The sequence below is a fragment of the Candidatus Thiothrix putei genome (assembly GCA_029972225.1).
In the GTDB taxonomy this organism is placed as follows: Bacteria; Pseudomonadota; Gammaproteobacteria; order Thiotrichales; family Thiotrichaceae; genus Thiothrix; species Thiothrix putei.
Window position 1 is genome coordinate 3,659,594 of sequence record CP124756.1, and the last position, 57,671, is coordinate 3,717,264.

Annotated in this window: 54 protein-coding genes, 1 tRNA gene and 1 pseudogene (2 of these 56 running past the window's edge); 30 read left to right on the forward strand and 26 right to left on the reverse strand. The window is 50.6% G+C overall.

The window, feature by feature from the left end; translation table 11 throughout:
• Nucleotides 1–693, reverse strand: partial view of an iron chelate uptake ABC transporter family permease subunit gene (locus QJT81_18835; protein WGZ93818.1) — the 5' portion only. It extends 96 nt beyond the left edge of the window; the window shows 693 of its 789 coding nt (coding positions 1–693); the start codon lies at nucleotides 691–693; its stop codon lies beyond the left edge, outside the window.
• A complete protein-coding gene (gene znuC, locus QJT81_18840) occupies nucleotides 686–1,468 on the reverse strand; it encodes a zinc ABC transporter ATP-binding protein ZnuC (GenBank protein WGZ93819.1) in 783 nt (260 codons plus the stop codon). Before znuC ends, QJT81_18835 begins: the two co-directional genes overlap by 8 nt.
• A gap of 27 nt (nucleotides 1,469–1,495) precedes the next feature.
• Here znuC and QJT81_18845 point away from each other — a divergent pair, with 27 nt between their 5' ends.
• The gene (locus tag QJT81_18845; protein ID WGZ93820.1) at nucleotides 1,496–2,428 is read left to right on the forward strand and encodes a zinc ABC transporter substrate-binding protein; all 933 of its coding nucleotides are present in this window, start codon (nucleotides 1,496–1,498) and stop codon (nucleotides 2,426–2,428) included.
• Here the strand turns inward: QJT81_18845 and QJT81_18850 are convergent.
• The 5 genes from QJT81_18850 to QJT81_18870 all read right to left on the reverse strand — a co-directional run bounded on the left by QJT81_18850 (nucleotide 2,422) and on the right by QJT81_18870 (nucleotide 6,493).
• A complete protein-coding gene (locus tag QJT81_18850) occupies nucleotides 2,422–2,766 on the reverse strand; it encodes a hypothetical protein (GenBank protein ID WGZ93821.1) in 345 nt (114 codons plus the stop codon). The two genes, QJT81_18845 and QJT81_18850, sit on opposite strands and share 7 nt — an antisense overlap.
• A gap of 188 nt (nucleotides 2,767–2,954) precedes the next feature.
• Nucleotides 2,955–4,205: a diaminopimelate decarboxylase gene (lysA, locus tag QJT81_18855; protein ID WGZ93822.1), complete on the reverse strand. Its 1,251-nt coding sequence runs from the start codon at nucleotides 4,203–4,205 to the stop codon at nucleotides 2,955–2,957.
• Between the two features lie 3 nt (nucleotides 4,206–4,208).
• Nucleotides 4,209–4,322, reverse strand: a complete 114-nt coding sequence (locus QJT81_18860; GenBank protein ID WGZ93823.1) for a lipoprotein — start codon at nucleotides 4,320–4,322, stop codon at nucleotides 4,209–4,211.
• Entirely contained in the window at nucleotides 4,319–5,149 is an 831-nt protein-coding gene (gene nadC, locus QJT81_18865) for a carboxylating nicotinate-nucleotide diphosphorylase (GenBank protein ID WGZ93824.1), read from the reverse strand. Before nadC ends, QJT81_18860 begins: the two co-directional genes overlap by 4 nt.
• Before the next feature lie 72 nt (nucleotides 5,150–5,221).
• Nucleotides 5,222–6,493: an FAD/NAD(P)-binding oxidoreductase gene (locus QJT81_18870; GenBank protein ID WGZ93825.1), complete on the reverse strand. Its 1,272-nt coding sequence runs from the start codon at nucleotides 6,491–6,493 to the stop codon at nucleotides 5,222–5,224.
• A gap of 201 nt (nucleotides 6,494–6,694) precedes the next feature.
• On the opposite strand from QJT81_18870, the gene QJT81_18875 reads away from it, so the two are divergent.
• Genes QJT81_18875 through QJT81_18885 form a run of 3 tightly spaced genes read left to right on the forward strand, consistent with a single transcriptional unit; the run spans nucleotide 6,695 to nucleotide 9,011 of the window.
• Entirely contained in the window at nucleotides 6,695–7,966 is a 1,272-nt protein-coding gene (locus tag QJT81_18875) for a multifunctional CCA addition/repair protein (protein WGZ93826.1), read from the forward strand.
• Nucleotides 7,963–8,316, forward strand: coding sequence for a heat shock protein HspQ (hspQ, locus tag QJT81_18880; GenBank protein ID WGZ93827.1), 354 nt, complete (start codon nucleotides 7,963–7,965; stop codon nucleotides 8,314–8,316). The genes QJT81_18875 and hspQ overlap by 4 nt, the downstream gene beginning before the upstream one ends.
• A complete protein-coding gene (locus tag QJT81_18885; GenBank protein ID WGZ93828.1) occupies nucleotides 8,316–9,011 on the forward strand; it encodes a sulfite exporter TauE/SafE family protein in 696 nt (231 codons plus the stop codon). The genes hspQ and QJT81_18885 overlap by 1 nt, the downstream gene beginning before the upstream one ends.
• A gap of 4 nt (nucleotides 9,012–9,015) precedes the next feature.
• On the opposite strand, the gene QJT81_18890 is transcribed toward QJT81_18885, so the two are convergent.
• Nucleotides 9,016–9,555: a protein disulfide oxidoreductase gene (locus tag QJT81_18890; protein ID WGZ93829.1), complete on the reverse strand. Its 540-nt coding sequence runs from the start codon at nucleotides 9,553–9,555 to the stop codon at nucleotides 9,016–9,018.
• Nucleotides 9,556–9,668: 113 nt separating this feature from the next.
• Here QJT81_18890 and QJT81_18895 point away from each other — a divergent pair, with 113 nt between their 5' ends.
• From QJT81_18895 to QJT81_18915, 5 genes are all read left to right on the forward strand, one after another.
• Nucleotides 9,669–16,427, forward strand: coding sequence for an Ig-like domain-containing protein (locus QJT81_18895; protein ID WGZ93830.1), 6,759 nt, complete (start codon nucleotides 9,669–9,671; stop codon nucleotides 16,425–16,427).
• A 162-nt stretch (nucleotides 16,428–16,589) separates the two neighbouring features.
• Nucleotides 16,590–17,222, forward strand: coding sequence for a cadherin (locus QJT81_18900; GenBank protein ID WGZ93831.1), 633 nt, complete (start codon nucleotides 16,590–16,592; stop codon nucleotides 17,220–17,222).
• Between the two features lie 63 nt (nucleotides 17,223–17,285).
• Nucleotides 17,286–21,023, forward strand: coding sequence for a hypothetical protein (locus QJT81_18905; protein ID WGZ93832.1), 3,738 nt, complete (start codon nucleotides 17,286–17,288; stop codon nucleotides 21,021–21,023).
• 389 nt (nucleotides 21,024–21,412) lie between these two features.
• Nucleotides 21,413–24,631 carry an IPTL-CTERM sorting domain-containing protein gene (locus tag QJT81_18910; GenBank protein WGZ93833.1) on the forward strand — a complete coding sequence of 1,073 codons (3,219 nt, stop codon included), beginning with the start codon at nucleotides 21,413–21,415 and terminating at the stop codon, nucleotides 24,629–24,631.
• Nucleotides 24,632–24,947: 316 nt separating this feature from the next.
• Nucleotides 24,948–25,481 carry a TlpA disulfide reductase family protein gene (locus tag QJT81_18915; protein ID WGZ93834.1) on the forward strand — a complete coding sequence of 178 codons (534 nt, stop codon included), beginning with the start codon at nucleotides 24,948–24,950 and terminating at the stop codon, nucleotides 25,479–25,481.
• A 68-nt stretch (nucleotides 25,482–25,549) separates the two neighbouring features.
• Here the strand turns inward: QJT81_18915 and QJT81_18920 are convergent, their stop codons facing one another.
• From QJT81_18920 to surE, 3 genes are all read right to left on the reverse strand, one after another.
• Nucleotides 25,550–26,203 (reverse strand): LysM peptidoglycan-binding domain-containing protein, encoded by a 654-nt coding sequence (locus tag QJT81_18920; GenBank protein WGZ93835.1) that lies wholly within the window; start codon nucleotides 26,201–26,203, stop codon nucleotides 25,550–25,552.
• A 109-nt stretch (nucleotides 26,204–26,312) separates the two neighbouring features.
• Nucleotides 26,313–27,011 (reverse strand): protein-L-isoaspartate(D-aspartate) O-methyltransferase, encoded by a 699-nt coding sequence (locus QJT81_18925; protein WGZ93836.1) that lies wholly within the window; start codon nucleotides 27,009–27,011, stop codon nucleotides 26,313–26,315.
• Nucleotides 26,998–27,762 (reverse strand): 5'/3'-nucleotidase SurE, encoded by a 765-nt coding sequence (gene surE / locus QJT81_18930; protein ID WGZ93837.1) that lies wholly within the window; start codon nucleotides 27,760–27,762, stop codon nucleotides 26,998–27,000. Before surE ends, QJT81_18925 begins: the two co-directional genes overlap by 14 nt.
• Between surE and QJT81_18935 the strand changes: the two genes are divergently transcribed.
• The 3 genes from QJT81_18935 to QJT81_18945 all read left to right on the forward strand — a co-directional run bounded on the left by QJT81_18935 (nucleotide 27,761) and on the right by QJT81_18945 (nucleotide 30,867).
• The gene (locus tag QJT81_18935; protein ID WGZ93838.1) at nucleotides 27,761–28,285 is read left to right on the forward strand and encodes a Smr/MutS family protein; all 525 of its coding nucleotides are present in this window, start codon (nucleotides 27,761–27,763) and stop codon (nucleotides 28,283–28,285) included. The genes surE and QJT81_18935 overlap by 2 nt on opposite strands.
• A gap of 66 nt (nucleotides 28,286–28,351) precedes the next feature.
• Nucleotides 28,352–30,448 carry a M12 family metallo-peptidase gene (locus QJT81_18940; protein ID WGZ93839.1) on the forward strand — a complete coding sequence of 699 codons (2,097 nt, stop codon included), beginning with the start codon at nucleotides 28,352–28,354 and terminating at the stop codon, nucleotides 30,446–30,448.
• Nucleotides 30,448–30,867: a hypothetical protein gene (locus QJT81_18945; GenBank protein WGZ93840.1), complete on the forward strand. Its 420-nt coding sequence runs from the start codon at nucleotides 30,448–30,450 to the stop codon at nucleotides 30,865–30,867. The genes QJT81_18940 and QJT81_18945 overlap by 1 nt, the downstream gene beginning before the upstream one ends.
• Here QJT81_18945 and rpiA read toward each other — a convergent pair.
• Complete coding sequence (gene rpiA / locus QJT81_18950) at nucleotides 30,864–31,520, reverse strand: ribose-5-phosphate isomerase RpiA (protein ID WGZ93841.1); 657 nt, start codon at nucleotides 31,518–31,520, stop codon at nucleotides 30,864–30,866. The two genes, QJT81_18945 and rpiA, sit on opposite strands and share 4 nt — an antisense overlap.
• Nucleotides 31,521–31,613: 93 nt before the next feature.
• Here rpiA and ilvA point away from each other — a divergent pair, with 93 nt between their 5' ends.
• Nucleotides 31,614–33,125, forward strand: a complete 1,512-nt coding sequence (gene ilvA, locus QJT81_18955) for a threonine ammonia-lyase, biosynthetic (protein WGZ93842.1) — start codon at nucleotides 31,614–31,616, stop codon at nucleotides 33,123–33,125.
• A 14-nt stretch (nucleotides 33,126–33,139) separates the two neighbouring features.
• On the opposite strand, the pseudogene QJT81_18960 reads toward ilvA, so the two are convergent.
• A pseudogene (locus tag QJT81_18960) lies at nucleotides 33,140–33,463 on the reverse strand (IS30 family transposase).
• Nucleotides 33,464–33,544: 81 nt separating this feature from the next.
• Nucleotides 33,545–34,048 carry a hypothetical protein gene (locus tag QJT81_18965; protein ID WGZ93843.1) on the reverse strand — a complete coding sequence of 168 codons (504 nt, stop codon included), beginning with the start codon at nucleotides 34,046–34,048 and terminating at the stop codon, nucleotides 33,545–33,547.
• A 24-nt stretch (nucleotides 34,049–34,072) separates the two neighbouring features.
• Here QJT81_18965 and QJT81_18970 point away from each other — a divergent pair, with 24 nt between their 5' ends.
• Nucleotides 34,073–35,008, forward strand: coding sequence for an IS1595 family transposase (locus QJT81_18970; protein ID WGZ93844.1), 936 nt, complete (start codon nucleotides 34,073–34,075; stop codon nucleotides 35,006–35,008).
• Here QJT81_18970 and QJT81_18975 read toward each other — a convergent pair.
• The 3 genes from QJT81_18975 to QJT81_18985 form a co-directional block, all read right to left on the reverse strand.
• Nucleotides 34,945–35,490 carry a hypothetical protein gene (locus QJT81_18975; protein WGZ93845.1) on the reverse strand — a complete coding sequence of 182 codons (546 nt, stop codon included), beginning with the start codon at nucleotides 35,488–35,490 and terminating at the stop codon, nucleotides 34,945–34,947. The genes QJT81_18970 and QJT81_18975 overlap by 64 nt on opposite strands.
• Before the next feature lie 134 nt (nucleotides 35,491–35,624).
• Nucleotides 35,625–35,933 carry a hypothetical protein gene (locus QJT81_18980; protein WGZ93846.1) on the reverse strand — a complete coding sequence of 103 codons (309 nt, stop codon included), beginning with the start codon at nucleotides 35,931–35,933 and terminating at the stop codon, nucleotides 35,625–35,627.
• 43 nt (nucleotides 35,934–35,976) lie between these two features.
• Nucleotides 35,977–37,062, reverse strand: coding sequence for an ammonium transporter (locus tag QJT81_18985; GenBank protein WGZ93847.1), 1,086 nt, complete (start codon nucleotides 37,060–37,062; stop codon nucleotides 35,977–35,979).
• Between the two features lie 389 nt (nucleotides 37,063–37,451).
• Between QJT81_18985 and QJT81_18990 the strand changes: the two genes are divergently transcribed.
• Nucleotides 37,452–37,811: a hypothetical protein gene (locus QJT81_18990; protein WGZ93848.1), complete on the forward strand. Its 360-nt coding sequence runs from the start codon at nucleotides 37,452–37,454 to the stop codon at nucleotides 37,809–37,811.
• 10 nt (nucleotides 37,812–37,821) lie between these two features.
• On the opposite strand, the gene QJT81_18995 is transcribed toward QJT81_18990, so the two are convergent.
• Together QJT81_18995 and QJT81_19000 are read right to left on the reverse strand one after the other, a co-directional pair.
• Complete coding sequence (locus tag QJT81_18995; protein ID WGZ93849.1) at nucleotides 37,822–38,445, reverse strand: DUF302 domain-containing protein; 624 nt, start codon at nucleotides 38,443–38,445, stop codon at nucleotides 37,822–37,824.
• Nucleotides 38,446–38,532: 87 nt separating this feature from the next.
• Nucleotides 38,533–38,937, reverse strand: a complete 405-nt coding sequence (locus QJT81_19000) for an SCP2 sterol-binding domain-containing protein (protein ID WGZ93850.1) — start codon at nucleotides 38,935–38,937, stop codon at nucleotides 38,533–38,535.
• Between the two features lie 202 nt (nucleotides 38,938–39,139).
• Between QJT81_19000 and QJT81_19005 the strand changes: the two genes are divergently transcribed.
• The 11 genes from QJT81_19005 to QJT81_19055 all read left to right on the forward strand — a co-directional run bounded on the left by QJT81_19005 (nucleotide 39,140) and on the right by QJT81_19055 (nucleotide 50,433).
• Entirely contained in the window at nucleotides 39,140–40,108 is a 969-nt protein-coding gene (locus QJT81_19005) for an efflux RND transporter periplasmic adaptor subunit (GenBank protein WGZ93851.1), read from the forward strand.
• Entirely contained in the window at nucleotides 40,108–43,248 is a 3,141-nt protein-coding gene (locus tag QJT81_19010; GenBank protein ID WGZ93852.1) for an efflux RND transporter permease subunit, read from the forward strand. The genes QJT81_19005 and QJT81_19010 overlap by 1 nt, the downstream gene beginning before the upstream one ends.
• Before the next feature lie 259 nt (nucleotides 43,249–43,507).
• A complete protein-coding gene (locus QJT81_19015) occupies nucleotides 43,508–47,395 on the forward strand; it encodes an Ig-like domain-containing protein (protein WGZ93853.1) in 3,888 nt (1,295 codons plus the stop codon).
• Between the two features lie 145 nt (nucleotides 47,396–47,540).
• Entirely contained in the window at nucleotides 47,541–47,906 is a 366-nt protein-coding gene (locus QJT81_19020) for a type II toxin-antitoxin system RelE/ParE family toxin (GenBank protein WGZ93854.1), read from the forward strand.
• Entirely contained in the window at nucleotides 47,899–48,222 is a 324-nt protein-coding gene (locus tag QJT81_19025; protein WGZ93855.1) for an XRE family transcriptional regulator, read from the forward strand. Before QJT81_19020 ends, QJT81_19025 begins: the two co-directional genes overlap by 8 nt.
• A gap of 14 nt (nucleotides 48,223–48,236) precedes the next feature.
• A complete protein-coding gene (locus tag QJT81_19030; protein ID WGZ93856.1) occupies nucleotides 48,237–48,533 on the forward strand; it encodes a BrnA antitoxin family protein in 297 nt (98 codons plus the stop codon).
• A 206-nt stretch (nucleotides 48,534–48,739) separates the two neighbouring features.
• Nucleotides 48,740–48,916: a BrnT family toxin gene (locus tag QJT81_19035; protein ID WGZ93857.1), complete on the forward strand. Its 177-nt coding sequence runs from the start codon at nucleotides 48,740–48,742 to the stop codon at nucleotides 48,914–48,916.
• Nucleotides 48,909–49,184: a BrnA antitoxin family protein gene (locus tag QJT81_19040; GenBank protein WGZ93858.1), complete on the forward strand. Its 276-nt coding sequence runs from the start codon at nucleotides 48,909–48,911 to the stop codon at nucleotides 49,182–49,184. Before QJT81_19035 ends, QJT81_19040 begins: the two co-directional genes overlap by 8 nt.
• 98 nt (nucleotides 49,185–49,282) lie before the next feature.
• Complete coding sequence (locus QJT81_19045; GenBank protein WGZ93859.1) at nucleotides 49,283–49,636, forward strand: hypothetical protein; 354 nt, start codon at nucleotides 49,283–49,285, stop codon at nucleotides 49,634–49,636.
• The gene (locus tag QJT81_19050; protein WGZ93860.1) at nucleotides 49,633–49,836 is read left to right on the forward strand and encodes a hypothetical protein; all 204 of its coding nucleotides are present in this window, start codon (nucleotides 49,633–49,635) and stop codon (nucleotides 49,834–49,836) included. The genes QJT81_19045 and QJT81_19050 overlap by 4 nt, the downstream gene beginning before the upstream one ends.
• A gap of 330 nt (nucleotides 49,837–50,166) precedes the next feature.
• Nucleotides 50,167–50,433: a hypothetical protein gene (locus QJT81_19055; GenBank protein WGZ93861.1), complete on the forward strand. Its 267-nt coding sequence runs from the start codon at nucleotides 50,167–50,169 to the stop codon at nucleotides 50,431–50,433.
• A gap of 165 nt (nucleotides 50,434–50,598) precedes the next feature.
• Here QJT81_19055 and QJT81_19060 read toward each other — a convergent pair whose 3' ends face one another.
• From QJT81_19060 to QJT81_19070, 3 genes are all read right to left on the reverse strand, one after another.
• A complete protein-coding gene (locus QJT81_19060; protein ID WGZ93862.1) occupies nucleotides 50,599–51,048 on the reverse strand; it encodes a hypothetical protein in 450 nt (149 codons plus the stop codon).
• A 73-nt stretch (nucleotides 51,049–51,121) separates the two neighbouring features.
• Nucleotides 51,122–51,616 (reverse strand): thiol peroxidase, encoded by a 495-nt coding sequence (gene tpx, locus QJT81_19065; protein WGZ93863.1) that lies wholly within the window; start codon nucleotides 51,614–51,616, stop codon nucleotides 51,122–51,124.
• Between the two features lie 37 nt (nucleotides 51,617–51,653).
• The gene (locus QJT81_19070; GenBank protein WGZ93864.1) at nucleotides 51,654–52,925 is read right to left on the reverse strand and encodes an O-acetylhomoserine aminocarboxypropyltransferase/cysteine synthase; all 1,272 of its coding nucleotides are present in this window, start codon (nucleotides 52,923–52,925) and stop codon (nucleotides 51,654–51,656) included.
• 70 nt (nucleotides 52,926–52,995) lie between these two features.
• Here QJT81_19070 and mutM point away from each other — a divergent pair, with 70 nt between their 5' ends.
• A complete protein-coding gene (mutM, locus tag QJT81_19075; protein ID WGZ93865.1) occupies nucleotides 52,996–53,808 on the forward strand; it encodes a bifunctional DNA-formamidopyrimidine glycosylase/DNA-(apurinic or apyrimidinic site) lyase in 813 nt (270 codons plus the stop codon).
• A 90-nt stretch (nucleotides 53,809–53,898) separates the two neighbouring features.
• On the opposite strand, the gene QJT81_19080 is transcribed toward mutM, so the two are convergent.
• Nucleotides 53,899–54,093 carry a hypothetical protein gene (locus QJT81_19080; GenBank protein ID WGZ93866.1) on the reverse strand — a complete coding sequence of 65 codons (195 nt, stop codon included), beginning with the start codon at nucleotides 54,091–54,093 and terminating at the stop codon, nucleotides 53,899–53,901.
• Between the two features lie 90 nt (nucleotides 54,094–54,183).
• Here QJT81_19080 and dusA point away from each other — a divergent pair, with 90 nt between their 5' ends.
• The 3 genes from dusA to QJT81_19095 all read left to right on the forward strand — a co-directional run bounded on the left by dusA (nucleotide 54,184) and on the right by QJT81_19095 (nucleotide 56,396).
• Entirely contained in the window at nucleotides 54,184–55,152 is a 969-nt protein-coding gene (dusA, locus tag QJT81_19085; protein WGZ93867.1) for a tRNA dihydrouridine(20/20a) synthase DusA, read from the forward strand.
• Nucleotides 55,153–55,198: 46 nt separating this feature from the next.
• Nucleotides 55,199–55,274 (forward strand) — tRNA-Asn (locus tag QJT81_19090).
• Nucleotides 55,275–55,352: 78 nt separating this feature from the next.
• The gene (locus QJT81_19095) at nucleotides 55,353–56,396 is read left to right on the forward strand and encodes a hypothetical protein (GenBank protein WGZ93868.1); all 1,044 of its coding nucleotides are present in this window, start codon (nucleotides 55,353–55,355) and stop codon (nucleotides 56,394–56,396) included.
• On the opposite strand, the gene QJT81_19100 is transcribed toward QJT81_19095, so the two are convergent.
• The 3 genes in view from QJT81_19100 to QJT81_19110 are tightly spaced (at most 11 nt apart) and all read right to left on the reverse strand, a layout consistent with a single transcriptional unit that may run on beyond the window.
• Nucleotides 56,360–56,716, reverse strand: coding sequence for a hypothetical protein (locus tag QJT81_19100; GenBank protein ID WGZ93869.1), 357 nt, complete (start codon nucleotides 56,714–56,716; stop codon nucleotides 56,360–56,362). The two genes, QJT81_19095 and QJT81_19100, sit on opposite strands and share 37 nt — an antisense overlap.
• 11 nt (nucleotides 56,717–56,727) lie before the next feature.
• On the reverse strand, nucleotides 56,728–57,105 hold the full coding sequence (locus tag QJT81_19105; protein ID WGZ93870.1) for a P-II family nitrogen regulator: 378 nt from the start codon (nucleotides 57,103–57,105) through the stop codon (nucleotides 56,728–56,730).
• Nucleotides 57,102–57,671, reverse strand: the end of a protein-coding gene (locus tag QJT81_19110) for a DUF1538 domain-containing protein (GenBank protein WGZ93871.1). It continues 1,206 nt past the right edge of the window; only the last 570 of its 1,776 coding nucleotides appear in the window; the start codon falls outside the window, past its right edge — the gene reads right to left on this strand; it ends in the stop codon at nucleotides 57,102–57,104. The genes QJT81_19105 and QJT81_19110 overlap by 4 nt, the downstream gene beginning before the upstream one ends.

A 57,671-nucleotide genomic window follows, 5' to 3' on the forward strand; every position in this document is an offset into this window, starting at 1 on the left:
AATCCCCATCCCGGCTAATAACGCCAATACCCCAATCACCATGGCAAATAATGCCATTTGCTCCGGTGTTCGTGCAAAACGCCGTGCTGCCGCAGCCGGGATAATCAATAAGGCCGTCAGTAACAAGACACCAACCACTTTCATCGCCACCGCCACCATCAAGGCAATCAACACCATGTAAACCGCACTGACCCACCAAACCTTGACACCCTCAACCTGCGCCAATTCAGCGTGGACACTCAGGGACAATAACGGACGCCAAATCCAAGCCATTACCCCAATAACCATCACAGCTAAACTCCATGTTAAGGCAATATCCGAGTGTGTTACTGCGAGAATATCACCAAACAGATAGGCCATCAGATCAACCCTGACATTTGGCAGGAATGTCAATGCCACCGTCCCCAATGCCAGCGCACTATGCCCAATAATACTCAGCAAGGTATCGCTTCCCAAAGCCGGATTATGTTGCACATACAGCATCAATAAAGCCACCAGCACACAGACAGCCATGACCCATAGGTTCAAATTCATGCCTGTCATCAATCCCAGTGCGACACCCAGCAACGCCGAATGTGACAAGGTATCACCAAAATAAGCCATACGCCGCCACAACAAAAAGACCCCCAGCACCCCACTCATCAGCACCACCGCCAACCCCGCCAACAATGCTCGCCAGATAAAATCATCCATGCGAATGCTCCTTGTCAGTATCCTGCAATGGCACCACACACCCATGCATATCATGCTGATGATCATGATGATGGGTATAAACCGCCAACCCGCTAGGTCGCAAGTCCCCAAACAAGCGTAAATATTCAGGGTGGCGCGATACCGCTTCTGGCTGCCCTGAGCAACAGATGTGCCGGTTCAAACACAGTACCTGATCGGTCGCCGCCATCACCAAATGCAAATCGTGCGACACCATCAGCACCCCATAACCATGCACCTGTTTCAAACGGTTGATAAGCTGATACAGCTCATTCAAGCCCGTGACATCCACGCCCTGCCCCGGCTCATCCAGTACCAACAATTGCGGCTTATTCAGCAAGGCTCGCGCCAACAACACCCGCTGCAATTCACCGCCGGAAAGCGATTGCACCGCTTGAGACAGTAAATCCTGAATCCCTACTTCTGCCGCACTCGCACGCACGGCTGCGGGATTATGCCGTCGCAAATTCAAGCCAATAAAGCGCTCCACCGTTAAAGGCAACAAGCGATCAAGGTGAAACTTCTGTGGCACATAGCCAATGCGTAAACCGGGCATCCGCCAAACCGAGCCTTGGCCAGGCACTTGCAAACCCAGTAAAATTTTCAGCACGGTGGATTTCCCCGCGCCATTAGGGCCAATCAAGGTCAGAACGCTTTCCGGGTACACTTCGAGGCTAACATCGTGCAAAATCACACGCTGCCCGAAGTTCAGGCCAATGTGTTCCAGCTTTGCTAATACAGTGTGTGTGGTGGACATCCCTGCCAACGTATCAAGAGTGAAAAAATGTTCCGTATTCTAACGATTTTCCTGCTGCTGTGCTTACCCGTTTTACACGCCTGCCAGCAAGAGTCATCCAGCAAGCCCGTGATTGTCAGCACTATCAAGCCCATCCATGCCTTGGTCTACGCCATCGCGGGCGGCGATAACAGTCCACTGGACATCCGCCAACTCTTACCCGATGGCGCATCACCCCACCATTACGCCCTCAAACCGTCTGAGATGCGCTCCTTGGAAACCGCCAGTGTGGTATTTCGCATTGCTAGTGGGCTGGAAACCTTTCTCGACAAACCTTTAGCAACGTCATTACCTAACCGGCGCATCATTACCCTAGCCGAGGCACAAGGTATTCAGCCTCTCGGCTCACGTGCCCAACACAGCCAACATGTCATGCCAGGGCACGAGACACACAGCGCCGATTTACACCTGTGGTTAAACCCTGAAAATGCCATTGCCATGAGCCAAGCTATTGCTAAAACGCTGGGGGAAATTGATAGCCGCCATCAAGCCGATTACCTCGCTAACGCTGCTCAGCTTATCCAACAAATTCAAGCTACCGATGCACGAATCCGTCAGCAACTCGCTCCATTAAACGACAAACCTTACCTCAGTTTCCACGATGCATGGCAACATTTTGATACGCATTATGGTTTGAACTTTGCTGGCGCAGTCACGTTAGATGTATCCCGTTTGCCGGGCGCACGCCACGTACAAGATATTCGCAAGATTATTGAAGAAAAACAGGCGGTTTGCCTGTTTCAGGAACCACAGTTTTCACCCGCCATGGTTAAAACACTGGTCGAAGGCACAACCATACACATTGGCAAACTCGACCCCTTAGGGATGCAACTGCCACTGGACAAAGAGACTTACATCAACTTATTGCAAGCGGCCGCCGATAGTTTTCAGCAGTGCCTCACCGCAACAACACCTCAATAAATTCCCAAATCTAATAACTGGGTAGGTTCACGGCGACTTTCGCGCAATGTACCACCAATGTACTCGTAACGCTGCCCAGTGCCTTTGCCATACGCTTGTTCACGATACAAATTGACGCGGAACATACAACCGCCGCGTAGCATCACAATATTACGGTCGTGCATTTTGAGCTGTACATTTGCGCCGCGCACCGTGTGCACCATATCGTCTTGGTAAATAGGGTCACCGCGCTTGAGAATACGAGGGTCACTACCGCTGCTGGTTGCCGTCACCTTGCCGCGCTTAGACAACACGACACCTACCTCGCGATGTTCTAGGGTGGTATTAGGTGCTGGCATACACTACTCCGTCTGATTTAGTTAGGCTGATTCACAACTTACGCTCAATAAAGCGTAGACCAGCCTAAACGCCAAACGTTTTTTCCCCGCCCAAAAAAAGTTAAAGTGCAAAAAAAATCCGCCAGACGGTAGTGACGGATTTTTATCGCGAATTTAATCCACCTAGTTAAACCCATCCAATAGGTTATTTACGGCAGCACCTTCTCACCACGCAACAAATCATCGAAGGTTTCGCGCTCTCGCACCACATACACCTCATCCCCAGCTACCATCACTTCTGCCGCACGCGGACGAGTGTTGTAGTTAGAAGCCATCGTGAAGCCATACGCGCCGGACGAACGTACTGCCAGAAAATCACCGGGCTGAATAATAAGATCGCGTTCTTTACCCAAAAAATCGGCTGTTTCACAGACCGGCCCCACGATGTCGTAAGTCACCGTTTCGCCCTCAGTACGCGGCACAACCGGAATAATTTCCTGCCAGGCACTGTATAACGCCGGGCGGATCAGGTCGTTCATTGCGGCATCCACCACTGCAAAGTTTTTATATTCCGACAGCTTGAGGAATTCGACTTCTGTCACCAAAATTCCGGCATTAGCCGCAATCGCCCGACCCGGTTCCACGAAAATTTCGTACTGACGCAAACGTTCGTCGGTGAATAATTGTGCCATGTAGTCGGCAGGTGAAGGGGCAGCCTGCCCTTCCTGATAGCGCACGCCCAAACCGCCGCCAATATCCAGATGGTGAATCGTGATACCCTGCCCCTGTAAACGTTCTGCCAAGGCCAGCAAGCGTTGCAGCGCATCCATGAACGGTGTGAGCGTCAGCAATTGCGAACCGATGTGGCAGTCGATCCCGACCACTTTCAGGTTCGGCATAGCCGCTGCTCTCAAATACACCGCTTCGGCACGACCAATTTCAATGCCGAACTTGTTTTCTTTCAAGCCGGTGGAAATGTAGGGGTGGGTTTGTGCATCCACATCCGGGTTAACACGCAACGAGATGGACGCCACTTTACCCATATCCCCTGCCACAGTATTGATGCGGTCGAGTTCGGCTTCAGACTCAATATTGAAGCAACGGATGCCGACCTCTAGCGCCCGGCGGATTTCAGCGGCTTTTTTACCAAGACCGGAAAACACCACTTTGCTTGGGTCGCCGCCTGCGCGTAACACCCGCTCCAATTCGCCGCCGGATACGATGTCGAAACCCGACCCCAGCCGGGCAAACAAGTTGAGGATGGCGAGGTTGGAATTGGCTTTGACCGCGTAGCACACCAAGTGCGGCTGATCCCCGAAGGCATCGTTGAAAGCGTGCCAGTGGCGTTCCAGCGTGGCGCGGGAATAGATGTAACACGGTGTGCCGTGGGCGCGGGCAATGTCAGCGACGGCGACGTTTTCGGCGTGAAGTTGCCCGTTGCGGTATTCAAAATGATCCATGATTTATTTCGCCTGTTCCTGTTTGGAGGGTGACTGATCGGGCAAGGTTAACGGGCCTTTGTTGCCACAGCCTGCCAGCAAAGCCAGTACGATAGCGAATCCTAGGTATTTTTTCATGCTTTAAACCTCATCGACAAATCCACCGCCCGCACATGCTTGGTAATTCCGCCAATCGACACGAAATCCACCCCCGTTTCGGCAATCGCTACCAGGGTTTCCGGGCTAACCCCACCAGATGCTTCCAACGGAATCTTCCCCGCCGTCACCCGTACCGCTTCGCGCATATCCGCAAGGCTATATTCATCCAACATAATAATGTCGGCGTGTGCAGCAGTCGCTTCCGCCAACTCCTGCAAATTTTCAGTTTCCACTTCCACCAGAATACCGGGGTGTAACGCCCGCGCCTGCTGGATAGCCGCCGTGATCGACCCCGCCGCCATAATGTGGTTTTCCTTAATCAACACGCGGTCATACAAACCGATGCGGTGATTTGTACCGCCACCGCACAATACCGCGTATTTCTGGGCGGTACGCAAACCGGGCAAGGTTTTGCGCGTATCCAAAATCCGGCAAGACGTATGAGCCACCAAATCCACATACCGCCGCGTCGCAGTAGCGGTTGCCGATAAGGTTTGCAGGAAATTCAACGCCGCCCGTTCGCCACTCAAAATGGAACGCGCACTGCCCTGTAAGGTACACAGCAGCGCATTGGTAGCCACCCGCTCACCATCCTGATACTGCCATGCAATCTGCACAGTGGGATCAAGCTGGTGAAACACTTCATCGAACCACGCCACGCCACACAACGTAGCGTCTTCACGGGAAATCACCGTCGCACTGGCTTGTTTCTCCGCCGGAATCAGCCCAGCAGTCACATCACCCGTGCCAATGTCTTCCGCCAAAGCCCGCGCAACCGTTGCTGAAATATCGTTAGGTAATTGCATCAGAACCTCAAATAAAAATGGGAGGCTATCGTGCCTCCCATCAAGTGCCCCTGACTCCTCGTCAGAATCCCGTTAGATGCGGGTAATACCCATCATCTTCAAAATGGACTTTTCGTAGAACGGTTCGGAACTGCCTTTTTTCATCTTGCGGATGAAGTATTTCTCGAACGCGATCTTCGCCATGTGTACCCACTTGCCTTTCTTAAACCAAGCCACGTTACGTGGTGGAATCTGCGGCAGTGCGACGAAAGCTGCTCCCGTGTCACCCATGTCCGCCAAACAGATAGCGTTCCAAGTGGCCGTGGTGTGCGGCTCTTTGCCAGCCAGCTCATCTGCAATATTATGTACCAGAGAAGTGACCATGGATTCAATCATATAACCGGTCTTCGGTGCACCTGTGGGGACAGGCGTTGCTTCTACCGGCGGAATGGCGATACAAACACCAGCGGAATAGATGTTTTTGTATTTCGGGCTGCGATGCAATTCATCCACAATCACGAAACCACGCGGGTTGCACAGACCTTCAACGGCTGCTACTGCATCCACTCCCTTGAACGCTGGCAGCATCATCGCCATATCAAAGTCGATGACGTGTTCTTTTTCCACTTCGCCTTTCGCGGTCATCTCGGTTACATGCATTTTACCTGCTTCCACTTTGGTGGTCTTCGCATTGGTAATCCAGCCCATGTGATGGTTACGCAGTTCGGATTCAAGCATTCCTTTAGAATCGCCTACACCACCCAAACCTAAGTGACCGATGTACGGCTCAGAAGAAACGTAGGTCATTTTGAATTTGTGACGCAGCCCGCGTTTACGCAAATCAGCATCCACAATGAAAGCGAATTCATACGCAGGACCAAAGCAACTAGCAAACGGCATTGCACCTACGATGATATGACCGGAGCCTTTTGCCAGCAGTTTTTGGTAATCGGCATACGCGCCTTCCGCATGGGTGACATCACAAACGGAATGCGTATGACCACCGTGGGGGCCTGCGCCTTCGACTTCCTGGAAGAACAGTTTTGGCCCTGTGGCAATAACCAAATAATCGTATTTAACGATTTGACCATCCGCCAAATGCAGCGCATTGCCTTCCGCATCAATCTTTTCGCAGCGGCTGCAAATAAATTTGATGTCTTTTTTAGACAAGTATTTTTCAATGGGGAAAGTGATGTCAGAGCGTGTCCGCCAGCCAACAGCGACCCAAGGATTAGAGGGAACGAACTGGAAGTAATCACGCTCGTTGACAACCGTGACTTCATGCCCCTTACCGAGCATTTCTTTCATTTCATACGCGGCGGGCATTCCACCTGTACCAGCGCCGAGAATTACGATGTGAGCCATTAATGCGAACTCCTAACTAGTGAATGAGGGGGGATTACTTTAATTGTAAGATTAGTACTTGCCAGCATTTCCCAAAGCAACCAGAATAACACCACAAATCGTGCTCTAGGTCAATGTTGGCCTTACTTATCAATAAATTAGAGTTTTCTAATATTCTGTAAAAAATATACGTTCAGCCACTCAGATCAGCATAATTCACGCATGAAAAACATCAAAACCTATCTTGTCGGTGGTGCAATACGCGACCAGTTATTGGGATTACCCATCAAGGATCGCGATTGGGTTGTCACAGGCGCAACCCCTGCTGATTTATTGCAACAAGGATTCAAACCCGTTGGCAGTGATTTCCCAGTCTTTTTGCACCCACAAACGGGTGAGGAATACGCCTTAGCACGTACTGAACGCAAGACCGCTCAAGGCTACCACGGCTTTCAATTTCACACAGCGGCTGATGTCACATTGGAACAAGATCTTGCCCGACGTGACCTCACCATCAATGCAATGGCACAAGACACGGATGGTACACTCATTGACCCTTACGGTGGACAAGCGGCTGTACAACAACGCCTATTGCGGCATGTCTCCGCAGCGTTTGCGGAAGACCCTGTGCGGATTTTGCGGGTAGCCCGCTTTGCTGCCCGCTTTGCTCCACTAGGCTTTCAAATCGCAGCAGAAACCCAACAATTAATGAGCGACATGGTTGCCGCAGGCGAAGTCAATGCCCTCGTACCTGAACGGGTATGGCAAGAAACGGTGCGGGCGTTAGCAGAACCCGCCCCGGAACGCTTTTTTGAGGTGCTGCGCGACTGTGGTGCCTTGCAAGTGCTTTTCCCCGAACTGGATCGCCTCTTCGGTGTGCCTCAGCCTGCTAAGTATCACCCGGAAATTGATTGCGGCATCCACACTCTCATGGTATTACAACAAGCCGTGAAACTGAGTAGCGCCCCCGAAGTACGGTTTGCCGCGCTCACCCACGACCTTGGCAAAGGCTTAACGCCTGAAGCTATATTACCCAGCCACCACGGGCATGAACTTATCAGCCGCCAATTAACGACACAGTTATGCGAACGCCTAAAAATTCCCAACCGTTTTCGTGAATTAGCGGAACACGTTGCCGAGCAACACGGTCGAATTCATAAAGCACTGGAATTGCAACCTAAAACCGTATTGAAAGTACTAGAAAGCACCGACGCTTTCCGCAAACCTGAACGTTTTGAGCAACTGTTAATAGCGTGTGAAGCGGATGCAAGAGGACGTACTGGCTTTGAAAGTCGACCTTACCCACAGGCGGAGCACTTTCGCCAAGCCTTGACCGCTTGCCAGCAAGTAGCCGTACAAGCGGTGATTCAAGACGGCTTTCAAGGGGCGAACATCAAGGAGGAATTGCACCGCCGTCGTATTGAGGCGATAAAGCAAATTCAAAGGAATCTTGATATTCACTCGCAGGAGTCGCATATTGAGAATAGAGCATGATTATGAAAAGCATTGAGGATATTGTCATGATGGAAGAAAAAATTGCTTCGTTCGGCATTGGTCAGGTGATCCATCATCGCCTGTTTAACTATCGTGGCGTTATTTTCGACGTTGACCCTGATTTCAAGGGTACTGAAGAATGGTTTCAGAAAAATGTGGAAGCCGGTAGCCCCACCAAAGAAGAACCTTGGTATCACGTACTGATTGACCAGGATGGGCGGGTTGCCTACGTTGCCGAGCGCAACCTGGAAGCAGCCGATCCTTCCGACCCGGTAGAACACCCACTGTTGGAAAACTTCTTTACCGGCTTTGTCGGTGATCATTATCAGGCAAGGCAGACACTGAACTGATGGAGTGGAGTTGGTTAGCCCATTCCAGTTACTTGGCGGCTTTTCTGGTCGGATTGTTGGGCGGTGTCCATTGCCTCGGCATGTGTGGCGGCATTGTCAGCGCGTTGACGTTTAGTTTACCCGCCGCCCAACGCAATCACCCAGCTACCTTATTCCCCATCTTGTTGGCGTATAACGCGGGACGTATCGGCGGGTATACGCTCGCTGGGGCATTGGCAGGCGGAATAGGCGCGGCATTCCTGTCATTGGGCGGGTTGGACAGTTTGCGGCATGGTTTGCAAGTGTTCGCCGCATTATTTACCATCGCGCTGGGGCTGTATTTGGCAGGTATCTGGGCAGGTGTGGCGCAAGTGGAAAACGCGGGGCGCACCTTGTGGCAGCACATTGAACCGTTGGGGCGGCGTTTCATGCCGGTGAATTCCCCTGCGAAAGCGTTACCGCTGGGGTTTGTGTGGGGCTGGTTGCCGTGTGGTTTGGTATACAGCGTGCTGATTTGGACGTTATCGGCGGGCAGCGTGACTAACGGGGCATTACTCATGTTGGCGTTTGGGCTAGGCACATTGCCCAATCTCTTATTGATGGGCGCAGCGGCGGCAAAACTGGCAACGTTTACTCGCAACCAAACCGTCAAACGGGCAGCGGGTTTGCTGGTGATGGGGCTAGGGATATACCTGCTGTGGCAAGCCATCTCGTAGAGATTTAAACCAACCAGTCCGCCATCCACAAACGCAAGCGCAAACCCCAGCCGGAGGTTAGCCCAACTTCGCGGAAACGGATCACGCCCTCTTCATCCAGCACGTAACTGGTAGGCACGCCTTTGATGCCGTATTGCCCCGACAATGAGCCATCTTCATCCACAATCGTGACCCATTCGGCAATGTTTTTACGCTCCATGTAGCGCTGCACTTCCTCTTCACCGCCCGACTGGAACGCCACCGTGATTACTTTCCAATCTTTAGCAACGCTACTGATGCTACCCTGTTCCAATTCGCACATCGGACACCAACTCGCCCAGAAATGTAGCAGCACCGGCTGACCACGGTAATCGTCAAGGTGAATAACTGCACCACTTAGTGCAGTGCGTTCAAAATCAGGTGCTTCGCCCTCCAGCATCCCATGTTGTTGCCAAGCGCGTACCCCGAAAATGATGGCGAGGATAATCAGGGCTTCTAGCGACCAGCGTAGCCAACGGCGTTTTTTGGGTGGCTGGTCATCATGATTCGATGTGTGTGTGCTCATCGTTGTCCGTTCGTGTTTATTGAATGCGGCGATTGTAGCATACCGTCATAAAACCGCCGCCCACCACATTCCTTCCCGCTAATCTGCTTTTCATTGCCGCCAAGATTAATTTTATGGATTATGCACCAGTAACATTGCGCAGTTACCAAACCCGTAATGCGCAAACACTCATTTCGACTCTATATAAATTAATAACAAATACGCTACCGGGGGACTTCCTGATGCTAGGTTCTACTACTCAATCGCACACAACATTCGTCGCACAGCCGCTGTCGGCTTTAACCCGCTGCATACGCTTAGCGTTAGGGCTTACTGTGAGTGGTGCGGTTTTGCTTTCACCTGCTTTTGCTGAGGGCACGAAGCAATGGGCACCATCTTCCAGCCACTTTGCTGCATTGGGAGCAATGGAAACGGGTTCAGCAAATGCTAATACTTACCCTTTTGCAGGTTACAACCAACCGGCAGAACGGCGCTTACACATTCACATTGCTGACCCTGCGAATGAAATCGTCTACATCGGCTTGGGGAATATGACAGGAAATGCAGGCGATACGAAATCAGCGAGTTATTATTGGCGCATCAAAGCCCCCGATGGCTCTGTGGTTCATGGCGCACATGTCGCTGGAGGCGCTGCATCTAACCTTGATACTCATGCCAAAGCGGTAGCTGGACCTGACACCTTAAATCCAGCAGGTTATGTCACTTCTGGTAACTGGACATTTGACCCCGCATTGGCAGGAAAGGGCGCTGGAGATTATTACATTGAATTCGATATTGATAATAATGCCGCCACGGTGGGGACATTTCCCGACCAATATGCTGGTTTGAATTACGGCAATGTTAGCAGTCTTAATATTAATTGGTTTGATATTACCGTCGCCACTAAAGGGGCATCGCCTCAAGCAATTGATGGGCGTGTATGGTCACAATCGTGGGGGGTGCGCACCAACGACCCCGCCGTTTTCCCTAGTGCGCCGTTTGGCACACCCTTTAACGGGAGCATGTATGCTTATGATTCCAATAGTTTTGTAACAAAAGTGGATTTCTTGAATTCAGGATTGCGACCATTACAGGGTCAGTTTTCATTCAACGAGACGGGTACTGGCAGTACAGGTAACAAAGCTCAAGATCGTAAGTCCGTGGTTGATGCGAATAGGGGCAATCCCCAACACAAAGTCTTCCTGAATCCACCTGATTCCACTATTTACCCACTAGGGGCGGAAGGAAGTTTGCAAAATCTGCCGCTTGTTATTGATAACATTAACAGTACTGACATTAAAGTGGAGGTGAACCAGTCAGGGCGGGTGGAAATTCTCCTGGATATTAATAAAGATGGGGTATTCACCAACGGTGTAGACCGTCGGCTGTTTGCTGATGTTATTGCCGGTGTGAACACTGTGGCGTGGGATGGTAAAAATGGCGCGGGAGTAAAAGTAGCTAAATCCGCCTTTCCGATTGATGTCATGATTGCCTATACCCAAGGGGAAACGCATTTTACGGCTTATGATGTGGAAGGACTGGACAATGGTTTCCAAGTTTTTACGCAAACCGACGGTGGTACTACGGGACCCAATTTGCTGTTCTGGGATGATTCAGCTATTCCTGATAACAGTAATGTGTCTCCAGAGGTTAAGGTGAATACGGATGCGGGCAATCCCATTCGTCAGCGCTGGACGAATATTGACTATGGTGACTTGAATACCATTAATACCTGGTGGTTTGCGTACCGTGATTACCGCAGCAGCGTTTTGGTAGTGAATAATATTCCGCCTGTTGCCGACAATGATAGCGCTACCACAGCAGAAGACACGGCACTCAACGGCACAACAATATTAGCCAATGATACTGATGCCGACGGCGACACCCTGACGGTGAATACCACGCCAGTAACACCGCCTACGAATGGCACATTGGTATTGCGGGCAGACGGTACTTACACCTATACCCCGAATGCAAATTACCACGGCACTGATAGCTTTGTGTATGAGATCAGTGATGGTAATGGTGGCACAACAACTGCTACCGTGACCATCACCATTACACCTGTCAATGACCCACCTGTTGCAGTACCGGATACTGCCGCCACCGATGAAGATACCCCGTTGAGTGGCAGCACAGTGTTAAGCAATGACACGGATGTGGATGGCGATACGCTGACAGCTCTTACTACACCCACCACGCAGCCTGCCCACGGCATGGTAGTGATCAATAGTGATGGCACGTATCTTTATACCCCCAACCCTAATTTCCACGGCACAGACAGTTTTGCTTACACGGTTTCAGACGGGAACGGTGGTACCGATACCACGACTGTGACGATCACCGTCAACCCGGTTAATGACCCGCCTGTCGCACAGGATGACACCGCTAGTACATTGGAAGATACTGCTCTCAACGGCATCACCGTGTTAGCCAATGACACTGACGTGGATGGTGATACGCTGAGTGTCAACACCACGCCGATAACACCACCTAGTCACGGCACGCTGACGTTGGCTAGTGATGGCACTTACACCTACACGCCTGCTCAGAATTATCACGGTACGGATAGCTTCGTTTATGAAATTTTAGACGGTAAGGGCGGCAAAGATACTGCCACCGTGACGATTACCATTACACCTGTCAATGACGCACCGGTGGCAGTGGATGATAGTGCCACCTTGGATGAAGACACTGTTCTCAACGGCACTACGGTATTGGTGAACGACACGGATATAGATGGCGACACGCTGACAGTTAACACCACGCCGGTGACACTACCCGCGCATGGCGTTTTAGAATTGCGGGCAGATGGCACCTACACTTACACACCTAACCCAGACTATTTCGGCACGGATAGCTTTGTGTATGAAGTCGTCGATGGCAAGGGTGGCAAAAATACCGCCACTGTCACCCTGGCCATTCTGCCAGTGAACGACCCCCCAACGATTACCTCGACCAATAACGTCACTTTTGCAGAAAATGGCAACGGTACGGTGCTGAATATTCAATCCACCGATGACCACAATGCAGAAAACAATGGGCTGACCTATAGCTTATCACCACTGTACGATGGCAGTTTATTTACGCTTGATCCCGTCACAGGGGCGCTTACTTTCAACGCGCCACCTGACTATGAAACCCCACTTGACGCTAACAAAGACAATGCCTACATCCTGATGGCTAAGGTCTGTGACAGTGAGGGCTTATGTACCGAACAAGTCATTGTGGTAGTGGTCACTAACGTACTGGAAACCAGCCCACCGAAAATTATTAGCATGGTTGCTAAAATACCAGAGAATCAGACATTTGTAACAACCGTAGGTGCAACTGACCCTGACAAAGATGATAATTTGACATTTTCCATTGTAGGTGGTGCGGATGAATATTTGTTCACGATTGATCCGGTGACAGGTGAGTTACGTTTCAAGAGCGCCCCTGACTTTGAAAATCCGCTCGATGCGGGTCGCAACAATGAATACGATGTCATTGTACAGGTACACGATAATACCGAGCCTGATCATGTCGATACTCAAGCCTTGCGGGTAATTGTAACAAACGTTAACGAAGCGCCGGTATTCACGTTAGGTGGTGGTACACCACAGACGTTGAACCAACCTGAAAATACGCAAGCCGTTACAACAGTAACAGCCACCGATGTTGATGCAGATGATGTATTAACCTACAGCATCAGTGGTGGTAGTGACGCTGCCCTGTTCAGTATTGACCCTGAGACAGGCGCACTCGCCTTTCTTATACCCCCGGATTTTGAGAATCCTGCTGACAGTGATCAAGGCAATACCTATCAAGTAGAGGTCAAGGTCACTGACTCCAACAACCTCATGGATACTCAATTGTTCACCATTGTGATCACCGATGCGAATGATGCGCCAATCATTACCTCTGACGGAGGTGAGGATATTGCCAGACTGAGTGTCGCTGAGAATGCAACCGCAGTCACAACCGTTACCAGTGCCGATCAGGATGGTGACACCCTGAATTATACGATTAGTGGCGGTGACGATGCAGGGCTATTCACACTTGATCCAGTGACGGGTGAACTAACGTTCACACTTGCCCCTGACTTTGAAAACCCACTGGATACCAATGGTGATAATGTTTATGACATTATTGTCACCGTGAGTGATGGGCGGGGCGGCATTGATACCCAACAACTCGCCATTAGCGTGACAGATACCAATGAATCACCAAGGATCACCTCTAATGGGGGCAGCCCCAGTGGGGCGTTAATCATCGAGGAAAATAATACCGAGGTAACAACGGTTATCGCGACAGATCCTGACACAGGCGACGTACTGACTTACAGTATTAGTGGGGGTGCAGATGCAGAGTTATTCACTTTAGACCCAGTGAGTGGTGCATTGGTATTTAAAATTGCGCCAGACTTTGAGAATCCAGAGGATACTGATACAGATAATCGCTATGAGGTGGAACTTACCGCGACAGATAGTCACGGTAACACCGACACACAAACCTTGATCATTAATATCACCGACAGCAATGATGCACCATTGATTACTTCTGATGGTGGTGAGGCAGTTGCTAATTTGTCAGTGGATGAAAACACCACGGCTGTCACCACTGTGACCAGTACCGATCAAGATGGTAATACCCTCTCTTACAACATTAGTGGTGGAGCGGATGCTACTTTGTTCAGTATTGATCCGAATACCGGTGTACTCACGTTTATTGCATCCCCCGACTTTGAAAACCCCAGCGATGCTGATCAGAACAATGTGTACGAGGTTGTTGTAACCATTGCAGATGAACATGGCAGTACAGATGTGCAAACCCTGCTGATTACCGTGACAGATGCCAATGATGCCCCCGTCATCACCTCTAATGGCGGTAACGACAACGCCGTATTGGACGTGGACGAAAACACTACCGCAGTTACCACTGTGACCAGCACCGATCAGGACGGTGATATCCCCTCTTACAGCATTAGTGGCGGCGTGGATGCTGGTTTATTCAAGATAGACCCCGTAACCGGAGAACTCAGTTTCAAAACAGCACCTGATTTTGAAAATCCGCAAGACAGCGATAATGACAATCACTATGAAGTTATGGTCAACGTAGATGACGGTAACGGTGGTAGTGATGTGCAAACACTACTGATCACCGTTCACAACGTCAATGATCCACCAACCATTATTTCCAATGGCGGTAGCGATGTCGCTAGTGTAATAGCTGATGAAAATCAAGTCAGTGTGACCAAGGTGCAAGCACTGGATGATGATGGTGACACGCTCACCTACAGCATTAGCGGTGGTGCGGATGCTGCTCTATTCGCGGTGAATAACACAACAGGTAGCTTAGTATTTGTAACTACACCAAACTTTGAGAACTCCGCCGACAGTGACGGCGATGGCGTTTATCAAGTAGAGATCAAAGTGGTTGATGGCAAAGGTGGCGAAGACCGTCAACTCATTAATGTCACCGTGGCTGATGTCAATGAAGCTCCCATCTTTACCAGTCATAGCGGCGATGTTTCAGCCAGCCTGAGTGTTGCTGAAAAGCAAATCCAAGTGACGACCATGACGGCAGAAGATCCTGATCAAGGGGATGCGCTCAGCTACACCATTACGGGAGGCCCAGATTTTGCGCTATTTGCGCTTGACGCTGACACTGGCGTGCTGACCTTCAAAACAGCACCGGATTATGAAAACCCAACCGATGCTGACAAAAACAATCAGTACGTAGTAGAAATCACGGTCAGGGATAATAAAGGGCGTTTTGATGTACAAACCCTGATTATCACCGTACAGGATGTTAATGATGCCCCACAAATCACCTCCCAAGGTGGCTCACTTGATGCTGAGCTGAGTGTGGAAGAAAATACTCTAGTGATTACCACCGTCATGGCAATTGATCCAGATGGTGATACCCTAACTTACACCATTATCGGAGGTGATGATGCTGCTCTATTCAGCATTGAACCAACAACCGGTGTGCTCACCTTCAATACGGCACCAGACTTTGAAAGCCCCGCAGACAGTGATAAGGACAATCGCTATAACGTGATCGTGGCAGCTAGCGACCCTAGTGGCAAACAAGCCAGTCAAACGTTGCTAATTACGGTAACGAATGACAAGCAGATTACATTGAATGTACGTGCTTTCTTACAAGGTGCTTACGTAACAAGCACTGGCATGATGACTGACAATCTGCGTCTTCAAGGCATAGTGCCAATGACACAACCTTATGCTCCTGACCCAATGCGCCACAGCGGCATCGAAACCTTAAATCCAGCCATTGCAGCCATCGAAGGCAATGACGCGGTAGTGGACTGGATGCTGGTTGATTTACGCAATGCAGCTCAACCAACCAGCATTATCAAAACCCAAGCCGTAATGTTACAACGTGATGGTGATTTGATTGACCCGCAAAGTGGCAGTAACAATCTGATATTCAAAGATATATTGGCAGGCGATTACTTCGTCAGTGTGCGTCATCGTAACCACCTAGGTGTCATGACTTCCAGTGCAATACGTTTGAGTGATGCTGCCACCTTAGTTGATTTCACCACCACTGCAACGGCAACTTACGGCAATCATGCACGCTTGGAAACTGCACAAGTTTCATTGTTATGGGCAGGTGATGCCAATCAAAGCCAGCAACTTATTGCAAACGGTCCTTTTAATGACACCAATTTAGTACTAGGAACAGTGCTCAGTGATACCAACAATGACCAAGCCAATAGCAACTACCGACTTTATGGGTATTTGTCAACCGACTTGAATCTGGATGGCATTACACTGTTCTCAGGTCCCGGCAATGACATTAACACGTTGTTGGGAAATGTATTATTACATCCCGATAATGGTGCATTTGCCGCTAACTACATTGTAAACGGCTCACTTCCCAAATAGTCCTGAGCGCTGACAACGCTTAACGTTGAGAATTAATGGCTTGAATCTCGCGACTCAAGCCATTTTTTAACTTGCCACTTATCAGTAAAAAATTAACTTGCATCTAAAAACATTTATCATTGTTATACCATAACAATGGGCTAACCCAACAGGAGACAATGAATGAAAACGAACAAATCCTTACGTCATGCATTTGCACTGAGCGGCGCACTGGCTATCGCTTTGACAACTGGCAGCCTGATGGCAGCCGACACCGCAAAAGTAGCGAAAACCCCGAAAGCAGAAGCCGCAGCGACTGACATCCTCACTTACAAACTGGCACTGGCGGAAGATGGGAAAACCTACCAAGTGATTATGAAACCCTCTGTTACTCCAAAACCTGACATCAGTTTGACTGGGCAAGTCACCATCAAAGCCCCGCATGACAGTGGCTTTGCAGTAACCGGTCTGACCAGTGCTGTAGAAGGCGCTAACTGGGTTGAAGCATCCCGCGTGGACGCGCCTAAAGAAGACGCAAAAAGCGATTACATTTCCTTCTCTTTCGTAGGCTTACAAGGCGCAAGCGCCCGTAATTACAACTGGGAAGCAGGCAAAGAACAAGTCATCTTTAGCTTCCAGAATGAAGGCGGCTGTATCGACGGCGTTTCCCTGATGGCGAAAGACGATGCCTTTAATGCAGCGCCAAACTCTGCCAACACCAACCCCGGCAACCAGTTCACCAATTTAGGTTGGGGGGCTGTCAGCGACAACCATTACGCTGGCAATGAAGGCGAGGCGATTAGCTGTAAAAAATAATACGGCGGTTGTTTTACGCAATACTCGGTTAAGCATTATAAAAATTAGCGAGAGAGTCCACTTATGCATTCCACAACACTTCGCAAATACCTTGGGTTGAGCGCCTCCGTCCTGTTACTCGCAGGTAACAGTGCATGGGCGGCGCAAACCTTGGAATACAGTATCCGTTGGGATACCAAAGATGACCGTTACCATGTCTTCATGAAACCCAACGCGACACCGTCGCCTAAAGACATGAGCATGACGGGGCAATTCACCATTCGTGTTCCTCACGCTACCGGTGCCAGTGCCTTTACGATTGATGACCCGGCAATCACCGTCACCAATACCAGTTGGGCAAATGATTCACGGGTTGATGCACCTGTGGAAGACCCTTCCGTCGACTACTTATCCTTCAGCTTGAACATGATCAAATCGGATGCTTTCCAGTGGAAAGCGGGCGAAGAAAAAGAAGTCTTCAGCTTCAGGAACACCGGCGCGTGTTTGGGGCCGGTTGCCTTAATCGACAACCAAAATGACCCTTTCAATAAACCGTTGTTGAGCGGCGGCAATAACTCCGAAGGCACCAACCCCGGCAACCAATTTACCAACTTGGGTTGGGGCGAATCAGACGAAAACAACTACCTAGGTAATTACGGTTCGGCTGCGGATTGTAGCGACAGTTTAGACAGTGACGGCGATGGTTTAAAAGATGGATTAGAAAAAACCATCGGTACTGATCCTAACAATCCAGACTCCGATGGTGATGGCATTCCTGACGGTATAGAAGCACCAGGCGGTGTTGCTACTGACACCGATGGCGATGGCATTATCAATGCCAACGATCCAGACGATGACAACGATGGTGTACTGACCAAGTTTGAAAACTACAACGGCGGTTCACCAGCGGATGACGATACCGACGGTGATAAAATCCCTGATTATTTGGATGTCGATGACGACAATGACGGGATTCTGTCTAAAGATGAAAACAATGATCCCAATGGTGATGGCAATCCAGCAGATGCTAAAGACTCTGATGGCGACAAAATCCCTGACTATTTGGACAAGACTGATAATCGCCCCGACACCGATGGCGACGGCGTGAAAGATGTTGACGATGTTGACGACCTCGACGACGACAATGACGGCATTTTGGATACTGCCGAAGGCAATGGCGTAACCGACACTGACAAAGACGGCACGCCCGATAGCCGTGATGATGATAGCGACAACGATGGCGTATTAGACCGCATCGAAGGCCATGACGCTAACCACGATGGCAAAGCCGATGTTGTACCAACCAATAAAGATACCGACAAAGATGGCTTGGACGATGCGTTTGACCCCGACAATGGCGGCAAAGCAGCCACCCTGCCGGATTTAGATGGCGATAAAATCCCAGACTTCCAAGACCGTGATGATGACGGTGATGGTTTGCCTACCGGCGCTGAAGATGCCAACACCGATGGTGATACCAACCCATCCACCAACATGACCGACACCGATGGCGATGGCACGCCAAACTATTTGGATGCCGATGACGACGGTGACGGCAAACCTTCCGCCACTGAAGGTAATGACCCTAACAAAGACGAATCACCCGCTGATGCCATCGACACTGATGGTGACAAAATTCCAGACTACTTGGATGCCAACGACAACGACGGCCCCAAAGGTGACTTGGATGGTGACGGTCTGAGCAATGAAGACGAAGCTAAAGCCGGTACAGACCCGACCAACCCGGATACTGACGGCGATGGCATCAACGACAAAATTGAAGTTGGTCCAAACCCAGCCACCCCTGTCGATACCGATAAAGATGGCACGCCAGATGCCAAAGACACCGACGATGATAACGACGGCGTATTGACCAAAAACGAAAACTACAACGGTGGCACACCAGCCGATGACGACACCGACGGTGACAAGATTCCAGACTATCTGGATACCGACGATGACGGCGATGGCAAACTGTCCAAAGACGAAAACAACGATCCGAACAAAGACGGTTCTCCAGACGATGCTAAAGACAGCGATGGTGACGGCAAGCCCGATTACTTGGACAAAGATGACACCGACGGCCCTAAAGGCGACCCGGATGGTGACGGCGTAAGCAACGAAGACGAAGCCAAACTTGGTACCGATCCGAAAAAACCGGACACTGACGGCGATGGCCTCAACGACGGTGATGAAGTTAAAGCAGGCACTAACCCGCTGAACAAAGACACTGACGGCGATGGCGTTGATGACAAAACCGAAGTCGGTGCTGACCCATCAAAACCCATCGACACCGATGGTGATGGCAAACCCGACGCCTTGGATACCGACGATGACAACGACGGCGTACTCACCAAGTATGAAAATTACAATGGCGGCACACCATTGGATGATGACACCGACAAAGACGGTAAACCCGACTATCTGGATAATGATGACGACGGTGACGGCAAAGTTTCTCGAAATGAGAAAAATGACCCGAACGGTGACGGCAACCCAGCGGATGCAGTGGATACCGACGGTGACGGTAAGCCAGACTACCTCGACACCAATGAAACCGATGGTCCTAAAGGCGACCCGGATGGTGACGGCGTAAGCAACGAAGACGAAGCCAAACTTGGTACCGATCCGAAAAAACCGGACACTGACGGCGATGGCCTCAACGACGGTGATGAAGTTAAAGCAGGCACTAACCCGCTGAACAAAGACAGCGACGGTGACGGCATTGACGACAAAACCGAAGTCGGTGCTGATCCATCCAAACCGATTGATACCGATGGCGACGGCAAGCCTAATGCGCTGGATACCGACGATGATAACGACGGAGTACTGACCAAGTTTGAAAACTACAACGGCGGTACGCCATTGGATGATGACACCGACAAAGACGGCAAGCCCGACTATCTGGATACCGACGATGACGGCGATGGCATCCTGTCTAAAGACGAAGGCAACGACCCGAACAAAGACGGTGATCCGAAGGATGCATTAGATGGTGACATGGATGGTATTCCAGACTACCTCGACACCAGTGTCGATGCGGTCAAAATCCAAGTCAAAGCCATGTTGCAAGGCGCTTACAACAGCACCAGCAAATTGATGCAGGACGACTTACGCAGCAAAGGTCTGCTCCCACTGAGCCAACCTTACAATATCGGCAGCATCAAATACATCGGCAAAGAAGTAATGGCGGCGACTCAGCTTGCCATTACGAGTAACGATGCGCCGGTTGACTGGGTACTGGTGGAAGTGCGCGACCCCACTACCCCGGCAACCATCAAAGCACGCATTGCGGGCTTGGTACAACGGGATGGCGACATTGTGGATGCAGCAACCGGCAGCACTTCGCTGATGTTGACTGGCTTACTGCCGGGTAACTACCACGTTTCAGTGCGCCACCGTAACCACTTAGGGGTCATGACTGCCACGCCTGTCACCATTACCGGTAGCGCCGTGCCAAGCATTGACTTCACCAAGCCAACTACTACGGTATTCGGGAAAGACGCGAGGATCACAGCAAATGGCGGCACGGTAGCATTGTTATGGGCGGGTAATGCGAATACGGATATTCGTGCCATTGCTAACGGTCCATCCAACGACACGGGTGTGATTTTGGGTGATGTCCTGCTGGCAAAAGAAAACCTGTCGGTCAGTACCAACTTCCGTCTGACCGGTTATCAAGCCACGGACATCAATATGGACGGTATCACCATCTTTGCCGGGCCATCCAACGATGTGAACATGCTGCTAGGCAACGTTCTGTTGCATCCGGGTAACAGCACTTTCAGTGCTAACTACATCATCAATCAGCAATTGCCTTGATGATTCACAGTCTGGGGGCGGGTTTCCCGCCCTTGGGCTATCTTGGGTATTTACGACAGGTCTCATTCAGCGTGATGATGATATTGTAGATACGCAAACGGGGGAAACACGTTCAAGCTAAAGGGCTTGCAGACTGGCAATTACTATTTATTCGCCTATCACCGTAACCATTTGGAAATTATGAGCGCCACGGCACTTAACTACGTGATGCCAAAATGGATAACTTAACCATTTCTACAAGGCGCTCCAATGACTTGAGTTTGCTGCTAGGCAATGTCCTGCTGCATCTGGTCAACAGCACGACTAGTGCAAATTACATTATCAGGCAACAACTGCCCTGATACCAACAGGCTTTAAAATCCAAAAACAAAATAAGAGAGTCGGTAATCATGAAAAAATCGATCAAACAAGCAGTTTCAAGGGGGTTAGCACTGCTGGTATTGCTACCGGCTGCGCATACAGCATTCGCAGGCGTAGATGGCGGGGTCGAATACCGCGTTGCCTGGGATTCCGTAGACAGTCGCTACCGTGTGTACGTGCGCCCTACTTCGACACCGGATAAAGACTTAAGCATGACGGCGCAAGTGACATTGCGGGTTCCGCACGCGACAGGCGACCAAAAATTCACAGTATCGGACATTAAAACCAAGGCAGGCACTAACTGGTCACTCAGTTCGGAAGTCTATGGCCCCGCAGAAGACAAAGCCATTGATTACCTCTCATTCAATTTCACCCCCATTGATGTGCGAGCTTTCGCCTTCAAATCTGGGGTAGAGCAAGAAGCGTTTAGCTTCAAAAATACTGGGCCTTGCTTGGGCAGTGTGGCGTTGATGAACAACAGCACCGACCCTTTCAACCAACCACCGGATGCACCGAACAATTCTGCTGGCACTAACCCCGGTAATCAATTTGCCAATGCCGGTTGGGGTGTTACCGATGACAACGACTATTTAGGCAACTATGGCACTGCCGCTAACTGCGCCGATGTCGTCATACCCACCAATAACGCCCCCAGCGCCGTTGTCGATACCGTCACCACCACCGCAAACACTCCCGTTACAGTTGCTGTACTCGCCAATGACAGCGATGCAGATGGCGACAAACTAACCGTATCCGCCGTAACGTCTGGCGAAAACGGCACAGTCGTACTGCAAGACGGCAAACCGATGTACACCCCCAATGCAGGCTTTAGCGGTACGGATAGCTTCACCTATACCGTTTCGGATGGCAAAGACACCGACACCGCAACTGTCACCGTGACAGTCACTGCATCAACACCCATATTGGAAGCGAAAACAGACACGTTTACTGTTGATGCCTCAAACGGCACCAGTGTACTGGATGTGTTAGCAAACGATACTATTCCAAGCGACCAAGCCATCACGCTAGAAGTGATGACTGATCCGAGTCACGGTATTGCCACCGTCAAAAACAATCAGATTCTTTACACGCCAACAGCGGGTTACACCGGCTCTGATACACTGAAATACCGCATCACGGATGCTGACGGCAACATAGCCGAAGCCAGCATTTCCCTGAGCATCACCGTAACCGCTGCTGCCAATAAAGCCCCCATTGCGGAGGCAGATCAAGTCACTACTACCGCTGGCAGCCCCATCACTGTTGATGTACTCGCCAATGACAGCGATGCAGATGGCGACAAACTAACCGTATCCGCCGTAACGTCTGGCGAAAACGGCACAGTCGTACTGCAAGACGGCAAACCGATGTACACCCCCAATGCAGGCTTTAGCGGTACGGATAGCTTCACCTATACCGTTTCGGATGGCAAAGACACCGACACCGCAACTGTCACCGTGACAGTCACTGCATCAACACCCATATTGGAAGCGAAAACAGACACGTTTACTGTTGATGCCTCAAACGGCACCAGTGTACTGGATGTGTTAGCAAACGATACTATTCCAAGCGACCAAGCCATCACGCTAGAAGTGATGACTGATCCGAGTCACGGTATTGCCACCGTCAAAAACAATCAGATTCTTTACACGCCAACAGCGGGTTACACCGGCTCTGATACACTGAAATACCGCATCACGGATGCTGACGGCAACATAGCCGAAGCCAGCATTTCCCTGAGCATCACCGTAACCGCTGCTGCCAATAAAGCCCCCATTGCGGAGGCAGATCAAGTCACTACTACCGCTGGCAGCCCCATCACTGTTGATGTACTCGCCAATGACAGCGATGCAGATGGCGACAAACTAACCGTATCCGCCGTAACGTCTGGCGAAAACGGCACAGTCGTACTGCAAGACGGCAAACCGATGTACACCCCCAATGCAGGCTTTAGCGGTACGGATAGCTTCACCTATACCGTTTCGGATGGCAAAGACACAGCCTCGGCTACCGTGACTGTCACTGTCACCGCTGTTACTCCAGCGTTAGAAGCCACCACCGATAATTTTACGGTCGATGCTTCCAACCCTAGTAGCTCATTGGATGTACTGGCAAACGATAAAATCCCCGCAGGTCAAAGCGTGATCCTTACGATTATTAACAATCCCACGCACGGCACGGCGATTATCCAAAACAATAAAATCATTTACACGCCAACGGCTGGCTACAGTGGTACGGATACCTTCAAATATCGGATTACGGATGGCACTGGTAATACCACCGAAGCCAGTATTACCCTAACCGTCAAAGCAGCAACTGGCGGCGAATGCGCAACAGCACCCACAAACCCAGAAACGAACCGTGCTTACTACCGGGTAGCATGGAGTAGTACGGATCAACGCTACCATGTGTATATGTACCCCGGCAGCATTCCATCACCCAATAATTTAACCAGTGCACAAGTCACCCTGAAAGTACCGCATGTGAGTGGCGAAGAACGCTTTAAAGCAATCGGCATTCAATCAGCCTTCAGTGGTTTAAGCTGGAGCAACACCTCCAATGTCTTCGCACCTGAAGAAGATACCGACGCAGACTACCTCTCTTTCACACCAGCGATTAGCAATACTAAGGCCATGCAGTGGCAGGAAGGCCAGGAAATTGAGGTATTCAGCTTTGCCAATGCTGGTGCTTGTTCAGGCGCGGTCACTTTGCTGGAAAATGCAACTGATCCATTTAACCAACCCCCTGAAGCGCCGGAGAACTCAGTCGGCACGAATCCGGGAAATAGCATCCTCAATTTAGGTTGGGGGTCAACGGATACCGATCATTACGCCGCTAACTATGGTTGTCCTGCTGTTTGTAGCACCGACACTACACCCAAAGATAGCGATGGTGACGGTCTAACGGATGCAGAAGAAACCCTATTAGGCACTGACCCTAACAACCCAGACTCCGATGCTGATGGTGTGATGGATAAAACCGAAATCGGTAGCGACACCAGCAAACCGCGTGATACCGACGGTGATGGTACAATTGATGCTTTGGATAAGGATGATGACGCTGATGGCATTCCGACTAAAGATGAGCTAGGCGATGCTAACGCGAATGGCACTCCCGATTATTTGGAAAAAGCCAGCACTGTTCCACCTCAACAATCTGTTGCCGTACCCACCTTAACGCAATGGGCGCAGATCTTACTCAGCTTATTGTTAGGCGCGGTTGCCATACGTAAATACCGCAAGGGTTAAACAGCACTTCCGGGTATTCACTGGATTCAACATCAAACGGATACCCGGAATGTTGTCGTATAAATACAACTTGCACTGAAAAACACATTAGCATAGCCTTATGTTCTTTTGATAAATGAGAAACAGACTGACAAAACACTCAGAAGATACCGCAATTAAATCGGGTTGTGCCAACCAATAGAGAAATTCAACCAGACTCTTTTGCATAAACAGTCTATTCTCAGGGATGCCCCTAAGAACACAAAATAACAGTGATTGTTTAGAAAGTAGTTCTTAAAAGAGTGTGTTGTTTACGTATAAAAGTTGAGGGTTCAATATGAAATTGATCAAACGGGCCATTGCCCTGACAGCGTTTTTTTTACTATCTGCTACAGCAAACGCTGCTGATACCGCCAAAGTCGCGGACTTTAGCTTCAAGGATATTGAAGGCAAGGCTCACCAATTCTCCGACTACCGTGGCAAGTGGGTGATTGTTAATTATTGGGCGACGTTTTGTGCGCCTTGTGTTGCAGAAATCCCGGCACTGAACAGTGTAGCCAAACGCTTCAAAGATAAAGCGGTCATCCTCGGTATGGAAGCAGGCGAAACCTCGACCGATGAACTGAAGCAATTCGTTGCTCAGAAAAAGGTTGCTTACCCCATCATCCCAACGCAAGACAGTACCATGTTTGCCTTAGGGCTGGTGTATGGCGTACCGACTACCTTCATCGTGAATCCAGAAGGCGAAATTGTCGATACTCACACGGGGGCTGTCACCTCAGCCATGTTACAGAATTACTTACGTGCTGATAACAACGCAACTAAGTTAGCCAAAGAAAAAGAGGATGATTGTGTAACTGGCTTCTGCTAAACCTAGCACGCCATGTCATGCACAGTAAAAAGCCCGCTCACTAAAGAGGCGGGCTTTTATCATTTACATTACTTAAGTTTCAAGCGCTGTCCTGGCGCTATCGTATAATTAGGTGCTACCAAGTTATTCAGACGGATAATATCCTTCCAATAAACACCAGTATTACGCATTACCTGAAATACAGTATCGCCTTTTTGCACAACGTATGAACCACTGTTTACAACACTTGCAGCAGGTGCTGCCGGGGTCGGGGTTGGCGTAGCACGGTAAGTATTGCTATTGGCAGGCGTGGTTGCTTTAGGCGCTGAGTAATCATAGTAACTACTACTGCTTGCTGTGCTTGCACTGTAATCATAATAAGGCGTGGTCGCTGGCGCAGTGTAGCCATAATTAATCGCGGGTTGTTGCGGGGTTGGCGTTGTGACAGGCGCAGTGTAACCATAATTATAGTTCGACGTATTAGCCGTAGTAGTCGTTGCTGCGCCGCCACTACCAGCCAAACAACCATCACCATGATGGTGTGCTAAACCTTCTGCGGGTAAGACGTGTGTGTGTGTGCGCCCACAATGCGTATGGCTAACAGCAGCACGGTTTACCGTATTTGTTTGCGTGTTACTTCCATTGTTGTATCCAGTACCTGCGTAATAGGGATTGGGGGTACAAGCGGCTGCCATCAATGCCAACAAAGACGTGGCTGCGACCACTTTGATTTTTCTATCCATGATAGTTACACCTTAATGTTATTGGGGGGTTCAGGGATGTGAAAACACTCACATAATTCTTGAATAACTCTGGAATATATACCAAATTTAAGAAAATATTTCTCAATATTCAAATAACGTTCGTATTCCTTGACTGGTTTTCCTTAATCATCGGCACGAATTGTACGGCCTCATATTCTGTTGTTGTATAGGTTTCTACCGCATCACGGGTAATGACTTGTAACATTTGCGCTCCGCCTTGCTTGCCCACGGGAATAATTAACTTCCCGCCAATAGCCAGTTGTTCTAGCAAAGCAGGCGGCACTGCTTCTGGGGCAGCCGTCGCAATAATCGCATCAAACGGTGCTTCGCGAGCTAATCCCCAACTGCCATCACTCAGATATGTATGGATATTACGGTATCCCAACGCCTGAAGCAGCTCACGGGTAGCGCGGTAAAGTGGCTCAATGCGCTCCACAGTGAACACCTGCTCCACCAGTGGGGACAATATCGCTGCTTGATAACCAGAACCGGTTCCCACTTCCAATACTTTCCGTGGTGGTTGCTCTCCCTCAAGCAATAACTCCGTCATGCGAGCCACAATATAGGGCTGAGAAATCGTCTGACCATGCCCAATGGGCAAGGCGGTATCCTCATAGGCACGGCTGGCGAGCGCTTCATCCACCAACAGATGGCGCGGGGTTTTGCTCATCACCTCTAACACCGCTTCATTGCGGATACCTTTGTCGCGTAAGCGTTCAACCAAACGGTTACGGGTACGCTGCGAGGTCATGCCAATACCTTGCACATCGAGCTTACGGGGCAACATGACACGCCTCCAACCAACGGGCTGTTTCCGCTAACGCCCGATGCCGCGTCAAATCAGCGTGGATCGGCGTAATCGACACATAACCCGCCTGCACCGCGTAAAAGTCTGTACCCTCACCGGCATCCGCCGCATCTCCCGCAGGCCCTATCCAAAATATTTCGCGACCACGCGGATCCTCAGCACGAATCACCGGTTCGGATCGATGCCGTTTACCCAAGCGGGTCACGCAAACACCCCGTACCTGTTCCCAAGGTACGTCAGGCACATTGATATTGAGGATCATATTGCTCCTATCCGGGTAAGCTTTGACATGTGGCAACAAGTGCAACACCACTTGTGCAGCAGTGGCGTAATGCGTTACCGCACCAGGTTCAAGGGCAGCCAGTGACACCGCCAAGGCGGGATACCCCAAAAACCGCCCTTCCATTGCAGCGGCCACCGTACCAGAATACAGCACATCATCGCCCAGATTAGCCCCGGCATTGATACCAGAAATCACCATATCCGGGTCATGCGCGTACAATCCCAAACCAAGGTGAACACAATCGGTCGGTGTACCATTCACACTGTAAACCTGTTCAGCGTGCCGGGTCATGCGCAAAGGGTTACGCAAGGTGAGAGAATTACTCGCACCACTGCAATCCTGATCAGGGGCAACTGTGATAACATTGCCAACCGTTATTAGCGCCTCGCGCAGACGGTTGATACCGGGAGCCATAAAGCCATCATCGTTACTGAGCAGTATATCCATGAGTACTGAAGAGTTTTCCTTGTTCCGTGAATCCATGCAGGATGTGAAGCCACTAAGGCCAAAACATCATGTCATACATCATAGCGTAAAACCGCCAGCCATACCCATCAAGACCCTGGAAGATGAACGCCAAGTGCTGCGCGACATGCTTTCTGATGCCTACGACCCGGTGGAATTACAACCCGGCGATATGCTCAGTTACTACCTGCCCGGCCTGCAAAACCGGATTGTACGCAAATTACGCTCCGGGCATTACCGCATTGCCAGCGAATTGGATCTGCATGGCCTGAATGCACGGGATGCCAAGCAACAACTGCTGCAATTCCTGCACGATGCCCACCCCGGTCATGGCGAGTGTGTCCGCATTATTCACGGCAAAGGCAACCGCTCTAACCACAAAGGCCCTGTCATTAAAACCAAGATTAATAATTGGTTGCGCCAACATGAGCGCATCTTGGCTTTCCATTCGGCTCGTCCAGTGGATGGCGGAACAGGCGCACTTTACGTGTTGTTACGTCGCTAAACACTTACTAATGGTCTATAATTCTGCGCAAACTACGGGCATATTAACGATTAGGACACCAACAGCATGAAAATATTATGGATGCTTGCGCCGTTATACTTCGCCAACAGCGTTAGTGCTAACACCCTCCCTGCACTCTGGCAAGACATATCAGCACGTAACACCCGCGTTACCGCAACGAGCGCTCACTTACAAGACTATCGTCTTCTACATCTCGATGAAGCCCAATGGCTGGCACAAGCTGATACCCTTCTCACCCCCAACACTCTGGAAAAAGCCCGCACTAACCTGCCTAGGCTAGATTTACCTCTGCCCGATGGTGGCTTTGCAACCGTGAGTATTGAACCCACTGACATACTTGCACCCGACATTGCCACCGCTCATCCTGAAATTAAAACATGGAAAGTCTTCGGCACAGACGGCAAAGTCATCAGTGGCGTAGCAGACTTCACTTCGCGTGGTCTGCACGCCATGCTTGATATGGCTAACGGTGATACTTTATTCATTGAACCACAAACCGATACCTCCGCAACCACTAGGCAATACCTCAGTTTCCGTAAAAGTGCTAATGCGGAAGCCTTTCGGTCAGGTAAGTGGTCATGCACCAGCCAAGACCCTGTGAACAAACCCAGTTTTGCCAATACGTTAGCAGCCAATAGATCCGCCAGAACCGCAGCAGCCAGAGCCGGTGAAACCTTACACACCTACCGTCTAGCAGTAGCCGCTACCGGGGAATACACCACTTATTACGGCAGCCAGAGTGCCGCATTCAGTGCGATTGTCACTGCCGTCAACCGCATCAACCAAATTTATGAACGGGATTTATCCACTCGCCTCACCTTAGTCAGTGACACGAATGTGGTATTCACCAACGCCAATACAGACCCTTATACCAATTCCTCTGCTCCACAAATACTGAAACAAAATACCAGCACACTCGACAGTATCCTAGGTAACAATAACTATGATATTGGACATGTTTTCACCATGGTTAACAGCGGCATGGGACTCGCTCTATTAGGGGTGGTATGCGACACACAATTTAAAGCGCAAGGTGTATCCGGTCTGCCTGAGCCGAAAGGGGATGCGTTTATCATTGATTTTGTTGCACATGAAATCGGGCATCAACTAGGCGCAAGTCACACATTTAATGGCTTACTGGGGACTTGCTCCAACAACCGAGAACCCCGAACCGCCTTTGAACCCGGCAGCGGCACAAGCATCATGGCGTATGCTGGTTTATGCTCTCAGGATAACACCCAAACCTTCAGCGATAGTGCGATGCACGCTGCCTCGATCCTACAAATTCAGCAGTATTTGCATGAAGGTAACGGAGCAAGCTGTGCCAACAAAACCAGCCTCACCAACCGTAACCCCAGTGCTAACGCAGGAGCGGATTACACCATTCCTGCTGCTACCCCCTTTATTCTCAGTGGCAGTGGCAGCGATCCCGACGGAGATACCTTAAGCTACTCATGGGAGCAAAGCGACGCTGGCACTGCCTCAAATGTCAATGTGGATACCGGTGATAATGCCCTGATTCGCACACGCCTACCCAGTGACTCCCCGCAACGCATTATTCCCACACTGTCTGACTTAGCGAATCAGGTACAAACAGCAGGCGAAGTATTACCAGTAACAAATCGCGAACTCAATTTCCTCCTGCAAGTGCGTGACGGTCGGGGTGGCACGGCCTACGATGAAATGCAAATCAATGTGCGCAATACTGGGCAGGCATTCGCTGTCACCTCTCCTCGCACAACCTCACTCCTAGGCGGTAGCCAACAAACCGTCAACTGGAATATTGCCAATACGCATTTGCCCCCTATCAACTGTGCTACGGTTGATATTGCTGCCAATAACACCACAGGCAGCTTTATCACTTTAATCAGCAACACCCCCAATGATGGCACGGAGGTCGTTACCTTACCCAGTAATTTGGGCAGCCGTACCCACATACTAGTCAAATGCCATAACAACATTTTCTTCGCTTTATCCGCCACTAATCCGGCTAAAGCGAGCGCCAGCAGTGACAGTAATACCAACATCACAACACCTGACAGTAACACCGGCAGTGGTGGCGGCGGCGGCTCAATACCCACTTCATGGCTCTGGTTAGCCGGATTATACGCATTGCTGCGCTTACGCAAAGGAGAGAAATAATGAAAGTGACTTTACTGAGTATACTCTGTGTTGGTGGTCTTACTGCCTGCCAGCCTCCCCCACAGCCCATCCCGCAGAAAACACAAGGGTTTCATGTACCTTCTGTTGAGGAGATCAGCGCCAGTAAGGAACGCTATTTTGCCGAGCAATTGCCCCTGCTCAAAGCACGTAACCCAGAAGCGGAAGCCAAAGCTGCTATCAGCCAAGGCAATCGCTATTTTTTGTGCAATGCAGGGCGCAGCAGCACCGTACCCGGTATTGCACCGGAGGTCTTCGCCCAAGTACGTGATAAATGCCCGACAGAGTGTCTGGATGGGGTAACAGATGCGTTATACGGGGAAAACCACCGCCGTTACTTGGCGGTGGCATTAGACTATTCCGCGAAATGGAATCGGGTGATGTTAGCGGCTTGCCGTTAGACCAAGGTACGCACGCCGTTTGCCCCGCCCAAAATCAGCACATCGGCTGGGCGGATCGCAAATAAGCCATTGGTCACCACGCCCGGAATCTGGTTGAGACGGTTTTCCATCTCGACCGGGTTGGTGATTTCCAATCCGTGTACATCCAGAATGATATTGCCATTGTCAGTGGTAAAACCGGCACGCAACACGGGATTACCCCCCAGCTTCACCATTTCCCTTGCCACCAAGGCTTGCGCCATCGGGATCACTTCAATCGGTAAGGGGAATTTGCCCAAGGTTTTCACCAGCTTGGTGTCATCGGCGATGCATACAAATTTATCGCTTGCGCCTGCCACAATCTTTTCACGGGTCAAAGCACCGCCGCCGCCTTTGACTAGGTGCAAGTGTTCGTTAGACTCGTCCGCACCGTCCACATACAAGGACAATTGCCCTGCCTCGTTCAAGTCCAGCACCCGAATCCCGTGGCTTTCCAGGCGCTGCGCACTGGCGATGGAACTGGCAACGGTCGCTTCGACTTTGTGCTTAATCCCTGCCAGCAAGTCGATGAAATGGTTGGCGGTAGAACCCGTGCCGATCCCCACAATCATACCGGGTTGTACATAGGCGAGTGCGGCTTCTGCTGCCGCTTTTTTCATAGCGTCTTGGTTCATAAACGTTCCTGTGATGTTGTAAAAATCTTTCTCAAACCTGAGTTTGCAATATACTAACCGCCACGTAAAGGCAGAGCCGCAAAAGTTGAAATTATGAGCAAATCCCTGATCAAACGCATTCTCACCGCCCGCGTCTATGACGTGGCTATCGAAACCCCGTTGGAACGGGCGCGTAGCTTGAGTACCCGCTTGAGTAATGAAATTTACCTCAAGCGCGAAGACTTGCAGCCAGTGTTTTCCTTCAAGCTGCGCGGCGCATTCAATAAAATGTTTTTGCTTTCGCCAGAAGAACGCGCCCACGGCGTGGTTGCGGCTTCTGCGGGCAACCATGCGCAAGGCGTGGCACTTTCCGGCTCAAAACTCGGCATTAAAACCACCATCGTCATGCCCGTCACCACGCCCGACATCAAGGTGAATGCGGTGAAAGCCTTTGGCGGTAATGCGGTGTTGCATGGCAATTCTTATGACGAAGCCTATGCTTACGCTCGTGAGCTAGAGCGCGAACATCACATGACTTTCGTGCATCCCTTCGACGATCTCGACGTGATTGCGGGGCAAGGCACGATTGGCATGGAAATCCTGCGCCAACATTCCGACCCGATTGAAGCGGTATTCTTGTGCGTCGGCGGCGGCGGCTTGATTGCAGGGGTGGGCAGTTACCTCAAATACCTCTACCCCAATATCAAAATCATCGGAGTAGAACACGAAGAAGCGCCCACCTTGCACACCTCTTTGGCAGCAGGTGAACGGGTGCAACTGGCGCAAGTCGGCACATTTGCGGATGGTGCTGCGGTCAAACTGATCGGTGAAAACACCTTCGAGATTGCCAAACACATTGTCGATGAAGTGATTTTGGTCAGCACCGACGAAACCTGCGCCGCCATCAAGGATGTGTTTGAAGACACCCGCACCCTGCTCGAGCCGGCGGGCGCATTAGCCGTGGCAGGCATTAAGAAATACGTGGCACGCGAAAACATTCAGGGCAAACACCTGATTGCAACCGCAAGTGGTGCAAACATCAATTTCGACCGCTTGCGCCACGTCGCCGAACGTGCTGAGTTGGGCGAGGGGCGCGAAATGTTGCTGGCGGTAACGATTCCTGAAAGACCGGGCAGTTTCCGCGAATTCTGCCACGATATTAGCAACCGCCCGATCACCGAATTCAACTACCGTTATGCCGATGCACGGGATGCGCAAGTGTTCGCCGGGGTGAAGATTGCGGGCAAGCAGGAACGCGCGACCTTGCTGAGGGATTTGCAGGCGAAAGGCTATTCCGTCACCGATTTGACCGATAACGAGGTGGCGAAAATTCACCTGCGTTACATGGTGGGCGGGCATTCTAATGGGGCGGAGCATGAAGTGCTGTACCGTTTTACCTTCCCCGAACGCCCCGGCGCATTGCTGCATTTCCTCACCAGCATGAGCGCGGGGTGGAATATCAGCTTGTTCCATTACCGCAATCACGGCTCGGATTTCGGGCGCGTGTTGGTGGGGATACAAGTGCCGGAACAGGAACGTGGCGAGTTCTGCGAGTTTCTGGAGAAGCTGGGGTATGAGTATTGGGATGAGACGGAGAACCCTGCTTATCAGCGGTTTTTGGGCTAAAACTTTTAGTGAATTCAAGTAATAAGTGCATAACCCACCAACTTTTCGGCCTCTATGCCGGATAGTTCTCGGAACACCTCGTAAGGTGTCTTGAATCCCAGACACTTCCTTGGTCTGTTGTTGAGTTTATGTACAGCCTCCAGTACCTGTCGGGTGGTCACGTCCAATAGCCCCATTGCCTTGGGGAAGTATTGGCGTAACAGCCCATTGGCGTTCTCATTTTGCCCACGCTCCCACGAATGGTAGGGCTTGGCGAAATACGTTTCGCACCCAAGGGCTTGGGCAACTTGCTCATGTTTGGCAAACTCTTTGCCGTTGTCGAAGGTGAGCGTGTGCACCCAATCCTTGAAGCTGTCCAGCAAGGTGATAATGCTGCTGGTTACGGCTTCTGCGGGGTGTGAACAAAAGTGCGGTAAACCTCATGCCGCCTCAGCGGTGTTTCGCCAATAATGCTTCCATTGCTGGTTTCCCCGCATGACCCTCAACGCCAACATATCCGCCGCATTATCACTTTTCCACCATGCCCCCGATTTTTTTAAGCGTTGCTGGATGATGTAACGGTGTGCACTTTCTATTTCGCCCGACCCCACGGGCAATCCGAGGGATTTTGCTGTCGGGTAATCCAGTTGCTCAATGCGGTTGCTCAGGTAACGGTGACAAGCTCGTACTGGGGCGTTACTGTCTTCTACCGTTTCTGCTTCGAGGAAAGGTTTCAGTGTGTCGATGACCGCTTGAGCTTGACCATCCTGTAGGGCTTTTTTCTGTTTGGCAAACCATTTATCCTTGTCCTTGAGGCATGAACAGCTTGCGGATGCTGCTGATAGGTATTCACAAACATGATAAAAATCAAGGCTCAATATGCGTTTCAGGGTCTTGTTTTCCCCGGCATTGCAAACGTGATGGATAGCGGTAAAGTTAGTCATTTCCGATAGCCAAGGAGAGGCTTTATGACCTCGCTCATCAGTATTTCCAGCCTGACCAGTGATGCCGCCTGTTTCGAGCAAGTCCGTTCCGTGCGTTGGCCTAATGGGGTGATTTGTCCGCACTGCGGTTCACAGGACACTATCCGTCGAGGCAAGGATGACACCCAGCAGGAACGCCAGCGTTACCAGTGTAAGGATTGCCAAAAGCGTTTTGATGACCTGACGGGCACGGTGTTTGAAGGCCACCACCAGCCGCTGAAGGTGTGGGTGTTGTGCCTGTACCTGATGTCGTTGAACCTGTCCAACCAACAAATCGCCCGCGAATTGGGGTTGAACAAGGATGATGTTCAGGCGATGACGGAACAGTTACGGCGTGGTGTCGAGAAAAAAACGCCAGTAAACCTGTTTGGGAATGTTGAATTTGATGAGGTTTATGTCAAGGCTGGACACAAGGGAAACCCCGAAGCCGTCGCGGATGCTGGGCGTGAAGGTCGCCGCCGCGCCCTGAAAGGTGCGCCGGGGCGTGGGACACTGGAAAAGGACAAACCACCCATTTTCGGCATGATCCAGCGTTCCGGGGAGGTCGTGATCCGTATGCTGGCGAATGTGAAACAGACGACGATCAAGCCGTTGATTGTGGAAACGGTGGCAGCAGGCACGCTGGTCTACACCGATGAGTACAACATTTACAGCCGATTGGAAGAATGGGGCTATGCCCACAAAACCGTCAACCATGGCGCAGGCGAATATGCCCGTGACGAAGATGGTGACGGTTTCCATGAAGTCCACGTCAATACGATGGAAGGTTTTTGGTCACTGTTACGCTCATGGTTACGACCTCATCGGGGGATCTCACAAGAAAAGCTACCGTGTTACCTTGCATTCTTCGAGTCTCTTCACAACATCAGGAAACGGGGGCAAGCTGCCTTACAGTCCTTGCTTTCGCTGCTGTTGGGATAAGACCCTGAAACGCATATTGAGCCAAAATCAATCAGGTAATGTCCTTGTGTGCCAAATTGTTCATCCACTTGACGGTTGATCCAGCTTGCCCCATCACCCACCGCATGGAGGAACGTGCTTTTTCCAAATCCAGCACGGCAGGCGGTGTCGAATAAGATTTTTCCAGCATCTTCTACCGTGCCACCGAATATTGCGCCAAACGTTGGCGTAGCACTGCCTTTGGCGTGGGCAAGACACAGGCGGGCTTCTTTCCAGCTTTCCTTTTTGCCTTTGCGCTTGTCGGGGGCTGTTTCGTCAATCTCGACGATGGGGATCATGCTGCCGTCCATTTCGGCAATGACATAGGCTTTTCCCAACGTGCTTGGATAGTCTTTTATCAACACTTGGGATTCATGGATGCGTTTGGCGTGACCTTCGGTGATGTGTCGGATGCTGCTGGATGCCAGCCGTATCCCGTAATGTTCTTCTAATTTATCAGGCACTTGAGCAAATGAACAGTCCGCCCCAAAGTCCGTCACCGCCCGTTGCAGCGGGAGCGAACAGCCTCGGCAAACAACCTCGGCACTCTGGCTAAAGGGGCGGACACGCTTGCCGGGAATCCGGTAGACCGGTTCGCTTATGTGGATTTTTCCGTAGGTCGTGTGCCAATGACAGTTTTTTTTCCACTCTTTACATACTTCCCAATGCCTTCTTCACAGGCTGGGGCTGTGCATTTTTCTACACGTTTGTTTGCCCATGCAGTGATCGCATCATTTCCCATTTGGCGCAGTTCTTCTATCACCCGCTGTTCGGCGTCTGCTGCTTTGATAATGTCATCACCGGCATTTTCAACCACCTCGATTAGCCCTTCCATCCGAGCTTTTAATGCGGGGTTGCGGTTCAAGGCTTCTAAAAGTTTTTGGTCGCGGGAGCTAACTGTCAACATGGGAAAGTCCTTTTTCTCTGGTTTTAGGGGATGCCATCTTAGTCTACAGGACACCGCACTTTTGTTCACACCCACCGATCAACGTACCGACAACTTGCGCCCCAAAGCTGACACCGCCGACTCCGCCGAGTGCTTCTAACCCAAAAATGCCTGCCGCAATGCCGCCCCATGCGCCACACAACCCGTGCAATGGCCATACACCCAATACGTCGTCGATTTTCAGTTTGTTTTGCGCCAAGGTGAATGTCCACACGAACAATGCCCCTGCCACCGCTCCGACCACTAATGCGCCTAAAGGATGCATTAAGTCCGAGCCTGCACACACCGCAACCAAACCGGCTAAGGGACCGTTGTGGACAAAACCAGGGTCATTTTTGCCTGCAATTAACGCCGCAATAATGCCGCCGACCATCGCCATTAAGGAGTTAATCGCCACCAAACCGCTGAGACCTTCCACTTTTTGAGCAGACATAACGTTAAAGCCAAACCAGCCGACGGTCAGAATCCATGCGCCAATCGCCAAAAATGGAATGCTGGAAGGCGGGTGCGCTGACATGGGCTTGCCGTCTTTGGTGTAACGCCCGTGCCGATGCCCTAATAAGATCACGGCGCCCAATGCAATCCAGCCGCCCATCGCATGAACGACGACGGAACCCGCAAAGTCATGAAAAGCAACGCCGAATAAGCCGGTGATCCACGCTTGCACCCCGTACAAATTGTTCCAGATCATGCCTTCAAAGAAGGGATAAATCAGCGCCACGATAATGAAGGTGGCAATGAGTTGCGGGTAAAAGCGGGCGCGTTCTGCAATGCCGCCGGAAATAATCGCGGGAATGGCTGCCGCAAAGGTGAGGAGGAAGAAGAACTTCACCAAGTCATACCCGTTCTTTTCCGCCAAAATACTGGCGCTGTCAAAGAAGCCGACTTGATAGGCGACGTAATAGCCAATAAAAAAGTACGCTATTGTCGAAACCGCAAAATCCACAATGATTTTCACCAGTGCATTGACTTGGTTTTTGTGACGTACTGTGCCGACTTCTAAAAAGGCAAAGCCTGCGTGCATTGCCAGTACCATGACAGCACCCATTAACACGAACAGGGTATTTAATGCAGAAACCAGTTGCTCCATACCTAACCTCTCACACCTGAAGAGCCAAAAGAGTTGCCATCATAACCGTTGGATAATCAATGACTAGGGTGTGATGCACAAAATGCGTGAAGGTGGTGCAGTTTTTTCAGAGTAGTGGTATTTTTGCAGGCATATAATCACAGTTATTGTGCCCTATTATTTTTTAGCACTATATTGGTGCGTTATTTGCACCAATATAGCAAAATGATATTGTTGAACCTTGCGTATAGCCTTTGCTCAGTAGACTTGCCTGTCACCGGTTTGTGTATATGATAATCGAATACGGATTAAGTGGAACGTTCAGGATGAATACAGTGTTGCATAGACTCAAGTTCGATGAGCTGTCGGTATCAAGAATAATGCTCTTTTTTGGGGGATTATTGTGGGTAATGTCCTTCACGCAAGTCGTGTTTTATACCGATCAAGGCGCAGTGATGGGCTATTGGGTGGCTGCAACCGGTTGGTTAGGGTTTGGGTTGTTCCAGTTCGCTTGGTATGCCAACTTACTGGAGCTATTAGGGGTGCTGATTATGCCACGCTACCCTAATCGTGCCATGTTGGTGGTTGTAGTGGGCGCACTTTTGGCAGGGCAAGCTTTTTGGTTTACTGAGATTCCGGGGGGGGATGTGGATATGCGGGTTAGCAGTCTGGGGACAGGATTCTGGATGTGGTATGCCAGTATGGTATTGATAACCTTAGGCGTGATTTTTGGAGCGGCTGAGGAAGAAGAAACGTCTTCCTCAGCTTAACGCGCTGATATTAGAAGTCGCCTTCTGCACCGCCACGCATAATGTCAGTCATGATCTCTTGTACCTTGACTGCTTCAGCATGAAGCTCAGGTGGCAGCGTTTTACCACCGTAAATCATCATATCCATATTGAGTGAGTACAGGTGATATTTGCCTTCCTTGTCTTGGATCATTGCAATCCGGCATGGCAGGTACGCAGAAAAGGCATCACTGAAATCGACCATTTTCATCGCCGTTTGTGGGTTGCAGAACTGGTATATTTTCAGGAAGCGTTGGTCTTGCCCGGTTTCCAATTTCACTTGTTCTGACAGTGGCAATTCGCCAACCGCTTTGATGTTGTGCTTGTTAGCAATGGATTTCATGGACTCTTCAGCATCTGCTGGGGAAACGCCTTCCGCCAACGAATATTTGACGACGGTTGCATCAGCCGAGTTGCCGCTTTCCTTCAGCTTAGTCCACATATTCATGTAAACATCTTTCGCTTTGGGGTCAAAGCTATCTAAAGCCGCTTTTTCAGCAGCAATGTCTATATCACCCATTTGGCTCATCATGGGGGCAAATTTGGTGTAAGCGTATGCGCCACCGACAATGGCAACGAGGCCAATAATGGCAAGAATGTTACGGATGAAATTCATGAAGTCTCCTAGCGTAATATAGAGTGGGAAACCATTCATTGATGGCCTCCCTATACGTTTTATTCCCTAAAATGACGACTATTTTAGTTATTGTGTGTCAATTTTTGCCATCAGGGCGAATGATTTCACGAAAGGCCCCGCCATGGCTGGGTTTTTCAGCATTGCGCCGTAGTCACCTGACAAGAATTTCAGTTTACCAAAGGTGTAAGCAGTTCCTAGGCCGACCATACCCATCGGTTCTTTTGTCCATTTCATCCAGTCTTTGCGGTCGGCACGCATGTCCCAATCCGGGCTTTCACCGTTGTAATCGCCTGCACGGACACATTCGCCATTTTCGACAACGAAAACACCCATCGGTTTAGCTTCGCCTTTCAGGCCACAAGTGATGATGGAATTGAACCCGATCGCAGCAAGCTTGTCTTTTACTTCAGGGTCGTTGTTCCAGAGATCCTTGAGTTCGTTCATCCAGTCGGCAGAAAAAAGTTGTGGCATGATTCCTCTCCTAGTTTGTGTTGATAATAACGGTAACGTTGGTTTGTAATGCGACGTTATAAAACTGAAATTTACAAAGCTTTATATATCTTGCATCCTTACGTTTCGCAACCTGTTAAAAGTGATAATACCGATGCTGCGTCAATCTTTACGCCTCCCACTCCTCACGACGATAATCACCCTCTCTCTGGCTGGTTTCAGCATGGCTGATACCCCAGTGGACTCTCTCACGGTGACAGTGCGACCTCTGGGGGAGGTTTTGCAAGCATCTGAACGTAGTGTAACAGCAACGCTGATCAGTTTGAACGATAGCACGCTCAGTGCTGAAATTTCTGCGAAAGTTACCCAGTTACGGGCTGATACGGGTGATACGGTGCAAGCGGGTCAGGTGTTGGCGGAATTGGACTGCCGCGACCATCTGTTCGCCTTGAGCCAAGCCAAAGCAGGCGTGGATGCGGCGAATGCGCGTTATCAACTGGCGACGACGCAATTCCAGCGTAATCAACGTTTGCGTAACACGGGTGTTGTTCCGGCTGAAGTGTTGGATAAAGCCGCTGCCGACGCTGAAGCAGCCAAAGCTGAGGTGGCAGTCGCCAAATCGCAAACCGACACCGCCCAGCTTGCGGTATCACGTTGCACCATTAAAGCGCCGTTTGCCGGGCAAATAACCCGCCGTAATGTGCAAGTCGGGCAGCAAGCCACGCCCGGCACACCCGCGTTCCAATTGCTGCAAGACAAAGCCTTGGAAGTGAGCGCCAGTTTATCGGTGGATGAAGTGCAGGATCAAACGCAAGGGGCGGAATTACGCTTTGTTGCCGATGGTGTGAGCATTCCGCTGGAACGCCGTGCGGTGGTTGGGCAAATCGCCGGAAATACCCGCACGCAAGAAGTGCGCTTTACCCTCAAGGGTAAACATTCTTTGCCGGTTGGGCGCAGTGGGCGCGTGGTGTGGCAAGGTAAATTACAGGCATTACCGGCGAGTTGGGTGGTGCGCCGTGAAGGTGGTTTGGGGGTCATGCTGGAAGTGGATGGCATGGCAAAGTTCCACCCGCTCCCCGATGCGAAAGAAGGGCAGCCGGTGTTAATCGACTTGCCCACTTCGGTGCGTTTGATTGATCAAAACCGCTTGCGGGCAAGGGATGGGCAAGCCGTGACGGTGGAGAAACCTTGATGTATCGCCGCCTCATACAAAACCACGTCCTCGCGAACCTCACGTTTGTGTTGGTGCTGATTATTGGCTTTACCGCTTATAACACAATGCCGCGCCAGCAAGACCCCACGATTAATTTCAACTGGATTTCGATTATCACTGCGTTGCCGGGGGCGAGTGCGGAAGACGTGGAAAAGCGCGTGACCGACCCGCTGGAAGACGCGATTCGTGGCATACCGGACATGAAATTTGTGTCGAGCAATAGCCGTGCAAACATTTCCAGCCTATTGGTGCGTTTTGAAGACATTGATGAACGCACGTTCGATAAGCGCCTTGCCGATTTACGCCGCGAAATTCAGAACGCTGAAAACTTGCTGCCTGCGGAGGCGATGGATTCGATTGTGCTGGAAATCACCACGGCGAATGCGTTCCCGTCGGCGATGATTGCGGTGCAAAGCGTTGCTGACGATGAAAATTTGCGGGTGCAAGCCAAAAATATCGAAAAAGCGCTGGAGCAGATTAAGGGCGTGGATCGGGTTGATCCGGTGGCGTTGGATGATCCCGAACTGCAAGTCCGCTTTGATACTGTCGCACTCGAATCCTTGGGGTTAACGCCGGGGCAATTGAGCGATACGGTACGTGCTTGGTTTCGGGATTTATCCGCTGGCAGTTTGGATGTGGATAAGCAAAGTTGGTTGGTGCGTTTAAGCGGTAAAACCAGTGACCCGCAAGCTTTGGCTGAATTGCCTGTTCCCGGTGTGCAGGGCGAAGTGCCATTGTCACGGGTCGCCAATGTGGAACGCGCTCGCGCTGAAGCCACCCAAAAGGTGCGTTTGGATGGCGAACCAGCGGTATTGCTCGCGGTGATGAAGGAAGACAAAGCCAATGTGTTGGATTTGGTGGAGCGCCTGAAAACGTACATTGACGCGCGTAATCAGCAGGTCGGAGCCAGCGGGGTGAAACTGGTGTTGGTTGATGATCAAACCATTCCCACCCGTGAGGCGATCGGCATTATGGAAAGCAATGCCTTGCTGGGGTTTGTGTTGGTGTTATTCGTGACTTGGTTATTTCTGGGGTTCAGGATTGCTGCGCTGACCACGATTGGTATTCCTTTCACCCTTGCATTGACGTTTTGGGTGTTGTCCGGCACGGGTGAAACTTTGAATGTGACGGTGTTGCTGGGCATTGTGATTGTGTTGGGGATGTTGGTGGACGATGCGGTGGTGGTGGTCGAATCCATTTATTACCGCTTGCAACACGGCGTGGATGCAGTGACGGCGGCGGTGGAATCCATGCGCGAGGTGGCTTTGCCAGTGACGACTGCCGTATTGACGACGATTGCAGCGTTTTTGCCGCTGATGTTGTTGCCGGGAATACTCGGTAAATTCATGCAAGTGATTCCGATGGTGGTGACGCTGGCGCTGGCGATTAGCTTGATTGAGGCGTTTTGGATGCTGCCCGCGCACGTTGCCAGCACGAAAATGCGCTTTGATAAGCCGTCGCGGGTTCAAAAAATGCGGACTCGCGCTACCCATTGGATTCAAGTGAAATACGCCCGTTTGCTGGTGAAAGTATTGCGCTTCCCGCGTGCGGCATTGAGTGCGGTGGTGTTGATGTTTGTGCTGGCGGTGGGGATTGTCGGGGCAGGCTTGATTCCGATGAATTTCTTTGCGGCGGACAGTTTACGGCTGTTTTATGTGAACGTGGAAATGCCGAGTTCTACCGCGTTGGATGCAACCATGCAAAAGGTGCAAGAAGTCGAGCAGCAGGTGAAAAAGCATTTGCAGCCGGAGGATGCGCGGTCGGTGGTGGCTTATGCGGGGATGATGTTTACCGAAACTGAGCCGTTGTATGGGGCGCGTTACGGGCAGATGGTGGTGAGCCTTAAGCCGATGTCGGAAGGTTCGCGGGAGGTGAAAACCATTATCGAGGGGATGCGTGCCGATGTGGTGAACGTGCCGGGGGCGGTGAATATTGCGTTTCTGGAATTGGCGGGCGGCCCCCCGGCGGCTAAGCCGATCAGCGTGAAAGTGCGTGGCGATAATTACGCCGAAATTCAGGGGGCAACCGCTGCGCTCAAACAAATTCTGAGTGCGAATCCGGGTTTCAAAGACATTAGCGACGATGCCAGCCCCGGTCAGATGGAAATGACGTTGCGCTTGCGCCACGACAATATCCGCCGTGCGGGGGTGTCGCCGGATGAGGTCAGCCGTAGCTTGCGCTTGCTGGTGGATGGCGAAGTGGTCGCGGATATGCAGGATCAAGGTGAGAAACTGGAAGTGCGCGTCAAACGCCAAGAGGGGGATTTGCGCACGGTGGATCAGTTGCTGGATTTCCGCTTGCCGACTGCGGATGGCGGCAGTGTGCCGTTGCGCGAATTGGTGGAGGAACAGAAAGGCGTGTCGTTGGGCAATATTCGCCATTACAATTTCCGCCGCGCCATTACCTTGGAGGCGGATTTGGTGAAACGCCCGGATGAGCCGTTTTACGAATGCCGCTTGCAACCGATGTTCAGCGGGGCAGCGCCGGATTATTCGCAATGTGCGTTGGATGCGGTGCAGGCGAATCAACTCTTGCTGGAGGGCTGGAAACCGTATCAGGCGCAATTCCCGAATATTGATTTGGATTTTGCGGGGCAACTCGATGATATTCAGGAGAGCATGGATGCGATTGGGATGTTGTTCCTGTTTGGCGTGGGTTTGATGTATTTGATTCTGGGGACGCAATTTGGCAGTTATTGGCAGCCATTGCTGATTTTGTCGACTGTGCCGATGGCGTTTACCGGCGTGGTGTATGGCTTACTGGTGACGCAAAATCCGTTGAGTTTGTACACACTGTACGGCGTGGTGGCGTTGGCGGGGATTGCGGTGAATTCGGCGATTGTGTTGATTTCAGCGGCGAATGACCGGCGTGAATTGGGGATGAGTGTGTTGCACGCCACGGTGTATGCGGCACGGCGGCGGGTGATTCCGGTGTTGATTACGTCATTGACCACGATGGCGGGTTTGTTTTCACTCGCCACCGGGTTGGGGGGTAAGTCGCTGATCTGGGGGCCAGTCGCGACGGCGATTGTGTGGGGGGTTGGGTTTTCAACCGTGCTGACCTTGTTCGCGATTCCGGTGTTGTATCGGGTGTCGAGTCGGTCGACTCGTGTGGATTGATGTCGAGGGGCTGGCGATAGGTTTGGTTAAAATTAGTACGAATTTTTTGAAAAAAAAGCTTGTCATGCCAACCGCTGTTTACATGTGATCTGTTATCATAAATAAGTTGATTCTATTGTTTTATCGCTTTTTTGAGAATGGGGGGCTTCGTTATGGGATTGATTCCATCCGGTGGTAGGCTGCTGACAGCACAGCACAGCACAGCACAGCATACTATTATAAACATTTATTACTAATTCCGTTTTTACTGTTTATTTCCTTGTGGTTGTCAGCTTGTAACGTTGATGGTGATGCTAATGGATGGGATGCAAGCACTGCCAATCATGTACCTGTGGCACAAACTGCTAGTGTTGATGTTGCTACTGGCAGCACTGCTCAAATTACCCTTTTAGCGACAGATGCGGATGGCGATACGCTGACGTTCCGCATTGTGACTGAGCCAGCGCATGGTACGTTGCGGTTGGGGCAGGGCAATGTCTATATCTATACGCCGAATAGTGGTTATGAGGGCGATGATAGTTTTACGTTTGTGGCGAATGATGGGAAGGTGGATTCGGCTGCGGCGAAGGTGGGGGTGAGGGTTTATACCTCCAGTGGTGGGAGCAGCGGTGGTGGTATTCCAGTCAATCAAGCTCCTATGGTGAGGGCTGAGGTAGCTCCGGGGGCAAAGGAGGTATTAGATACCGTATTGTCTGCTTCCTCAACGACTGTTGATAGTGCAACAAATGGAGGGGTAGTTCTGACAGGGAACAGTACAAACCTGCAAGGTTTTGTACAAGGCGATGTTGTGTTCCTACCGAGTAAATCTAGCAAAGGGCTTCCCGTTCCATTTGTTGGCAAAGTGGCAACTGTTGTTACTAGTGGGGGGCAAACTGTCCTGACATTACGTCCTGCAAATGTTGAGGATGCTTATTCTGCCTTGGAGTGGAATTTTGATACTGCGAAAACAGGTGCGGCAGTTGTGGGTACTATTGCGCCCAAAAATGCAAAGGTCAGTTTTGCGAGTCGCCCCATATTGGCTGGAAGACCATCAATTACCAATGGGCTCAGTGTAGAAGCGAATCAAGAGGGAGCTACCGTTAATGGTTCAATTAACTTTGAAAATGAATTTATCGATAAAGATGGAAAGAAAATCACCTTGTTTGCGGAAGTGGACTTAAGCAATGTGACAGTAAGTAGCAAGGGAAGTTTTAATGTGAGAAATATTGCTTCATCTGCTGGGTGGCTGGAACTGGCGGCAGTAATTAAGGGGGATGCAAATGGTAAAGTGGGGTTGCGTTCTCCAGATGGAATGGCAGGATCACCAACATGGAGGTGGAGTGACTTATTTGATAAAGAAAAGGATATATGGAATGGTTTGGAATGGGCGGGAGATGATAAGTTCAGTCTGGAAGGTTTAGAGGGAGATGATAAAAGTGGGATGATTCCTATCGGTGGGGTTGTAATAAGACCATGTCTAACGGGCGTGTGTCCTCTCACTTTTTCTGGCAACTTAGTTAACCTGAAATATTTTTCAATGGCTCCAACAGTAGTGTTGTGGCTGTATGCAGATATGCACGGTGAAATTAAAGTCAGCGGTGAGGCTGGATTTAGGGTGCGGGGATATCATTTTGAGCAAGGTTTTGAATTTAAGGTTGTAGGAACAAATTTTGATGGCAGACAGATTGATGTGGCAACTCCATCGACTGTTGAGCTGTATGCTAATGCTAAGGCGGAACTGACTCAAAAGTTAGGTCCTTCTCTAGCGGCTGATATTTTGGTTGGTGGTATACGTCCATTGGCTATTAAGACTTTTATTGGAGCAAAGTTGGAAGGTAGTTTGGAGGGTGATACCATCTATGCGATACGTCCTAATAACGGTTGGTCAGGATTTTTTTGTTATAACAGTAAAGTGTGGGCTGGTGTCCAGCTTGATGTTAATGCTCGAGTTAAAGCTGAAATACCTATTTTTAAAAAAATTAAAATAGATGGTATTGTGGAGAGAAGTGCTTCTGTAGAAATAGCTAAGTTTGTTGATAAAGACCTTGGTAGCGATTGTTTTGTTAGTGGTTCTATTGCATTAAATGCTGTGTTTCAGGGGGATGATCCAGTTAACAATGATAATGCATTGATTAATGTAAATTTCTCCGAAGCTTATGAAAATGCCAATATTCGTCTGCTTACAGATGAGTGGGTAATTGTTGCTGAATGTGATGATTGCACTCCATTGAATTTTGAAATTCCCTCTTACCGCGCAGGAATTGATACGATCAGTTTGCCTGTAGGGCATGACTACACCTTAACTTTACAGGCAAAGAATGACAATGGAGGTATTATTAAGCAAGCTAGTATTGGTTTAAGTATAGACAATAAATTAGTTGCCCCCGCTGTCACCGCCACCCCCAGCGACAAACAAGTAACTCTTAGTTGGGGAGCTATTCAAGGCGCAACGGGCGGTTACGCTTACTGCTACTCCAAAGTGAGTGCTGATTGTACAACTTACAATTCAGCAACATGGAAAAAAGTTGAAAGTGGAACGAGCGTAGTGATCTCTGAATTGGATAATGGCACGCCTTACCATTTCCGAGTGGTTGCAAAAGATAGCAATGGAGTCGTCAGCCCAGTTAGCGATGAAGAGGATGCGACGCCAGCAAAGGAAAGCATCAACGACTTTACTAACCTCGACCCTGAAGTTGAAGGCAGCAATTTAAATGTTGGCATTGACACCAAAGGCGGCACTCTTAAACTCTCTTTCAAAGATGATGGTACGACCAACCAGACCTTCCCCTACATTTGGATAGCCAACTCAGGCGAAGGCACTATCTCCAAGCTAGATGTGAAAACAGGTCAGGAGCTAGGTCGTTATCGGACTGGCCCTGGCAATGGCAATCCATCCCGTACCACTGTTGACCAAGACGGTAACGTATGGGTCGGTAATCGGAACAACAATACGATTACTAAAGTTGGCCTTAAAGAGTTTGGTCAGTGTATCGACCGCAATGGTAACGGTGATATTGATACTTCGACAGGTAGCACTGATGTCAAACCTTGGGACGGCTACTTTGGTGATGGTCAGGGTATTGCCAATGCACAGGATGAATGTGTGTTACAGCACGTAACCCTTTCAGCCCCTGGCGTTTCCACACCTTCAGATATTCGCATGGTGGCAATTGACAAAGACAATAACGTCTTTACAGGTGGTCACTATGTAAAATCCATTTACAAAGTCAACGGTAAAACAGGCGAAATTATTGGCGCAACCAATACGCAGGGAAGTTTCTACGGTGGATTTGTTGATAAGGATGGTAATCTGTGGGCAACGCACCGGAGCGATGGTTATGGTGTGATTATTAAAGTTAGTAATGATTTGCAGAGTCAAAACATCTATAACGTAGGTCTTAATGCCTACGGCATGGCACTCAATAAACACGGTGAAATATGGGTATCTGACGCTGGGTCGCCCAACTTCTCAAGTTTCAATGTCACTGATCCAGCCGGTACACTCAAACTTCATCAGCAAGTTGGGCGAGGCTGGCAACCTTGTTATGCTCAAGGTGTGGCGATTGATGATAATGATGACATTTTTATTGCTGGGTGTCGTGACTCCTATGACTCTGTGGTTGGGCACTATAAACGTGTTATGGCGGAATCAGGCGTTACTGTTCAGCACGTAGCCAACTATCCTGTAGGGCAAGGGCCAACGGGTGTTGCTGTTGACGGTAATGGTCACATTTGGTCAGCTAATGAATATGGCAATTCGGCTTCTAAAATAACATTAGCTACCGCCACTGCTTCTTATAATGTTGAAACATTCCCCGTCGGTTATCGACCTTACAATTACAGCGACATGACTGGTCGGGTCGTCCGCACCATTACCAGCCGTCAAGGTACATGGGAAGCCACGTTTGACAGTAAAGCCGATAAGTATGCTTGGAAACAAATCCGCTGGAAACTGTTAGGGAATGCACTACCAGCAGGTACATCAGTGACGGTATATGCAAAAACTGCCAATAATACCATTGATCTAAATGCCAAAGAGTACGTGGAAGTTCAAAACGGCGTGGATGCACCCAACCTTCTACCGGGGCGTTACCTCAAACTCAAGGTCAAGCTGACATCTGATGATCTCACTTCAACACCGGAGGTGATAGAACTCCAGCTCTATTGATTTGCTTCAAATAGCGACCTAAAGGAAAAGCCGGACGTGTTCCGGCTTTTCCTTGGATAAGCTCGGATACCCTCTTGTCAGTCAAGGTGGAATGTTGTAGCCTGAAAACATTCCGCTCAGGGAATATTTTAATGATTGAGGCACTATGACGTGGCAAGTTGAATACACCGATGAGTTTGGTGAATGGTGGGATAGTCTTGCACAAGCAGAGCAAGTTTCCGTCAAAGCGTCGGTTGATTTGCTAGAGATGTTTGGTGCTGGACTGCCATTCCCTCATAGCAGTGGTATCAACGGTTCAAAACATTCCCACATGCGCGAATTGCGGACACAACACGGTGGTCATCCGTTGCGGACATTGTATGCATTTGACCCTCGCCGCTGCGCCATTCTGCTGATTGGTGGTGATAAAACAGGTGATAAGCGTTGGTATGACGTGCATGTGCCGATAGCCGACCGTTTGTATGATGAACATTTAGATGAGTTACGGAAGGAAGGTTTACTCAATGGCTAAGAAATTTTCTGAATTAGCAGCCAAAATGCCCCCTGAAGCACTCGCTCAGGCAGAGGTTAAGCTGCAAACCCTACTGGCAGCCATGCCGCTACACGAATTGCGCCGCGCCCGTGGCTTGTCGCAAAAAGCGCTGGCAGACATCCTCCAGGTGCAGCAACCCGCTATCGCCAAACTGGAACGACGCACGGATATGTACATCTCAACCTTGCGCAGCCACATTGAGGCAATGGGTGGGCAGCTCGACATTGTGGCACGTTTTCCTGATGGCTCAGTCAACATCAACAATTTTGCAGACGTGGATATGCAGCAAGCATAGCCCCTAGAAGATTTATGCAAACCAATTCAGATGATATGTACGACAAATTCAAAGATTACGACTTCGCTGATGCCAAACCTGTAGAAAAAATACCTGCTTTGGCGAAATTACAAGCGGAGTCTGGTGGCAAAAGCCGTATTACCATGCGTGTTGACAACAGCATCTTGGCAGCCTTCAAAGCGCGTGCAGCCCTAACGGGTGGCAGCTACCAAAACATGATGAACGAAGCGTTGAAGCAGTTTATCCAAGGGCAAGGGTTGGAAGATGTCGTCAGGCAAACGATCCAACAGGAATTGCGCTCACACGGGTAGGGTAAGTTGATCGTGCCAGTAGGTGGCTGCTTGCCCTGAGACGAAAAAGCCGGACGTGTTCCGGCTTTTTCTTTGCTGTGTTGGAGTGTTCCAGTATCTGCATATTGTATGTATAGTTAGAGCATGAGAATCGAATACGACCCACGCAAAGCCTGAAAAAGCACAAAGTCAGTTTTGAGGAGGCTGTTGAAAGCCTGCATGACCCATTGGCACGGGTAATCTCCGACCCCGATTGCGAAGGAGAAGAGCGTTATATCCTGATCGGAATGAGTAACAGCCGCCGGATTTTGTTGGTGATCTATGCGTATCGTGACGAAGATGATGTGATCAGAATTATTTCAGCGCGGAAAGCAACCGCACGCGAGGCGACACTATATGCGTAACGAATACGACTTCAGCCAATCTAAACCCGCCAGCGAAGTTCCCCACTTAGCAAAGTTACAAGCACAAGGCGGCAAAACCCGCATCACCATGTACGTGGATGATGATGTGCTGGCAGCTTTCCGTACACAGGCTGAGGAGCAAGGCATTGGCTATCAGACTGCTATCAATCAGGTATTGCGTGATTACTTGCACCAAGGCGAATCGGTATTGGAAAGACTGCTACGCAAAATCATCCGTGAAGAGATGCAAATACGGAGTGAAGTCTGATGCCGCTCGTTGGTGCTGGACTGCCATTTTGTGGCACATTTTCTTGATGACAGTTCGTTGATCAGGCTAACCCACGTATTCATTTGGAAGCCGAGGCGGTGAAAACGATCCTTTCCTTGTGCGAGGACGGCAGTTGGACGTTGGTGAGTAGCGATGTACTGCCGTTTGAAATCAACAATGCCCCAGAGGTTCAGCGCAGTAACATCCTGCAATTGATGGCACAACTCGCCAGTGAAACCATCTCACTAACCGAAGTAGTCAAGCAACAGGCAAGCCACTACCAAGCCGCTGGTATACAAGCGTTTGACGCTTTCCACTTGGCAAGCGCAGAGGGGAAAGTGGATATTTTTCTAACTACCGATGACCGATTTTTGAAAAAAGCACAACAAATCCCCGGTTTACAGGTCAAAGTGCTGAACCCCCTGCAATGGCTAGAAGAGGTTTTACCATGAGTGGCGCAAGAAGTTACCAAACAGAACACGAAATCCAGCTTCAGGCATTGCAAGCGTTACGCAACAGCCTAGGCGTGGTTGGTCTAATTCGTTTCATGCAGCAATACGATAAAGGCTACGGCAATTACACCGTTGACCGTCAGGCATGGCAGCAAAGCTATACGGTCGATAGTTTATTTGCAGCGATGAAGGCAGTATAGCGGTTTCCGCATGAACTGTCGGTAAGCTGGTCGTGCCAGTAGGCACTGTGACCATTTGATGGAAAGGGAGAAGCCGGATGTGTTCCGGCTTTTTCTTGGATGAAACAGTTGTGGGGCCCACCAAAAGTTCACTTGTAGGTCAACATTGCATCCATGAGAGAAATCCACTTTTACAAAACGCCATCCGGTGAATCCCCGATAGAGGAATTCTTGGACAGCCTTACCAGCAAGCAAGCCCAAAAAGTCACTTCAAAAGAAAACGCAGAAAACACCCAACGCTGAAATTGTCTTGGCAGAGGAGCGTAAACAAGACTATTTGGAGAAAAAAGCATGAGCGACTTAAAAAAGTACATCAGCAAACACCAACAACGCGATGCTACATTCGCAGACAATTTTGACAATGGCTATCAGTCCTTCAAAATAGGCGTTCTGCTACGGCAAGCGAGAGAAGCCGCAGGTATTACCCAAGAAACTATTGCGGAACGCCTTCTGTGTGATTTCAAAGGGAAACCAACACGGGCATCGAACAAGGTCGTAAAGAAGGCGAATTCAAAAAAGCTCAAGAAGTCGCACGCAGTTTGCTACAACTGGGCGTAATCCCGGAGGCTGATATTGCTCGTATTGCAGGCTCATCACTGGAAGAAGTCCAGAGACTGCGGGTTCAACACTAATACTGAACAATCAGAAAGTAGGTCATACCAATAGGTGACTGCTTGCTCTGAAATGAAAAAGCCGGACGTGTTCCGGCTTTTTCATTGAGCGTTAACGGCAAGCTTGGCGTAGGTTCGCCGCTTCCCTGAACAATCTGACGGATGTTTGCCGGTCGTTGCGTTTTGATGCAAGTACCGCTTGGCTTTCAATTTTCGCCGCACGATTCGCTGCATTTTGGCAGCTATTGGCAGGGGCTGCGGGAGCAGGTGCAGCCATTGGACGTGGTGCAATCCGCATTTGTGGAGCGGGAGCAGGTGGTGCGGCAATACGCTGCGGCGTAGTGGTCGGGTGATTACGCAATGCCAACTGTGCTTGTTGGCGCTGCTGTACTACCCGTCGATTTGGCGGTGGAATGGGCGGCGGGCGTGTCACAATCTTGCTGACCGAATTGGCAGTATTGCCGTAGCAATAAAACGATGAAGTGCATTCAGCAGCCATCGCGGGGGTGGTAACGCTAATGCCCAGTAAGAGGGATAGCAGCAGCGCAAGCTTGGTTTTCATATCAGTTCCTGCAATAAGGGGCTGATACGAGTCTAGTCAAGATTACGAATTTCTGCTGCTATCTGATTGATATTTATACTGCGGCGAGGGCGGCGGCGTAGTTTGGTTCTTGCGCGATTTCTGGCACTTGTTCGGTGTAAGTGACCATGCCGTCTTTAATGACCACGATAGCGCGGGAGAGCAAGCCAGCTAACACGCCAGTGGTAATGGTTACGCCGTAAGCGTTGCCAAAATCCTTGTTGCGGAAGTCGGAGAGGGACACCACATTGTCCAAGCCTTCCGCGCCACAGAAACGGCTATGCGCAAACGGCAGGTCAGCCGATACGCACAAGACCGCGACATCGGTTTTGCCACTGGCGAGTTCGTTGAACTTGCGGGTGGATGCGGCACAAACGCCCGTGTCAACGCTGGGGTAGATATTGAGGATCACGGTTTTGCTTGCAAAGTCTTGCAGGGTAACGTCAGACAGGTCAGTTTTGGTCAGGGTAAACGCAGGGGCTGCGCTGCCTACGGCGGGCAGTTCGCCGCAGGTTTCCAGCGGATTGCCTTGTAAGGTGATAGTTGCCATTGGAAAATCTCCTTGAGTGATTGATTAAGGTTTGTCGTTATACGCTTGCAAAGGCTTGTTCGAGGTCGGCGATAATGTCGTCAATGTGTTCAATGCCAACGCTCAAACGGATGGTTTCAGGTCTGACACCTGCTCGCAATTGTTCCGCTTCGGTCAATTGGCGGTGCGTGGTGGAGGCGGGGTGGCAAGCCAGTGATTTTGCATCGCCGATATTCACCAGCCGTTTGATCATCTGTAACTGGTCGTAAAATTTCACCCCGGCATCAAATCCGCCTTTGATCCCAAACGTCATCAGTGACGCGGGCTTGCCGTCGAAATATTTCAACGCCAGTGCATGATACGGGTCATCGGGCAGGGCGGCAAAATTCACCCACTCGACCTTGGCATGATTTTTCAGGTAATTGGCGACGGCAATGGCATTATCGCAGTGGCGTTCCATGCGCAATGCCAGCGTTTCCAAGCCTTGCAGAATCAGGAAGGCGTTGAAGGGCGAGAGTGCCGAGCCGGTATTGCGCAGCGGTACGGTACGGGCGCGACCGATGTAGGCGGCAGGCCCCAAGGCTTCGGTATACACCACGCCGTGGTAAGAGGGTTCGGGGCTGTTAATGGCGGCGTAGCGTTCTTTGTTTTCAGCCCAGGGGAATTTGCCGGAATCGACAATAATGCCGCCGAGTGAATTGCCGTGACCGCCGATGTATTTGGTGAGGGCGTGAACCACGATGTCCGCGCCGTAATCAATTGGCGTACACAAAATCGGGGTTGCCACGGTGTTATCGACGATGACGGCGACGCCGTGTTTGTGCGCGGCGCTGGCAATCGCTTCGAGGTCGACGATATTGCCCGCTGGGTTGCCGATGGTTTCGCAGAACACGGCTTTGGTTTTGGCATCAATCAGCTTTTCGATGGCTTCGGGGCTGTCGTTTTCGGCAAAGCGGACTTCAATGCCTTGCTTGGGGAGCATGTGTGCAAATAGCGTGTACGTGCCGCCGTACAATTGCGGGGTGGCGACAATATTATCACCCACTTCGGCGATATTGAGAATGGCGTAATTGATGGCTGCCATGCCGGAACTGACGACTAAGCCCGCAATGCCGCCTTCGAGTGCGGCGACCCGCTTTTCCAACACGTCATTGGTGGGGTTCATCAGGCGGGTGTAAATATTGCCGGGTACGGCCAGATTGAATAAATCCGCGCCGTGTTGGGCATCGTCAAACTCGTAAGCCACGGTTTGGTAAATCGGCACAGCGACCGACTTGGTGGTCGGGTCGGTGGTATAGCCAGCGTGGATGGATAATGTTTCTTTTTTCATGGGAGTCCTCCTTAGTAGAGGCTGAAGGTATACCATACGCCCCTAATGTTGACCATAGAAAGGATGTGCGATGCCTGAATTGCCCGAAGTCGAAACCACCCGCCGTGGCATTGAACCTTGGTTAAAGGGGAATACGGTGAAGAACGTGTGTATCCGCCAGCCTAAATTACGCTGGCCTGTTCCGGATGCGGTTAGCGCATTGGCAGGGCAGGTGGTGCATGAGCTGACACGGCGGGGCAAATACATTTTGCTGCATACGGATGCGGGCGTGGGGCTGATTCATTTGGGAATGTCCGGCAGTTTGCGGATTGTGGAGGCGGATTTAGCGCCGCGTAAGCATGACCATTTTGATTTGGTATTAGACAGTGGCAAGGCGGTGCGTTACCACGATCCGCGCCGTTTCGGGGCGTTTTTATGGGTGGAGGATGACCCGCTGCAACACGCTTTATTGCGTGAATTGGGGCCGGAGCCGTTGGACGAGGGTTTCGATGGGGATTATTTGTTTGAACGTTCGCGTAACCGCAGTGTGAGCGTGAAAGCATTCATTATGAATGCGCACATTGTCGTTGGCGTAGGCAATATCTACGCCAACGAAGCGCTGTTTCTAGCGGGAATAGACCCACGGCTGGCGGCGGGGCGCGTATCCCGCGAACGTTACGGTAAACTTGCGCAAACTATCCGCCAGATTCTGACCTATGCCATTGAATGCGGGGGAACAACCCTGCGCGATTTTGTACGTGAAGACGGGTCGCCGGGGTATTTTAAGCTGGAGTTGAAGGTTTACGACCGGGTTAAGTTGCCGTGTGTCGTGTGCCAGAACCCCATTGCCCAAATCACCCAAGGGCAACGTTCCACTTGGTTCTGCCCCATCTGCCAGCAATAAATCACTTCGACCACTGAGCGAAGTCGAAGTGTCGCCACCCTCTTGGTTGCTGAGCGTAGCCGCAGCATCGCCTTGCGGCTTGCCGCTGAGTCAAGTATGGCGCGAACCCCTGATCGACATATCGGCTTCTTCCAGCACGCCATTCGCCATCAGTTCGCGAATTAACTGCCTGCGGATGCCTTTGTTGACGCCAATATCCATGCCAATGCGGTAGAAAAGGAAGGAGGGAATCCCGATAATGACCAACCCGATCATAAAATACATGATAACTTCTGTATCCAACATAAAAGCCCCTTGCTTAATGTGCCGTTGTGCGATTGATTCGATTGTTTTTTAAGCGAAATAAACAGCGTCGCTCTTAGATAAGAATATTATATGACTAAGCTGAACAGGAAATTTACCGTAGCGCCGATGCTGGACTGGACTGACCGCCATTGCCGTTATTTTCACCGCTTATTGACCAAAAAATCCGTGCTGTATACCGAAATGGTGACAACAGGCGCACTCTTGCATGGCGACCCTGAGCGTCATTTACGCTTCAATCAAGAAGAGCACCCGGTCGCCTTGCAATTGGGTGGCAGTGAGCCGCAGGAAATGGCGGAATGTGCGCGTCTGGCGGCAAGTTATGGTTACGATGAAGTAAACATCAACGTCGGCTGCCCCAGCGAGCGGGTGCAAAAAGGCGCGTTTGGCGCTTGCCTGATGGCGGAACCGGATTTGATTGCGGAATGTGTCAGCGCCATGCAAGCCGCCGTGAATATTCCGGTGACGGTCAAAAACCGGATTGGCATTGATGATCAGGATGATTACGCAGGGTTGCACCACTTTGTTAGCACGGTGTCGCAAGCCGGTTGCCAGACGTTTATTATTCATGCGCGTAAGGCGTGGCTGAAGGGGCTGAGCCCTAAGGAAAACCGCGAGATTCCGCCGTTGCGTTACGACTTGGTGTATGAACTCAAGCAAGCGTTTCCGCATCTGGAGATTATTATCAACGGCGGCATTACCACGCTGGAACAATGCCAGCAGCATTTGCAGCACGTCGATGGGGTAATGGTGGGGCGCGAGGCTTATCATAATCCGTGGTTGTTGGCGCAGGTGGATTCAGCGCTTTACGGGGTAGATGATCCGTTTCAGGATCGCAAAGCGGTGTTGGCAGCGTTTTTGGATTACGTGCAGGTGCAACAAGCAGCGGGTGTGGCATTGAACCACATGAGCCGCCACATTCTCGGTTTGTTCCAAGGAATGCAGGGAGCGCGGGCGTTTCGGCGGCTGATTAGCGAAAATGCGCATAAGCAAAACGCGGGTGTTGAATTATTACGTGATGCGGCTGAAAAAATTGCTTGACCGAAGTGCATTCGCCTTATAGTATACGCGCCTCAACACCGACAGTTCCTCGATAGCTCAGTCGGTAGAGCAACGGACTGTTAATCCGTGGGTCACTGGTTCGAGTCCAGTTCGAGGAGCCAACAAATTTAAAAGGGTTGCAACTTGACAGTTGCAGCCCTTTTTCACATGTGCCCTTGTAACGCCAGAATGTCAATGACGTGAACAACGCAATACCACACACTGATAGCTCACCTTTTACTGTCACCACGCTGACGGATACCGACGTGCTTGCCGCTGGGCAAGGTCAACAGGTGCTGGCGGCTATTGGTTTCGCGCCCAAAGCCGTGATATTGGATACACAACGTCCAGTGTTCACTGTCGGTTTGCCTTTGCTGACAGCAACGAGTTACACAGAATTGTGGCTAAGCCCTACTCCGGTGCATTACGGTAAACATGCCAGTATTACCTACAGCGAAAACGGCACGGTGTTATTCGGGCATTTGTTGCTGGAAGAAGCCGATTTCCCCGATTTTCGGATTGCCAGCCAAACCGCTTACCAGCACGTTTTTGCCTTATTGCAGCAGGCGGGCTATCCCTGTTTATTGCGTATGTGGAATTATTTTCCCGCAATTGTGACACCTCAAGGCGAATTCAACCGTTACCAAACCTTTTGCTTAGGCAGGCAGGATGCGTTAAATGAATGGGGTAATTTTGATTATGCACCACCTGCTGCCACGGCGATTGGCACGCAACAAGCCGGTTTGCAAGTGTATTTCATCGCAGGTAAAAGTGCCGGGATGCAACTGGAAAACCCCCGCCAGACCAGTGCTTTCCTTTATCCGCGCCAATATGGCCCGGTCAGCCCGGCGTTTTCACGGGCGACCGTCAAAGACTGGGGGCAGGGCAAGCATATCTACATTTCCGGCACGACCAGCATTGTGGGGCATGAAACCTTGCATATCGGCAAGCCCTTGCTGCAATTGGAAGAAACCTTACGCAACCTCGAAGCCTTGCTGAGTCACGGCGATGCCACCTTGGGAATGCCAGCGCGGCAGGTGCGCGACCTCACGCAATTGAAAGTGTATTTGCACGATGCGACGTGTTTGCCTGAGATTCAGGAGCGTTTGACGGCGTATTTGGCTGCGGCTACGCTCAGCCAACCTACGGTGTTGTATTTGCAAGGCGATGTGTGCCGTTCTGATTTGATGGTGGAAGTAGAAGGTATTTACACCTCTTCTTCGGGCAATTCCGGCAACGTATAAGGGGTGGCGGCGAGTAGGCTGTGCATGTACATCAAGCCACCGTGCGGGCGATTGATCTCGGCTAGTTCGTAGATGTATTCAAACACCTCGTCCGCTTGTTCGGTGGGGATGGCGACCGTCAGCACTTCTTTTTCCGAGGTTTCGCCAATGCCGCGATAGCGTAGCGGGGTTAAACGCCCATTGCCGCGTGCGTAATGAATGTCCACTGCGGTCAGCCCGCGTTCTTTGGTTAAGGCTTTGGCTACCTTCATAGCGCGACCTTTGGGCAAGATACAGGTGATGACTTTTTGCGAAATGAGGGTAGGGGTGACGCTTAACATGTTGGGCGGACTCATGAGCCTTGACGTGGATAATCGGTGAGGCGTTCGACGATTTCGGGGGGAATGAAGGTGGCGGCTTTTTCCAGCGGCGTGACCCACATAAAGCCCATGCCGGGAGTATCCATTTTGCCTGCTAAATACATTTTCTCAAACACGCGGTCGAGCTGGTCGGTGGACACCACAATATTGATGACTTCTTTTTCCGCTTCGATGGCTAAGCCCATAATGCCGAGGCGTTCGCGTACCCCGCGCCCGCGTGCGTAGTGGATGCTTGCCCCTTGTGCGCCCGCTTCTTGGGCGGCTTTGACGATTTCATCCGCCAGACCGCGCTGCACAATCGCAGTGATCAGGGCGACATCGGTCAAGACAACAATTTCACGTTTGCTCATGCGGGTTTACCTTGGGTGGAAGCGTGTTTGGGGGCTTGGTCATAGTAACGTTGCTTACGGTTGACTTTCCAGCGTATCCACAAGCCGGTGAGCATCACCGAGATAATCGGGCAAATCGACGCCATTGAGAGGATGCCGAAACCTTCAATCGCATCGACCGCATTGCCCACGCCCAGCCCCATTGCTAACACCAGTGGCACGGTCACGGGGCCAGTAGTGACACCGGCGCTATCCCAGGCGATATTGACGAATTCTTCGCTGGACAGGTGGGTGAGGATAACTGCCAGCAAATAACCCGGAATCAGCAGCCACGCCAGCGGGAAGCCGAAGATGATTTTCGCGACTCCCAAGGCAATGCCAAACGCCACTCCAAATGATACCGCATACATCAATACCGATTTGCGAAATGCACCGTTGGTCAGCGTTTCGACCGTCAGACCGAGGGCATTGAGGGCGGGTTCTGCCAAGGTTGCCCCGAAACCCAGCAACCACGCAAACAACAATGCCAGCGATAAACCCAGTATGGCACTGTACAACGGGCTATGCGTCACTGCTTCAATCGCGGT

Bases quoted from the DNA above. Each gene is read 5' to 3' on its own strand.
- znuC (WGZ93819.1), bottom strand. From the start codon at position 1,468: ATGTCCACCACACACACTGTATTAGCAAAGCTGGAACACATTGGCCTG.
- QJT81_18845 (WGZ93820.1), top strand. From the start codon at position 1,496: ATGTTCCGTATTCTAACGATTTTCCTGCTGCTGTGCTTACCCGTTTTA.
- QJT81_18850 (WGZ93821.1), bottom strand. From the start codon at position 2,766: ATGCCAGCACCTAATACCACCCTAGAACATCGCGAGGTAGGTGTCGTG.
- lysA (WGZ93822.1), bottom strand. From the start codon at position 4,205: ATGGATCATTTTGAATACCGCAACGGGCAACTTCACGCCGAAAACGTC.
- QJT81_18860 (WGZ93823.1), bottom strand. From the start codon at position 4,322: ATGAAAAAATACCTAGGATTCGCTATCGTACTGGCTTTGCTGGCAGGC.
- nadC (WGZ93824.1), bottom strand. From the start codon at position 5,149: ATGCAATTACCTAACGATATTTCAGCAACGGTTGCGCGGGCTTTGGCG.
- QJT81_18870 (WGZ93825.1), bottom strand. From the start codon at position 6,493: ATGGCTCACATCGTAATTCTCGGCGCTGGTACAGGTGGAATGCCCGCC.
- QJT81_18875 (WGZ93826.1), top strand. From the start codon at position 6,695: ATGAAAAACATCAAAACCTATCTTGTCGGTGGTGCAATACGCGACCAG.
- hspQ (WGZ93827.1), top strand. From the start codon at position 7,963: ATGATTATGAAAAGCATTGAGGATATTGTCATGATGGAAGAAAAAATT.
- QJT81_18885 (WGZ93828.1), top strand. From the start codon at position 8,316: ATGGAGTGGAGTTGGTTAGCCCATTCCAGTTACTTGGCGGCTTTTCTG.
- QJT81_18890 (WGZ93829.1), bottom strand. From the start codon at position 9,555: ATGAGCACACACACATCGAATCATGATGACCAGCCACCCAAAAAACGC.
- QJT81_18895 (WGZ93830.1), top strand. From the start codon at position 9,669: ATGGATTATGCACCAGTAACATTGCGCAGTTACCAAACCCGTAATGCG.
- QJT81_18900 (WGZ93831.1), top strand. From the start codon at position 16,590: ATGAAAACGAACAAATCCTTACGTCATGCATTTGCACTGAGCGGCGCA.
- QJT81_18905 (WGZ93832.1), top strand. From the start codon at position 17,286: ATGCATTCCACAACACTTCGCAAATACCTTGGGTTGAGCGCCTCCGTC.
- QJT81_18910 (WGZ93833.1), top strand. From the start codon at position 21,413: ATGAAAAAATCGATCAAACAAGCAGTTTCAAGGGGGTTAGCACTGCTG.
- QJT81_18915 (WGZ93834.1), top strand. From the start codon at position 24,948: ATGAAATTGATCAAACGGGCCATTGCCCTGACAGCGTTTTTTTTACTA.
- QJT81_18920 (WGZ93835.1), bottom strand. From the start codon at position 26,203: ATGGATAGAAAAATCAAAGTGGTCGCAGCCACGTCTTTGTTGGCATTG.
- QJT81_18925 (WGZ93836.1), bottom strand. From the start codon at position 27,011: ATGTTGCCCCGTAAGCTCGATGTGCAAGGTATTGGCATGACCTCGCAG.
- QJT81_18935 (WGZ93838.1), top strand. From the start codon at position 27,761: ATGAGTACTGAAGAGTTTTCCTTGTTCCGTGAATCCATGCAGGATGTG.
- surE (WGZ93837.1), bottom strand. From the start codon at position 27,762: ATGGATATACTGCTCAGTAACGATGATGGCTTTATGGCTCCCGGTATC.
- QJT81_18940 (WGZ93839.1), top strand. From the start codon at position 28,352: ATGAAAATATTATGGATGCTTGCGCCGTTATACTTCGCCAACAGCGTT.
- QJT81_18945 (WGZ93840.1), top strand. From the start codon at position 30,448: ATGAAAGTGACTTTACTGAGTATACTCTGTGTTGGTGGTCTTACTGCC.
- rpiA (WGZ93841.1), bottom strand. From the start codon at position 31,520: ATGAACCAAGACGCTATGAAAAAAGCGGCAGCAGAAGCCGCACTCGCC.
- ilvA (WGZ93842.1), top strand. From the start codon at position 31,614: ATGAGCAAATCCCTGATCAAACGCATTCTCACCGCCCGCGTCTATGAC.
- QJT81_18965 (WGZ93843.1), bottom strand. From the start codon at position 34,048: ATGACTAACTTTACCGCTATCCATCACGTTTGCAATGCCGGGGAAAAC.
- QJT81_18970 (WGZ93844.1), top strand. From the start codon at position 34,073: ATGACCTCGCTCATCAGTATTTCCAGCCTGACCAGTGATGCCGCCTGT.
- QJT81_18980 (WGZ93846.1), bottom strand. From the start codon at position 35,933: ATGTTGACAGTTAGCTCCCGCGACCAAAAACTTTTAGAAGCCTTGAAC.
- QJT81_18985 (WGZ93847.1), bottom strand. From the start codon at position 37,062: ATGGAGCAACTGGTTTCTGCATTAAATACCCTGTTCGTGTTAATGGGT.
- QJT81_18990 (WGZ93848.1), top strand. From the start codon at position 37,452: ATGTCCTTCACGCAAGTCGTGTTTTATACCGATCAAGGCGCAGTGATG.
- QJT81_18995 (WGZ93849.1), bottom strand. From the start codon at position 38,445: ATGAATTTCATCCGTAACATTCTTGCCATTATTGGCCTCGTTGCCATT.
- QJT81_19000 (WGZ93850.1), bottom strand. From the start codon at position 38,937: ATGCCACAACTTTTTTCTGCCGACTGGATGAACGAACTCAAGGATCTC.
- QJT81_19005 (WGZ93851.1), top strand. From the start codon at position 39,140: ATGGCTGATACCCCAGTGGACTCTCTCACGGTGACAGTGCGACCTCTG.
- QJT81_19010 (WGZ93852.1), top strand. From the start codon at position 40,108: ATGTATCGCCGCCTCATACAAAACCACGTCCTCGCGAACCTCACGTTT.
- QJT81_19020 (WGZ93854.1), top strand. From the start codon at position 47,541: ATGACGTGGCAAGTTGAATACACCGATGAGTTTGGTGAATGGTGGGAT.
- QJT81_19025 (WGZ93855.1), top strand. From the start codon at position 47,899: ATGGCTAAGAAATTTTCTGAATTAGCAGCCAAAATGCCCCCTGAAGCA.
- QJT81_19030 (WGZ93856.1), top strand. From the start codon at position 48,237: ATGCAAACCAATTCAGATGATATGTACGACAAATTCAAAGATTACGAC.
- QJT81_19040 (WGZ93858.1), top strand. From the start codon at position 48,909: ATGCGTAACGAATACGACTTCAGCCAATCTAAACCCGCCAGCGAAGTT.
- QJT81_19050 (WGZ93860.1), top strand. From the start codon at position 49,633: ATGAGTGGCGCAAGAAGTTACCAAACAGAACACGAAATCCAGCTTCAG.
- QJT81_19055 (WGZ93861.1), top strand. From the start codon at position 50,167: ATGAGCGACTTAAAAAAGTACATCAGCAAACACCAACAACGCGATGCT.
- QJT81_19060 (WGZ93862.1), bottom strand. From the start codon at position 51,048: ATGAAAACCAAGCTTGCGCTGCTGCTATCCCTCTTACTGGGCATTAGC.
- tpx (WGZ93863.1), bottom strand. From the start codon at position 51,616: ATGGCAACTATCACCTTACAAGGCAATCCGCTGGAAACCTGCGGCGAA.
- QJT81_19070 (WGZ93864.1), bottom strand. From the start codon at position 52,925: ATGAAAAAAGAAACATTATCCATCCACGCTGGCTATACCACCGACCCG.
- mutM (WGZ93865.1), top strand. From the start codon at position 52,996: ATGCCTGAATTGCCCGAAGTCGAAACCACCCGCCGTGGCATTGAACCT.
- QJT81_19080 (WGZ93866.1), bottom strand. From the start codon at position 54,093: ATGTTGGATACAGAAGTTATCATGTATTTTATGATCGGGTTGGTCATT.
- dusA (WGZ93867.1), top strand. From the start codon at position 54,184: ATGACTAAGCTGAACAGGAAATTTACCGTAGCGCCGATGCTGGACTGG.
- QJT81_19100 (WGZ93869.1), bottom strand. From the start codon at position 56,716: ATGTTAAGCGTCACCCCTACCCTCATTTCGCAAAAAGTCATCACCTGT.
- QJT81_19105 (WGZ93870.1), bottom strand. From the start codon at position 57,105: ATGAGCAAACGTGAAATTGTTGTCTTGACCGATGTCGCCCTGATCACT.